Genomic DNA, 57,671 nt, shown 5'->3' with positions numbered 1-57,671 from the left:
GCAAATGCGCGAACGGTTGGAATCCCGCACCAATAGTATTATTACTTCCATTAATAAGGAGTTACTGGCTCCTGCCAAGGAAAGACTACAAGCTGCTGGCAAGAAAGGCTTAGTGGTAATTGTGGATAACCTCGATCGCATTGAAAACCGCATCGATCTTAAAGAACAGTCAAGGGCTGGATATTTGTTTGTCGAACGGGGCGATCAGTTGCGGGGGCTGGATTGCCATGTAGTTTACACGGTTCCATTGTTGCTGACTTTTTCTAATGATGCTGCGATCGTCGCTAGTCGGTTTGGAACGGATATTAAGACTTTGCCGATGGTTCCTGCAAGATTAAAGGATGGCAGTGAGTGCGAGGCAGGAATGGCGCTACTCAGACAAATTGTAATGGCGAGAGCCTTCCCAAAAGTTAATTCCGTCCAACGGATTAACAGTGAATTTGTGAACAAAGTATTTGATTCACCTCAAACTCTTGATCGCCTATGTCAAGCTAGTGGTGGTCACGTTCGTAATTTATTTCGGTTACTGTATGGTTGCCTCGAGCAGGACGATCCACCGATTACGGCTAAGTTGGTCGAGAGTATCATCGCTAAGGAACGGAATAATAAAATTAAAACAATTACTGAAGATGAATGGGAACTAATTACCAAAGTAAAACAGGATAAGAAGGTAAGAGGGGAGTCGGAGTATCAGACGCTGATCAAGAGCCAGTTTGTGTTTGAGTATGAATATCAAGGTGATAGTTGGTTTGATGTAAATCCAATTTTGGATGATTAGAGGAAAGTTCGATGAGCGATCGCCCCAATATTGCTAATAATATAATTGCTAATAATCGCGATGCATTACGTCGATTGACGAGAATTGTGACGCGATCGCAAGGGTTTTCATTGTCGATCGCTTTGTGTAACTATCGCGTATTGCAGGAGCGCGTATTGCAGGAATTGCGATCGCAATTAGCAGAAAATAATTTACCAGAAACTGCGATCGCCATACTTGAACTGAAACCTGATGCTAAAACTTTGCTGGCACCGATTCAGGAATTGATGGGCAAGGTGCATCAATTGCCAACTGAGCAGAAGCCCAAGGTATTAATGGTTTTGGGATTGGATGCGGTTGCGGAAATCGAAGTGGTTTTGAAATCGGCAAATCGGGTGCGAGAGGAATTTGCCAATTGTTTGGAATTTCCGATGGTGCTGTGGCTGAACGATCGCACTCAAGAAATTTTGATCCGTGAGGCGAGCGATCTAGCGAACTGGACGACAGCGGGGGCGATCGAGTTTCAGCTTGATACTGACGAACTAAAGGTACTGCTGCAAGCGTCAACGGAGGCGATGTTTGCGCTTTTTCTCGATCTTAGCAACCGTAAATCCCTACAAACGGCGATCGCCAGTGGTTTGCAACAGTTTGAACTCAGAACTGCGGTAACAGAGTTAGAAACAGCAAGTATTATCGATCTAGAAATGATGGCAAATCTCGATTTTGCCTTTGGTTGTATTGCATTTACGGAATCACAAATCAGTCAGGCAAAGGAACTATTTCAAAAGAGTTTAGCATTTTGGCAAGGGGGAAATCAGCTTAAACAAGCCATTTGCCTATTACAGTTGGGGATGTGCGATCGCGCGATCGCGTTTCGGAGTCGATTCAATAAAGAGACCTTTTATCGGACATCGCAGCAATATTTTACGCAAAGTATCGCCATCTTTCGCCAAGTAGAACGCTGGGATCTCATTGGCGAATATATTAATTTTTTGACAGTTACGGTAGAAGAGTTAGCAAGTCTGGAATTTGCTACCCCATCGCATCAAGAGCAATTAAATAATAACTTGTGGGAGGAACTAGAATCCCTTGCGAATGAGGCGTTAGTACTACATCAGACCTACCCCAATCCATTGCGAGAGGCTAACGATCGCGGTATTCTTGCCGCAGTCAGACTAGTTAGGGCTGACTATGCCACAGCAAAACAGTTTGCCGAGTCAGCGCTGGCTCTCTATCAGGATGCGGCAGAACGCAAACTGCCAAATTTGCCATTTTCAGAACGCTATATCTATGGAAAATATGAGCTTTGGCTCGCCAAAGCCCTAGCAGGAATGGATAACAGACAAGGAGCGATCGCTCGATTAGAAGGGGTACGCGATCGCTGGCGACATCAGTATGATGCTAGGGTATATGTGACAGTTTTGGAGGAATTGCGATCGCTCTATACATCGGTAGGCCTATATCTCGAAGCCTTTGAAACGAAGCAACATCAGCGATCGGTGGAGCAGCAATATGGGTTACGTGCCTTTATAGGTGCGGGAACACTGAATCCTAAAAGGGAAGCTAGTAATCCTGATATGTATGCTTCTATATCGTTTAAGAATGATGGCATTGCTCAAGAGATTGAGGCTTCGGGGCGAATGCAAGATGTGGAGAAATTGGTCGATCGCATCGGTCAGGCGCGATTTCCCTTGACGGTAGTGCATGGTGATTCGGGGGCGGGGAAAAGTTCGATTTTGAGTGGCGGGGTGATTCCTGCGTTACGGCTGAGGGAGAGCTTTGATGGGCGGAGAGTTTTAGTTTTGGCGGTAAAAAACTATAAAGATTGGAGTGGCGAAATTCGGCGGCAGTTACAGAATTATTTTCCCAATCGCGATCTCGATCTCGATCCGATTCATCATTTCAAGCGCAATATTGATGAGAATTATTTGACGGTAATAATATTCGATCAGTTTGAGGATTTCTTTTTTAAGAAGGAAGATTTTCGCGATCGCCTGCCATTTTACAAATTCCTTAAGGCTTGTTTGCATACGGATTTCGTGCGGGTGGTGTTGTCGCTGCGGGAGGACTATCTGCATTATTTGTTGGAATGCGATCGCGCGGTAGATCTAGAAAAAGTAGAAAACGACATTCTCGGTAAGCAGGTGCGCTACTATTTGGGGGATTTTACGCAGGATCAGGCGCGTCAGGTGATCGAGACTTTGACTAGGCGATCGCAGTTACGTTTGGAGCCTGAGTTAATCGATCGCCTTGTGACGGATTTGAGTGGTGAGCAGTTGCGGATTTTGCCGATTGAGTTGCAGGTGGTGGGGGCGCAGTTGGAGTCAGAAAATCCTCCTATTTCTACTCTTCAGCAATATCTGGCTCTGACTAGCAGTGATATGGCTTCGCGCCGACCATATCACAATAATTCTGAGAGTAGGGGACGTAAGCCAAGTGAGGTGTTGGTGGAGCGGTGGTTGGAGAATGTGGTGCGGGATTGTGGGGTGGCGAATAAGGATTTGGCGGAGAGGGTGTTGTATGCGTTGACGGGGAATGAGGAGAAGCGTCCGCAAAAGACGCAAGCGGAGCTTGCGGCGGAGTTGTTGGGTGCGGTTTCAGGTGATGGTTTTCGATCCCCCCCAGCCCCCCTTAAAAAGGGGGGAGAAGAGTTAAGCCAAGTCTCCCTTGTGAGGCATGGAGAGTTAAGCCAAGTCCCCCTTTTTAAGGGGGATGCCGAAGGCAGGGGGATCGAACCTCTCAACGAAGCAGAAAATCTCTCGCTGGTGCTGGCGGTTCTGGTTGGTTCTGGGCTTGCTTTTCGGGTGAGTAGTTCGCCTGATGACCGTTTTCAGTTGATTCACGATTATTTGGTTAGCTTTATTCGCAAAAAGTATGTCTTCGGTATGGCGGAAGAGTTGCGAATGACCAAAGAACAATTGCGATCGGCTTTAGCAGAAAAAGAAAACGTCCTAGCAGAGAAAGATAAAGAACTACAACGCGCTGAAATTGCTGAAGGTGAAGCGTTGAGTATTTCCTGTGAGGCTTATTGGCTGGCGAATAAAGAATTAGAGGCAATGATCACGGGATTGAAAGCTGCAAGATGCATCTTCGATCCTGACATCCGCAAGATTGTTCCTAGTTACATTAAGGATAGAACCCTAGGACGACTATGGGAAGTCATTTATAACATTCGCGAAGCTAATCGCCTTGAAGGTCATAACAAGCCGGTTACAAGCGTAGCCTTTTCACCAGATGGAAAAACTATCGCCTCTGGTAGTAATGACAAGACGATCAAATTATGGAATTTGGAAGGAAAAGAACTACGGACGCTGATAGGACATCGCAATGGGGTTTGGAGTGTAGCTTTTTCACCAGATGGGAAAACCATCGCCTCTGGTAGTAGTGACTACACGATCAAATTATGGAATCTGGCAGGAAAAGAATTGCGGACGCTGACGGGACATAGCAATTGGGTTGAGAGCGTAGCCTTTTCACCAGATGGGAAAACCATCGCCTCTGGCAGTGCTGACCACACGATCAAATTATGGGATCTCGAAGGAAAAGAACTGCGGACATTGACGGGACATAGCAATATCGTTATGAGCGTTGCCTTCTCTCCCGACGGCAAAAGCATCGCCTCTGGCAGTGATGACAAGACGATCAAATTATGGGATCTGGCAGGAAAAGAAATTCAGACGCTGACGGGGCATAGAAATGAGGTTTGGAGCGTAGCCTTTTCACCAGATGGGAAAACCATCGCTTCTGGTAGTAATGACAAGACAATCAAATTATGGAATCTGGCAGGAAAAGAAATTCAGACGCTGACGGGGCATAGAAATGGGGTTTGGAGCGTAGCCTTTTCACCAGATGGAAAAACCATCGCCTCTGGCAGTCGTGACCACACAATCAAATTATGGGATCTGACAGGAAAAGAAATTCAGACGCTGACGGGGCATAGCAATATCATTACGAGGGTAGCCTTTTCACCAGATAGGAAAACCATCGCCTCTGGCAGTGCTGACCACACAATCAAATTATGGAATCTCAAAGAAAAAGAACCACGGACGATGACGGAGCATAGCAATATCGTTATGAAGGTAGCCTTTTCACCAGATGGCAAAACCATCGCCTCTGGCAGTTATGACAGCACGATCAAATTATGGAATCTGGCAGGGGAAAAACTGCGGACGCTCAGAGTTAATAACAATTTCGGTACGGTAGCCTTCTCACCAGATGGAAAAACTATCGCTTCAGACGGTTATAAACACACGATCAAATTATGGAATCTGGCAGGAAAAAAACTGCGGACATTGACAGGTCATATCAATGCGGTTGGGAGCGTAGCTTTTTCACCAGATGGGAAAACCATTGTCTCTGGTAGTTATGACCACACGATCAAATTATGGAATCTCGAAGGAAAAGTACTGCGGACGCTGACGGGGCATAGTGGTTTGGTTATGAGCGTAGCCTTTTCACCCGATGGGAAAACCATTGTCTCTGGTAGTTATGATAACACCATCAAATTATGGAATCTCGAAGGGAAAGTACTGCGGACGCTCACAGGGCATATTAGTATGGTTATGAGCGTAGCCTTTTCACCCGATGGAAAAACCATTGTCTCTGGTAGTGATGATAACACCATCAAGTTATGGAATCTCGAAGGGAAAGTACTGCGGACGCTCACAGGGCATATTAGTATGGTTATGAGCGTAGCCTTTTCACCAGATGGAAAAACCATTGTCTCTGGTAGTGATGATAACACCATCAAATTATGGAATCTCGAAGGGAAAGTACTGCGGACGCTCACAGGTCATCGCAATTGGGTTAATAGCGTAGCCTTTTCGCCCGATGGCAAAACCATCGCCTCTGGCAGTTCTGACCACACCATCAAATTATGGGATATCGATCCAGAGTTAGCAATTTCTGAAGCCTGTGATTGGTTACGTCCTTACCTCACCAATAACCCCAATGTTTCTGAAAGCGACAGACAGCTTTTGGGAAGTCCCGTAGGGGCGTAGCATTTGCGCCACAATCTTGAACGCCAACAGACAAACCCAATCCGCAAATGCTGCGCCCAATCCACAATATCTCGTTTATTAGCGAATGGAATATAATTATTAAACCAAGCATTTAACTGCGATCGCAATTTCCATCTATGCAAACATTGACTCAGGAGATAAATAATGAACACCAGCTTACATGATTCCATTACTATCGATACTGAAATTCAACATGGCAAACCAGTCCTCAAAGGAACACGCATCCCCATTGCGATTATCATTGGCTCCCTCGCTGGAGGCATGAGCTACGAAGAAGTCATGCAAGAATACGCAGTTACCCAACAGCAGATCCTTACATCCCTAGCATACTTCGCAGAGCTTCTAAACTATGAAACCATCTATCCAATGGAGAAAGCAAGTTGAGCGTTCGATTCCTGATTGATGAAGATTGCCCCTTAAGTTTAGAAATATTACTCAATAGCAAAGGTCATGACACCATTCATGTGAAAACCTCTGGGCTAAGTGGCACAAAAGATCCTGAACTATTTGTCTTTGCCCAACAAGAACAGCGAATCATTATTAGTCGTGATCTGGGATGGGCAAACATCAAAACCTATCCACCAGATACACATTGCGGTTTAGTCGTCTTAAGATTTCCCTTTGAAGCAACCGCCATAGAGATTCGGCAAGTAGTAGAAAGATTCATCGATAACGTAGATATATTAGAAATAGTTGGTGCAACTGTAATTGTAGACAAGAATAAATTTAGAATCAGAAAATCCCTGAATCAAGATGATTAAAATATAAAAAGAGGATAAGCCAATATCCGATCGCGAACAACTAATTCATGAACTCGACCAAACACCAGACATCTTAGTGAGAGAAGTTTTAAATTTCCTACTATTCATCAAATCCAGAACCAATCAAGCTGATACACAAGAATCTAGCCCAAGTCCTAATTCACTTGGCGACAGCTATAGATTACAAGATTAAGGGCAAAGTATTCCCAAAATAAGGCGATCGCAAAAATTGATAGATTATGGCAGGAATGCTATACCCCTACTGTTATTCTTCGTCATCGTCACCATATTGCTGAGGTGCTTTACCCTTTTGCTCGATTACCTTCGCCTTTTTGAGCTTAGGATCGGGTTCATCAATACTTTCTAAAACTACATTAAACTCCCACCAGTCGCCAAAATCAAACACATAGGTAATGCGATCGCCGACATTAATTTGCCAATTTCTCAGCAATATCTCATCAGTAAAGCCGTCTCCTTCACCATGTTGAGTATAGGGATGATAGATATTCTTAACAAATCCTTGACGATCTTTATAGGTGAATTGATGGAGATGATCGTTAGCAAAATCAAAGGCTTTGAGAATTGCCGAACTAAAATCGTAGAGTGTCAGATGAGAAGGAATCGCAATCTTACGCCAGATCGTCTCTTTAGAAAACTTGTCCTGAGACTTCTGAACATAGGTTTGCAGGGATACTTTAAAAACGAAGACACCATCTTGAGTTTTAGGCTCAGGTAGCTCCAAATTGTTCTCCCATTCAGGAAATAAATCTAGCGCTTGAAATTCCTCTTGCAGGATCTCTGTCGGTGTTGACTTCTGCACAACTACATTGAGTTTCGTGTCTACGGGTCGTGGTTCCGATCGGGGTTCTATAAACAGATCGTCTTCTGCCTCATTAAATAGCCCCCTTTTCCAATCAGTTTTCTCCAATAGCTCCATTAGGGCTTTTCCAAAGGGTGATGCTTTTGCCTTAGTCAACCGCCAGCCTTTACCCGCTAGAGGTTCAGTATCTTGTAATTCTATAAATCCAAATAAATTCAACAAAGCAACATTGTGTAATTTCAGACGATTTAACCACTCGTTACTCTTGGAGTTGTTAGGAGAATTATTAGTAGAATTGTCAGTAAAGTTTAAGTTCTCTTTAGCGATCGTCCCCCAAGAACTAACTACAAAGTACCATTCAGGAAGAGCACGGCGATCATTGTCCATAATATCTTCACTGCTGTAATATATCCATGTGGCAAGCAGATTAAAATACTTCTCGATCGCATTTAGTCCCTGCCATGAAGTTAACACTTGCGGATCGACGCTTAGTATATTTTTCTTTTTATCTAATTTCACCACCGCGATCGCTGAGCCACGCAATAGCAAATAGAGTCCATGAATATAGGAATAAGATTTTTGGCTAGGACGCTGAAAATCAATAGTGACGGGATGACTGAGACGACTGTTGAGATCGGCAAGATACTTAGGAGCGATCGCCTGTTGATTAGCACTGACCTCAACTTTGTGAAGTTGTAAGAACTCGATAAAAGTCTCGAAATCCTGCACAATCGCATTGGGTTGAGTTGCCGAAAAAATTGTTTCACTCAGCACTTTTCTGGACAACTGCGATAAAGGTTTTCGATCGGGCTGAAGGAGAGTCAAGAAAGGCATGAATCTAAACATATTGGCTAATTCTTCTTAGCAAGATCTAAGATTATACAGGTAAGGGCTATCCTCCCGTGATCGCCCTGTTTAGCTAGCAGCTATGATATTTCCTATACCACAAAATCACCAGTCATAAACTCAGGGACATCATAAAATTCATGGACGTAAAAGCCGCAGTCGCCTTCGCCGCAGGACAACCCCTCAAAATCGAGACAGTCCAACTAGATCCCCCCAAAGCAGGGGAAGTTCTCGTCGAGATCAAAGCCACAGGAGTCTGTCACACCGACGCATTCACCCTCTCAGGAGCCGACCCCGAAGGACTATTTCCCGCCATCCTCGGACATGAAGGCGCAGGTATCGTCGTCGAAGTCGGCGCAGGTGTCACCTCCCTCAAAGCAGGCGATCACGTCATTCCTCTCTACACCCCCGAATGTCGCAACTGCTCCTACTGCCTCAGCGGTAAAACCAACCTCTGCCAAGCAATCCGCGTCACCCAAGGACAAGGCTTAATGCCCGATGGAACTAGCCGCTTCTCCATCAATGGTGAAAAAATCCATCACTATATGGGAACCTCCACCTTTGCAAACTACACCGTTCTCCCAGAAATCGCCTTAGCCAAAATCCGCGATGATGCCCCCTTCGAGAAAGTCTGCTACATCGGCTGTGGCGTAACCACAGGCATCGGCGCAGTAATTAACACCGCTAAAGTTGAAGTTGGTTCCAATGTCGTGATCTTTGGTCTAGGAGGCATCGGCTTAAACGTAATCCAAGCCTGTCGCATGGTCGGCGCAGATATGATCGTCGGCGTAGACATTAATCCCAAAAAACGCGCCCTCGCCGAAAAAATGGGCATGACCCATTTTGTGAATCCCTTAGAAGTAGAAGGCGATCTTGTTCCCTATCTCGTCGATCTCACTAAAGGCGGCGCAGACTACTCCTTTGAATGCATCGGCAGAACCCAAACCATGCGCCAAGCCCTCGAATGCTGCCATAAAGGTTGGGGTGTCAGCGTCATCGTCGGTGTCGCAGGCGCAGGTCAAGAAATCAGCACCCGTCCATTTCAATTAGTCACAGGTCGCGTTTGGAAAGGCACAGCCTTTGGTGGCGCAAAGGGACGGACTGACGTTCCTAAGATTGTCGATTGGTATATGGCAGGCAAAATTGATATTGATAGCCTGATTACGAACGTGATGCCAATTGAGGAGATCAATGAGGCTTTCGATATGATGCACAGAGGCGATGCCATTCGCACTGTACTAACGTTTTAAGAGATAGAAGATAGTGGCACGCCACTATCTTCTATCTAAACTGTTCCATTAACCATGCAGTCGTTGCCGACTGATTTTCCTGCCGACTGCGTTGCAGAGCTTGCTCCAAAATTTCCAACTTCAGTCCCGACAATACTAGCGATTCCCGAATCCGACGAGTACTACCATCGATCGCAATTGTAAAAGCAAAAATTTGCATAGTCTGAACATTCACAATCCAATATTCTGAAATACCGAGTTCCTCATATTGCAAGCGTTTTGTGCCTAAGTGATCGGAGATAGAGGTATCTGATATTTCAATAACGAGATCGGGTAATGGGGACTGATCTAAATCAATGATTCGCGTTCCCCAAGGTATGACATCGGCTTTGTCACCAATGTAATAAGACGCATCAGGCTGAAATTCTGTATGTCCTTTTTTGCGATAGGAGCAGCCATCCTTTGCAGTCATAGGTATACGCTGATGAGCCGCAAAAAATGAAAGGGCAAACAGAATCAATGCATGATCATTGGAATGATCGGAGCCTGTGGACATATTTTCCAACCTCATCTTGCCGTTGTAATAGTAACTTTTAAGCTTGCTGGAGTCTGGGGCATCGGCAATATTAACAAATTCTTCCCAAGGCATAGCTAGCCAAGTATCTAGGGGCGTTTTGGTTTGCAGTAGGGGCATGGTATTCACCGAGAGATGCAAATAGGCGATCGCTTATGCTTTATTTTACATTGCCCCAACAAAAAGAGAAGCCTCGCGATGCGAGGCTTCTCTTTTACAATAGCGCTATGCAATGTTTATAACTAGACAGCCGCGAAGTTAGCAGCGACAAAATCCCAGTTGATTAGCTTTTCAACAAAGTTAGCCATGAAGTTAGGACGGCTATTTTGGAAGTCGAGGTAATAGGCATGTTCCCAAACATCCATTGTCAATAAAGGAACTTGACCTTCATGGATGAGAGGATTTTCAGCGTTAGGGGTTTTGGTGATTTTCAATGTACCGCCTTCAGCCACAAGCCATGCCCAGCCGCTACCAAATTGAGTAGCACCAGCATTTTTAAATTCGGTTTTAAAGTTATCTAAGCTGCCAAAGCTAGCATTGATAGCATCTAACAAAGCACCCGTAGGAGCGCCACCACCAGCAGGCTTGATCCCATTCCAGTAGAAGGTGTGGTTCCAAACCTGAGCAGCGTTATTGAAGATTCCAGCTTTGCCTTCTTTGTAGCTAATCTTGATAATTTCCTCTAGGGACTTATCAGCAAGATCGGTATCCTTAATCAAGTTGTTGAGGTTATCAACATACGCTTTGTGGTGCTTGCCATAGTGAAATGATAGGGTCTCAGCAGACATACCAGAAGCTGCAAGAGCATCTTGGGGGTAGGGTAAAGATGGGAGTTCAAATGCCATTGTTGTTTAACCTTTTAAAGTTTGAAGTGATTTCTCAGCTTTAAGTATTGTTACAATTATAGGCTAGATTGTAAATCGTAGTGGCTGTTACAACTTTAAATTCAGCAGTTGTTAATCCAACTCTTAATCCAATCCTAAGGGTTGCAACGTAAGTAATACAAACCACTAAATTTAACCATGAAGAAGAGAAATTTTTTGCTCACTGGAGCCGCTATCGTTGGTGGTTCATGGCTATTACAGTTTTGGCGATCGCCATCAACCAATACGGCGATCGCCCTAGACACAAATTCACCCGATCAATTCAATCAAGCAACTAAAAGATACAAAATCATGAAAACCGAAGAAGAATGGAAACAAATCCTCACACCAGAGCAATTTAAAGTTTTGCGGAAGCATGGCACCGAGCGAGCCTTTACTAGCCCTCTCGATAAGGAATATAGCAAAGGTAATTATAATTGTGCTGGCTGCGATCTGCCCCTATTTACCTCTGACACAAAGTTTAATAGTCGCACGGGTTGGCCGAGCTTTTTTGCACCCATCGAAGGAGCGATTGGTACTACCGTCGATAATTCATTATTCATGCAAAGGGTTGAAGTCCATTGCAGTCGATGTGGCGGTCATTTGGGGCATGTCTTTAATGATGGTCCTAATCCCACTGGACAAAGGTACTGCATGAATGGAGTTTCCCTAAAATTCGTTCCTGCCTAAAAAAACGTCAGTTCGAGTTAAGCTGACAAATTTTCAAAGCCCCAAAGTAAAAGCCTTGCTACGCAAGGCTTTTACTTTGGGGCTTTGAGAAAGGGTTTACTACGCAAACCCTTTCTCAAAGCCCATTTCAAATTATCCCGAATTCACAAAAAGCAAAAGATAAGTGGCGGCGCTTTGCGCCGCCACTTATCTTTTGGGCTTTTTATTTACTAGTTACGCTGTTCTATTCCATTTTGAATAGTTGTCACATTATCAGGAGGACGAGTCCAGTTAAAGTCACTAATCCGTAAGAGGAATTCCCCTAACCCCTGATTGGGATTGTATCGTATCAGTACAGAATAGGTACGCCTTGCATATTCGAGCGAATAGACCGAATCAAATAGGTTGCCACTATCCAAACTCCAACTTTGTTGAATACCAAAGCGAAGTGGTCCATAAATTTGCTGTACGATTCCAGCGGTAAGCGATCTGTTATCCGCAACGCGATCGAACAGAAAGGGCGATTTACCACTGGAAAAAGCTTGGGTGTAGCTCAGGGTTAAACCAGTATAGTCAAGAAAATCTTTGGCGAAATTACCAACTTCCGCAGCTAAACCAATAGTTCCATACAAAACTGCTTGATTAGCTCCATTGGAATAGAGAGAATTGACACCTTGGGCAGTCACGAAAGCATCTAACCTCGGCACGATAGGCTTTGGAGAGAAACGCAATCCCGTTTCTTTTTCGGCGGGCAATGCTTCGCCCCGATAAAGGGGAAAAGCACGACTGAGCACAACAGCACTTTGTAACCGAATTAGGGAACCAATCGTACTGGGTTGGATATCGTCACGCACGGCTCCCACCAACTGAGCTGAGACTTGATAGCTAAAGGAAATTTTAGAATCTCCTAAAGTATAGGTAGGGGATAGCAAGGTACTCCCAAGAATATTATTCACATCCTGATATCCCAGCGAGCCATTGTAAACGCGATCGCGAAAGGCGTATTGAGATACCAAGCTATGATTGCCAAACACAGGAACCTGATGGCTAACATTAAACCGTAATAAAGAATCGATTTTAGAAAAGTTCAACCCTGAGAAACTGGCTCGCGCCGACAGGGTTTGACCATCATCAAAAGCACCATTTAAGGTCGCCACAATCCCCAAAATATCAAACCCTGAAAATCCGCTTTGGCTAGAGAAAGCCCGCTGTAGGAGCAATTGCGGGGATATCTGCAAGCTTAAATTAGGCTGGGTAATGACATCAAAACTTTGCTGGTAATAGATACCATCGCGATCGCGTTTATCAAATCCCACTAGCGCAGGAGCAAAGCGTTGAAAGCGATCGAGGATAATACTATTAACGGGTAATGGCAAAGAAAAGCCCTGATCAAAAACAATCTTGGGCGATTCGAGTTCGAGGCGGTTTTGGGTTGGAGAAATCGGAGTCAGAGTCGCTTTGCTTGTTACTAATTCGAGTTCTGGAGGACTAAAGGGATCGTTAGTAACCCGTAAGTTTTCCGCAGTCCAATTATCGCCGTCGATAATTAACCGCTCGGCAATAAACCCAATGCGCCGCACTCTTCCTTCATTCGCATCCCCAGTCCCCCCAACGGATACCGTCACTGAGTTAGTCGCCACATCCGCAGGCGATCGCGAAACTTCTGAACTTTGTAAATTACCAAGATCGACAGCCCCTGAAGCCTTGAGTAATTCGCCCTTAACATTACCGTAATTATACGTAAGCTTAGTACCACGGAGCCTTTGATCGCCTCTGGTAAAAAATACATTACCTTCAGCGATAACCTCCTGAGTTTTCGTATCGAGACGAACGCGATCGGCTTTCAGTTCTGATTTTTTGTAATTAATTACCACATTGCCTTCAGCCAAAAACACCTGTGTATTTACGTCATACTCTTGGCGATCGCTCACCACGTTCAACTTATCACCTACTCGCGGTGGCAGAGTCGGACGAGGTTTATCCTTAGGCTTGGGCTTGGGCAGACTATTGGGTTTGATGGGACCTGATTGAGCAATTAGGGTCGAGTTAATTTGCTGGGCAAGCGAATTAGGATCGGGCAGGGTATCAAAAAAAAGCTGCAACTGCGATCGCACCTCTGTTGGCAATTCAACAGGCAATCTGGCAATGCGGAGATCGAGCGTTGGCAGTGGTGACAACGTCTGATTAAAGTTAGCCCGTCTCACCTCAGCGTGGGAGTGAGGTGGCAGTTGAGTTGAAGGCGGTGGTAAGAAGTCCATACTCAACTAAGTTTACAGGATTTTTATCTGCGATATAGCTGTCGCTTGTAAAGTTAAGACATAAAACTGAGAAAGTAAAGGTGGGGCTTTAACTTAGTATTCCCCCAAAGATGAGTGGCGGCGCTTTGCGCCGCCACTCATCTTTGGGGTTTTATATTCTAGCTATCTCTTACAATGCGCTGCTATTCTCTTCTTGGGTGATATCGTAAATCTAGTTACGTATTTGTACAGGCATAAGCAGATAGGTCATTTTAGTTGCGCCGATAGGCACAAGCACCGCAGGACTAGTCGGGTTATTCATCTGAATTTGAATTTCATTGCTTGGCAAAGCCTTTAAGCCATCCAGCAGATATTTAACATTAAAGGCAATTTCTACATCCTCGCCCGACACTTGGGCAGGTAAAGATTCTCTCCCTGCGGCAACATCAGGAGCCTCAACGGACAAGGAAATCTCTTGCCCAGTAGAATCAACAGAGATTTTAACAATATTATTTTTTTGGTCAGCCAGTACCGCAATGCGTTCTAGCGCAGATAGGAATAATTTGCGCTCTAAGGTAACTTGGCGATCGAATCGGCTGGGTATCAATTGCCGATAGTTGGGATAAGTACCATCCAACAAACGAGAAATGAGGATTTGATTAGCACTCTGGAAAATCATATTGGCGCGATCAAACTTAACAGCGATCGCTCCCTCGGTTTGCTGATTGAGCATTCGCTCTAGCTCCCGCAAAGCCCTTGCGGGAATGGTTACTTCCAAATTAGTCGTGACGGTATCCTCGGTCACAGGAGGCTCATCCGCATCTAAAAAACCTGTCTGTACCACGGCAAGTCGATGCCCATCGGTAGCCGCAAACTCAAGGCGATCGGCATTAGCCGTCAGATGTACCCCCGTCAAAATCCGCTTCGTCTCATCAGCGGAAGTCGCAAACAAGGTGGAAGAAAGCCCACTTAACATCGCCTCTACGGGCAGATAGGTAGTTTCACCATCTTCGCCAATTTGCGGTAATTCGGGAAACTCTTCTACGGGCAAGCCATGCATTTGGTAGCGTCCTGAACCACAGACAATCGAAACCATCGTATTGTCCTTATCGACATTGATGGTGATGTCTTCATCGGGCAACCGCGAAACGATATCGTTAAGCAACTTTGCTGGCAGAGTAATCGATCCCGCCTCTACTACTTGGGCGGGGAAAGAAACCTGAATACCTAGATTGAGGTCGAAGGCAGTCATGCCAAGGCTTTGGGTTGAACTGTCCGCATCTAAACGGATGTTCGCCAAGATCGGGTGGGTTGGACGAGATGCGACCGCACGACCGACAAGGGCAAGATTAGCAGCGAGTTGGTTTTGGGGGCAGACTAGTCGCATAGTTTATACAGAGGAATTTTTAACGTGAGATAGAGGTAAGTGAGACTAAAACTAGATTTTGAATAACTTCTGTATTCTCTTGTATTCTCTGACCAATGGAAGAATCTAGTTTTGGATTTTTAAGACTGGGAACTGGAGTTTTAGAGTTTAGATTTGCCCCAAGTGTTACTTCTGCAAGATGCCAAATCGTACCAAATTGGTTAATCGTTTGGTTAATCGTATTTTGCACTTGCTATCTAGATAACTTGACATTGGCTGAAAAAACTAAATTAAAACTAAATTAAAACTAAATTACTTAAATGAGTTTTTTAAATTTTGAGGATTTTGGAGAGTTTAAAATCTCTTGGAAAATGTATTGGAGAATACTTTACACATAGCTTCGGCAAACGAGCTAAAAAAACGAGATAAAAATAAAACTTTTAAACTTGTTTAAACTTAATTTTTCAATAGGAGCTTTTTAGTTTTTAGTTTTTTGATTTGTGGAAGCCAATCATAACATCGTTAGTAATTTTTGTATTGCCAAAATTAATTTTTGTTTTTCATTTTTTTTTCACTCGATCTAATTATTACTCTTTAAAGAATAAAAAATCTTTAATAGTAGTAGTAGGGGCTGTGGAAAATGTGGAAAACTCAAAGAAAAGTATATTCAGTAAGTCTTTTAAGATTTTCCACCTGTGGAAAACCCTGTGGAAAAAATGGCTAGTTTTCCACAGGGTATAAATACCTAGTAAAAGTTTTCCACATTTATTTAAAAGTTTTCCCCAGATATTGCCTGCTTTTCCACAGATGAATTAGAGTTTTCCACAGGTTTTCCACAGGCAAACTAGCAAGATCTAATGTTATCCACAGATAAATAATCCATGTTTTTATAAAAAAATCACTTAAAGTCTGCTTAAAAAAAATTAATAATAATTTGATAACAAGAATTTATGGTGAGTAAAAAAACATCTGCTTGTTTGTTGATTCCGTCAGGAGATCCCGATCGCGGCATTGGCGATCGGGGCTTAGGGTTAAGAAGAACTGAAATTTTACTTGTGTTTTTTGATGACTACCTTTTCGATTGATATAGTGTTGAAAATGGAAATAAATGGACTTGGTTTAAAAAATAGTTTTAAAAATAGGTTAAAAATTTTGTGATTAATTTTGTGATTAAAATGCTGCTTAAAAATTTATTTCGTCGCCTATTTTTGGGGACGATCGCCTTAACCCTTGGCTTTAATTTATTCACTGGTAATGCCTTCGCTTTGCAGGTGTCAGATATTCCTGACTTAGCAGAGATCAAAAAACTAACCGAGCAGACATGGGTAATTGATGACTCGGAGGTATTAAGTGCGCTTACTAAAAGTGCGATCGCTAGTAAAGCTGAAAAAATAGCTGAAGCAACAGGAATTGAAGTGCATGTGCTAGCCATCCAACGGATCGATCTCGGTCAACCTGCCTCAGAGTTTGCAGCGGAGCTATTTGATAAATGGTTTCCAACGGATGCCGAGAAATCCAATCAAGTGTTGCTATTTATGGCGACGGAAGATCACCGTACGGCGATTCAGACTGGGGCTAAGGTCAAAGAAGTTTTGCCCGATAGCATAGCTAATAGTATTGCGGATGAGACGATGCTCTATCCAGCCCGTAAGTCAAACTATAACCAAGCCGTGAATGAAGGCTTTGCGCGTCTGGAAATGGTGTTAAAGGGGAATCCCGATCCCGGGGCTCCCCTCTTAGCAGTAGAAGAAACTGAGACGAGCAACTATGCAACCAGAGAAGAGACGGAGGCGAGTTCGTCGAATGTGGTGGTGATTATTTTGCTGATTTTGGCAACTTTGTTGCCCATGGCAACCTACTATTGGTTACAGAGTCAACCATAAGTCAACCAGAGAAAGACAAGTGGCGGCGCGAAGCGCCGCCACTTGTCTTTTGGATTTATCTATTGCTCTTCAAAATTGATGTCTTGGGCGAGGTTGGGAGGAGTCACAGCGCGAGTAACTCGGACTTTGTGACTTTCCCTTTGGGTTTGAGCTTCGATCGCGATCGCTTCAAAGGCAACATCAATGCTACTGAGAGGAATCGAGATATGCGTGCGGGTTTCAATAAACTCGGTATTGGGAACTACGCTAAAGTCTAACAACCAGCGAGGACCATCGACAATTATGCGGGTCTGTAAATCTTTAATCCAGAACTTCACAAAGAACTTGGTGGTGAGTACGGGTAAACGCACGGTGATTAGCATTGGCGTACCTGAGATAATTTCCCCAGCAGGAATGAGGATCTCGGGGATCGGAATCGGTTCCTGTTCTGAAAAGCTTTGTGGGGAAGATTCTTGGATGTTACGGATAGTTTTAGCCGTTTCCGTTAGGGCGTAAGCACTGGCATTGGAGCCAGACAATCCCCCCACAGGGAAAGCATTGGGATCGGTGGTTTCTTCCCAAACATATTCATTGAGGATTAGATCAGATTCAAAATCTAGAAGGCGATCCAGTTGTACATCAAGCTCGCGATCTAATTCCGCCAGACTTGTGGATTCGGAGATCGTTCGGATCCGATCAGGATTATCGAGATCGATGGAAGCAGCGGTATTTTCCAGCGGTTCATTTATGGGTAATGGTTCGCTGGTATAGTTATCGAGTAATAGTTCCTCAGTGCGTTGGCTAGCTTTTTGGGCTGCGATCGCATCGGCAGATAGTGTTTGCAGCTTATTGAGAAAACGATGGTTTGGCTGCTGGGGAGGGAGATCTTTAATGAGGGGTAGTTGACTATTACCTAGGGATGTCTCTAGCCTTGGTTGTTCGAGTAATTCTTCGTAGTTTTGAGGGAGTTCTTCTTCAAAACTGTAATACAATTCTGGTTCTTTCTCATTGAGAAGTGGATCGAGAAGCGGGCGATTTTGGCGATCGCCACCATCAAGAATACCGATATTGGTCAGCTCAAAACTGGTCAGATCGGAGTTGGAATCTATTTGATCTGGGGTCGCCTCTACCTGTGGAAAACTGTGAGGAAGCTCCTCGTCAATGGTGGAACTAGAGGCGCTTAAATTTTGACCCGTTGCTTGAGATCGCAGTTGGGGTAAAGGAGGTAATGACAAGGCATTAGCAGGGCGTTGTGGCTCTCCCTGAGGGGCTTTGGGCTTATTTGAAGGTAAAGGCGGCAAACTCAGGAAATTGTTCGACTTAGTTTTTGGCGATGGTGGGTTAGGTTGATTTTCAGGTGCGAGGGATGCCTGTGGAAAACTCTGGGGAATCTGTGGGTAACTAGGAGCATCATTGCCCGATGCGGTTGGTTGTAAATTACCTTGAGAGCTATTTTCGGAATTCTGTTTTTGAGCTTCTTTAATTAGTTCTGGAAGAACTCTTGATGCGGGATAGGAAACCGCGATCGCCTGTTGGCAAACAAATAAGTCCTGATCGAGTAAATCCTGATGTGGTTGAAATTCCTGTTGAGGATGGATTTGTACCTCTCCAATCAGGACTTGAATCTCTGATGGGGGAGGAACTTGGATCTGGTATTTAAAGGGAATGGCTCCATTCACAGGATTGCGATCGCGAGAATCAGTGATCAAGTAGCGCTGACTGACCAAAACCTCAAGGGTTTGGGGATCTTTGAGGGTTACCTCAAGCTCGCCTTGAGTATAGATATCTCCAGTTAGGTTAAAGCTATTGTCCTCATTAATGATGTATTGAGGTTGTTTGAGGCGCAGTAAAATACGGGGCTGAAGGGGATTGTCAGCTTTTGCGGTAGGGGATGATTCTTGTCTGGTTGTTTGCTCTAGAGTAGAGCGATCGCCTAGCCCGCTTTTTAATGACAGTGCAGCTTGTGCAGCATCTTCCCGCTCGTACTCATTTCCATTATCAGGCTCGTTATCAAGTTCGTCATCAAGTTCGTCATCAAGATCGTCATCATTAAACAGCGCAAACTCCTCAAACATTGATTGCACTAGTTCGGTCGATCGCTGCTCGGCAATATCGAGAATGGGGGAGCTATAACTGAGAGGAGTTGGTTCTGTTTGGACGATCCCCAATGCGTTGGTATGGGAGTTGTGGGGGATGTCCGTTGCTATTTCTAGATCTTCTTCAGGATCGCTATATTGCCAATCGGAACCAGCTTCTGACGAGATTTGAATTACATCAAACTTGACTGTTTTTCGCCATGCAGGAGGAATATTGGTATTTACTGTTTCTGCATCAGTAGAATCGGGATTGGATTCCGTTGCTAAGCAATCAATTTGCCATTGCCCAGGGACAAAATTGGTGTAGGGCATCACGATCAGCAATCCATCGTGGCTGATTCGCTTTACAATTTTTTGTTGAAGTGGTTGATGGCGGACATCGGCGAGGGGGCGATAGGCGATCGCGATACCAACTAGTGCATTTGCTAAAGCAGAGCGTGCAGCAAGTCGGTACTGCCCTTCTAAAATCTCAACGGTGGGAGACTCTAGGGGCAACCAGGACTTGTCACCTTTGCGTTGTAGCAAAAATTCCCAGTTTTCCATATGTGGCGATCGCAGGATAAGTGTGCTTAATTATCGCAAATACTAACCCATCTAGGCTGGTATAGCAATTGTCATCAAGGAGGCAATAGGTCTGATATCGGGCTATGCGATTTTTCTTTACCAGTCCCTCTCCTACGGGAGAGGGAAATTAAGAGAGATAATCTTTCTCCTCATCCCAAAGGTGAGTGGTGGCGCGAAGGGCTGCTACTCACCTTTCACTCACCTTTTGTTTTTTAGCACTTTGCGCTCAAATCCAAACCCAGAAAACTTTTAAAAGTGTTGCTTAGCAAGACTTTTAAAAGTTTTCTGGTGGTTCTTTTGATCGAAAATGGCTGTAAGCAAAACTTGCATTGCTATATTTTTTTGCGGGAGGACTGATACCAATTCACGAAAGTGTGATCACACTTCTAGATTCTCCAGAATCATTGGGGCGGCGGAGCCGCCCCAATGATTCTGGTTTTATATTTGGTATTTTATTAAATCGCAAGCCCCTTAAGAAATGGCGTAGCCATTTCTTAACTTGGTATGGGATGTGGAGATTTAGATAGAAAGACCGAGCTTTAGCCCTAATAAAGCATGGGCGACTAAAAGTACGACGATCGCACTGCCAAGGTAAGCGTGGGCATTACGCAGTAAGGGTTGATTGCCTCCAAACCCCGTGAGCGAGATCGTGCCGTTGATAGCTAGTAAGGTCAATACTACGGAGCCCGTAAGGAAATGAGGGCTTTCTAGTAAAGGTTTTCCCTGCATCACCAAGGATAACAGTCCGCCCGTATATCCTGTTGCTAAGAAGACGGTCATTAGCGGTGCGACTTTGCGATGATCGGCTTTATTCTTAATGGCTACTTCATTGTCCGTTGTAGTGCGGCTGCGCCATCCTGAAATTGCTACAAACGATCCCATCGCAAAAATGACGATCGCCATAAACAGGGGATGACCCCAATGAGTTACCGAGGCGGGGATAGGCAGAGATTTGAACTGGTCGGCAATGGGCTGAATGGACTCAGTGAGTTTGTTGGCAAATTCATTCATAGACTTGAAATGGTTGAGTAGGAAAACTACAAAAAAATTTACATTTTTTAATATATTGTAGCTTTTATTTCATTGATTCAGTAGCTCGGCGCAACTAAATATAAAAATCCAAAATCTGTAGCGCACGCGCAGCGTGCGCTACAGATTTTGACTCTTAGCTACTTACGCTATAGTTACATTCGCTTGACTTTGGAGAAATCAAAATCCAATAATTGATGCGCGGCGCACTGCACATCAATTATTGGGTTTTATGTCTATACTTGGTGACAGCTATATATTGATATTGCATATTGATATTGCGATCCTCGTGCAGGCAACAAAACAAACGAAGGTTGCGCTACAAGTTTGGGGGATATCAGGGAGAAGAGATGTTCCCCAAACCATTTAGGGTTGCTATAGTAGTGTTCCTGCATAAATTTGCGTAAATTTTAAGATGTCGCGATCGCGGTGAAATAAAACAGGTGATTCAGAGCGAGCAGACGATCTTGTTCTCAGAAAATGGACATTCCCTGAATGGACGATCCCTAGATACGTTAGCTAGAGCGATCGGGCTGTTTCAGGGGAATTTCTCATTGATTATTGTCAATTGCAATTACCGCAGTCTTCGCCAAAATATGTTGACTGCTTTAGCGGCTAAAACAGGTTTGCTCTTCCGCGAGATCTGGTGGCGAGAGTCCCACGAGACCCTATATGGTAAATTGCAAAACCTTTGGCGAGAAGGCGCGATCGATCATATTCCTGCCTTGATGTGTTTGGGTTTGGAGCAAACGCCAGCCACAAATTTAGAAAATTTATTTTTAGAAGCAAACCTCTTCCGCGATCGCCTCAAGCAATATATCAACTGTCCTTTGGTGCTGTGGTTGAGCGATCGCGAACTACAGCAATTATTGACCAACGCTCCAGAGCTAGCAAGTTTGGCTGCCCCAGCGATTAAGTTCGCCCTGTCCCCTACTGAACTATTTACAGAAGTTAACCAGCAGGTAGATCGTTTATTTGCGATCGCTAGAGATCTTCAGATTCCCCTATTTTGGCAGGACACCAAAATAGATACCGAGCGCGAATCATTCTCTAGTAATGAGCTAGAACTTGCCCGCCAAGAATTGCGAAGGGCGGCTCTTGAGAAAAATGCGAAGAATGCTCATAGTTCTGAAAGCTCCATCAAAAAAACTACTGGACAAGATAACTTTAACGAGCTATTCAATAGTGATCTCTTCAATAGTGATCTCTTCAATGGTGATCGCTTCAATGGTGATCTCTTCAATAGTGATCGAGTCGATGGGCAAAGTGATTTCTTAGAATTAGAAGCAAAATTAGACTTTGCGATGGGACGATTATTGTGGCGCTCCTCCGATGCTCGCGATCGTGACATATACGAAGAATCTCAAGGTACAGTCCATAGCCTTGCCCAAGTCTACTATCAATGCAGCCTTGCCTATTGGCAGAAATTGGATAGACCGATCGAGCGGGGGATCGTTTTATTCTATTTAGGAAATTTGTGGTGGCATAATTCCTTTGTGAATGGAAGACATTCATCGACTTCTTGGGTCGCGGCGAAACAATTTTTTCAAGAAGCGATCGCTGCTTTTAAACAAGCCAATCAGTTGGAGTTAATGGCTAAGTATAGCCGAGCCTATAGCGGAGTCCTCGAACAGCTTAGGGATTGGGCAGAACTCCAAAAATGGATAGAATCCCTACTGCCGCTACACCAACAAATGCCCCTCGAACTTGCCCAAGACTATGGTTATTTAGCCAAAATAGCTGTAGAAAAGGGGGAATGGCAGAAAGTGAAGGAGTATTCCTGCAAAGCCCTAGCGACCCTAGAGCAAGTTCCTGTTTTTCATGAAGAGAACTTGATGCATAATTGGCTACGCCTGCGTCATATTCAAATAGGTCAATACAAACTATTACTGACTCAGAGCTATCTCCAACTTAATGAGATCAAATTAGCATCTAGTTTAATCGAAGAAACGATCGCTAATTTCAATCTGAACTACGAACCCAAGCTTTATATTCGCTTCCTCGATACTTTTCACGATCTTGCCTTCGCTCAAGGACGTTATCTTGAGGCTTTCCAAACTCGACAAAGACAGCGATCGCTAGAGCAACAATATGGGCTAAGAGCCTTTATCGGTGCGGGAACACTGCAACCCAAACAACTCTCTCCTTCTAGTCTTGCTGAGATCGAGACGAGTAGATTTGATATTAATACTGGAGAAATTGCTGCCTCTGGACGAACTCAAGATGTTGAAAGGCTAGTTGAAAGAATTCTCTCCCTAGAGCATCAGCTCACTGTCATTCATGGTGAATCGGGAGTCGGAAAAAGTTCTCTGGTAAATGCAGGGCTCATTCCCGCGCTATTGCAGCGATCGCTAACAGGTCAAGAATTACTACCGATCGAGATCCATATCTATACCAATTGGCTCAATGCTATTTCCTTAGCTGTTTATAAAAATTACGATCTCGGTTATAGCGATCGCGTAGCAGTCAAACCCTCTTCATCTGCCTATCGATTGGAGAAGGATGGGAAGGAGAATATGGATGAAAGACGCAGAAAAGGCGATCGCGACATTGTCAATTTACTCCTTAAATTTAGGCAATTAGCCTTGAATGGGACGCAGATTGTCCTAATATTTGACCAGTTTGAAGAATTCTTTTCCACCTGCTCCCAGCCGAGAGAAAGACAGATCTTTATTGATTTTTGGCAAAACTGTCTGAAGATTCCCCTATTAAAAATAGTAATTTCTATTCGTGAAGATTATCTCCATCTACTACTAGAACTAGACTCAGCCCATGCCGAATTTGATATTTTAAGTCGAAACTTCCGCTATGCTCTCGGTAATCTCTCTCTCTCGGATACCAAAGCTCTGATTGAGAACTTGACGGCAAATGCTAATTTTCCCCTCGAACCGATTCTCATCGACGAATTAGTGAGAGATCTCGCTGGCGATCGCGGTTCAGTGCGACCGATTGAACTGCAACTAGTTGGCTCACAAATTCAAGATCGCAATATTACGACCCTTGCCGCCTATCGAGCTGCTGGAGCGAAACAGCGTCTTGTTGAGCAGTCGGTGGAAGAAGTAATTCAGGCTTGTGGTAGTGCGGCTTTCATCGCGCAACAAATCTTGATCTTGCTAACGGACGAGCAGGGCAAACGTCCATTGCGTACCTATAATGAATTGCGAACGGGGCTTTTATCCTACTCTAGCAATACGGTAGATCTCGATTTAGTTTTAGAAATCTTAATCGGATCGGGCTTAGTTTTCCAATTGCCTGAAGTTCCCAGCAATCGCTATCAGTTAGTGCATGATTACTTAGTGCCATTTATTCGGGCTAATCAGGAAGCAGGTTTACTGGCTGAGTTGCGGAAAGTACGCTCTTCAGCTCAACGCAGCGAAGCCAATCTCAACCGCTTAACCAAGTTTGCTTTGGTTGGTACAGTATTGGCTTTATTTGTGATGGTGGGGCTATCTTTTCAAGCAATTCATCAACGCCAACTTGCAGAATTTGGTGAAATTGATGCATTGATCTCTTCGGCAAATTCTAGCTTTTTGCTGAATCGGCAATTAGAGTCTCTATCAACAATTGTCCAATCAGCTAAAAAACTACGAGCTATTGATGAAGGATTGGATAAGACAAGAATTAAGCAATCAATGTTTGAAGGCTTGCAAACGATCGTTTATGGTATTCGTGAGCGCTATCGCTTTTATTCGCTGAAAATGGATGCTCCCTTTTATGCCGCCAAATTTAGTCCTGATGGCAAGATCATTGCCTTGGGGGGCTTTGATGGTAGCGTATCTCTATATCAGAGCGATGGCAGCCCCATCTCGCGTTTAGTCGGTTTAAAAACGAGCGATATTCGGGGCTTGAGTTTTAGCCCTGATGGTCAAAAAATTGCCTCATCAGGCAAAGGAAAGAGTGTCAGAATTTGGAATGTCAATTCTGGGAAGTTAATTGCGAAGTTCTATGCCCATCGAGATGATATTTTGCGCTTGAGTTTTCATCCTGATGGCAAAAGATTGCTGACGGGGAGTAAGGATGGCACTGTTAAACTGTGGGATAGCGATCGCGGTATCGAACTGCTGACCTTGAACCCTCAAAATGCCAGTAATAGCCCTGCCATTAGAGAAACTAACTTCATTCAAGATGCCAGTTTTAGTCCCGATGGTAACTTGATCGTGACGGCTAAAAATACGACGATCGCGCTTTGGGACTTGCAAGGTAACTTGTTAACTAGTGCGAGCGTCCATGAAAAAGAACTTTACAATGTGAGATTTCATCCTGACGGCAAACAACTGTTAACCTCGGCTAGAGATGAGACAGTCAAGCTGTGGAAGATTAGCGATCAAAATCGCCAAATTCAATTGGTGCGGATGTTTAAGGGAAACTCAACCGATGTATTGAGTCTAAACTTTAGTGCCAATGGCGAGCGCATTGCGCTTGGTTCTCAAGACAATACGATCCAAATTCTCAATAATGAAGGAATCTTAGAAATGAAGTTAGGAGGACATACTGACGGTATTTTTGATGTTAGCTTTAGCCCTGATGGGCGCTATCTCCTGTCTGCGAGTAAAGATCGAACTGCTCGACTCTGGGATCTAAGAGCTACGCTACTAAACACTCTTTACGGGCATACTAGTACCGTTTGGTCGGTCAATTTTAGTCCTGATGGCAAAATGTTTGCCTCTGGTAGTGTTGATAAAAGCATTCGGCTCTGGAATGCCGATGGCACTCTCAAACAAGAATTAAAGGGGCATGAGGATACGGTCTATGGAGTTAGTTTTAGTGCGGATAGTAAGAAGTTAGTCTCAGCTAGTAATGATAAAACTGTGAGAATTTGGGATGTTCAAACGGGTAAATTACTCCATTTGTTGAATATTCATGGTGCTAAATTGATTTATGCCACCTTGAGTCCCGATCAAAAAATATTAGCGACCCTTGGTTGGGATAACAAAATCAAGCTATGGCAATGGAATGGTGATGATCACCCGCAGCTATTGCAAGTGCTAGATGGTCATACCCAAACAGTTTGGGCGATCGCTTTTAGTCCAGATAGCCAGAGACTCGCCTCGACTAGTAATGATCAAACTGTCAAAATCTGGGATGTACGTAGCGGGCAAAATCTCCATACGATGGAAGCTCATGGCAATGGTGGGCTCTCGATTGCCTATAGCCCTGATGGTCAACAAATTGGCTCCGCTGGTAAAGATGGCAAATTGAAGTTATGGAATGCTCAAACAGGGGCGCTGGAGAAGGTAATTGCGGTTACTCCCGATTCTTGGATTTATGGCATGAGTTTTAGTCCTGATGGCAAGGCGATCGCTACCGCCAATGCCGATAAAAACGTCAAAATTATGGATCGGGCTAGTGGTAAGTTACTCAAGACATTATTGGGGCATGGTGCTGAGGTCTATGCATTGACCTACAGTCCTGATAGTCAGAATATCCTGTCGGCTAGTCGAGATGGTACGCTCAAACTCTGGAATGCGGAGATCTTGGATTTTGATGAACTCGTCCAAAGAGGCTGTAACCTCCTCAACAATTATCTTAAATATACGCCAACCTTATCCCCAGAGATAAAACGAGTTTGCACGTCATCTCAATCTTCTAAATAGCTAGGCATAATTAACGTCAGTTCGGGTTAAGCTGGCAAATTTTCAAAGCCCAAAAGTAAAAGCCTTGCTACGCAAGGCTTTTACTTTTGGGCTTTGAGAAAGGGTTTGCTACGCAAACCCTTTCTCAAAGCACGGTTCAAATTATCCCGAACTGACGTTAATTAAATATAAAACCCCAAGAGCTGTAGCGCAGCCTGCGCTACAGCTTTTGATTCTAGATTTTAATTATGCCAAGCTACTTATCTCAAGCAAAACTTATGGTGCTTTGTGTCTAAATTCAAACCAAGAAATTTTTTATAGCTGCCGCCAACTGTATCAGAACATAAAAGCCCAAAGAGAGTTGCCGCGCGGAGCGCGGCAACTCTCTTTGGGCTTTTGATTTTGTCCTAACAAAACTGGCGGCAGCTATAAAAGTGTTGCGAAGCAACACTTTTAAAAAATTTCTTGTGGTTCTTTATGATCAAAAATATCGCAATGTATAGTTGTAGCCACTTAGGACATAAAACCCAAGACTTGATTGGCGGTGCGGAGCACCGCCAATCAAGTCTTGGGTTTTGATCTGCCATAAGTCAAGGGAATGTAGCTATAGATCGCTAAGATTGCTACATTTTTGATGCTGGATCGGTAATGAGATCGAGGATTGATTGCTATAGTGGTAGATTATAACCGTTCAAAAAATAGCAAAGCTTTTTTTGAACTTAAACCCCTTGCTGAATCTCGCTTTTACTACGTCGAAGAGTCAGCTTACATCAATGTAATAAGTGTAATAAGTAGTTCCGCACAATTAGAAACCAAAACCAGAGAGCATACCGCCCGCGTAGCGGGCAGTATGCTCTTCTAGGTTTTAAGTTTACTTATGCTTATCTACTTAGTATGGGGCGATCGCAGAATGAAAGAATAGATAAAAGAATAGATAAATAGGGATAACTATGTCAGGACATATCCTGCTTGTAGATGACGAACCAGGACTGAGAGAGGCGGTGCAAGCCTATCTCGAAGATAGTGGCTTTGCGGTACAGGTTGCCAATAATGCTAGGGATGCATGGCAATTGTTGGAGCAAACTACTCCCGATCTGGTGATATCGGACATCATGATGCCACAGGTAAGTGGGTATGAGTTCCTGAAGCAAATGCGCGAGGATGTGCGCTTTTTAAATCTGCCAGTGGTGTTTTTAACTGCTAAGGGTATGACGAAGGATCGGATCGAAGGCTATAACGCAGGCTGTGATGCCTATCTGTCAAAACCTTTCGATCCCGATGAGCTAGTGGCGATCGCTGAAAACTTAATTGCTCGTCGCGCCATGCAAGCAGTCACCGCCAATAGCAATACCTCAGAAATGACCGATCTCGCAGGACAGCTTGCCGAGATTAAAGCTTTACTGAAACAGAAGCCCGCGATTAATGTTACGCCGCCGCCAATCAAGATAGAGTTTACCCCCCGTGAGCAGAGCGTTTTAGAGCTGGTAGTAGAAGGATTAATGAATAAGGAGATTGCTAAGCGCCTTGGTACGACTATTCGTAATGTGGAGAAATATGTTAGCCGTCTATTTAGTAAAACTGGCACAAGCAGCCGCACCGAGCTGGTTCGCTATGCATTACAACATGGTTTGATTGACTCCTATTCTTGATCGATGTTAGGATCTATTCCGATGATTTTTACTTTTTTTAAGAGGCGAAAATTGTGGGATTATTATCACGTTTTGTGATTTTGATTGTTTTGTTGGTGAGCTGCTTAGGATGGATGGGAATGGCTCCCAATGCTAATGCTGCAATTTTTAATAGTGAGAGATCTAATTTAATTGCTATTACAAATGGGGATCGCCTAGATATAAAGTTGGGAACTGAATTTGGTAAAAAAATTGATTTGAATAATACCAATGTCCGTGCATTTCAGCAGTATCCAGGGCTATATCCTACATTAGCAAAGAAGATTATTAAAAATGCGCCTTACAGGAAGGTGGAAGATGTGTTAAACATTGCAGGCTTGAGCGATCGCCAAAAAGAAATTATTCAAGCTAACTTTGAGAATTTTACCGTGACAGAGTTAGAGTCTATTTTCGATGAATGATGCGATCGCTTGGAAAATGGCATAAAGCAACTATTGCCAAGTGTAATCCCAAATCACAAAATGGCTACGCCATTTTGTGATTTGGGATTACGTGAGTTCAGGATAATTTGAAACGAGCTTTGAGAAAGGATTTGCCAGCTTAACCCGAACTAGCGTTATATAGCTACAGTCACTTGAATGAGGACAAATCAAACCCCAAGAATTGAGTGGCGGCGCGAAGCGCCGCCACTCAATTCTTGGGGTTTATGTCCTAATACACTTGGCGACAGCTATAAAAACTAAACCCAGTAAGGTTTTGAGATTCCCAAAATGGCAACGCCATTTTGGGAATTGGTATTAGGCATGAATGTAATTTTAGGATGGGTGACCTGGGATTCGAACCCAGGGCCAGCGGATTAAGAGTCCGATGCGCTACCACTGCGCCAGTCACCCGTAAGTTGCTTGACCCATTTCAGGGCGATTTATATACTAGCAAATGTTTGGTCAAATATCTAACAAAAAATTCTATAAATCCAAATAAAAATTGGCGATCGCTATAATCTCCTGAAAGTTAAGAGAAAAGCGAGCCAAAATCTTTGTTTTTTATCTCAGAATCGTTTATTTCTTAACTTATAGCTGTCGCCAAGTGTATTAAGACATAAACCCCAAGAATTGAGTGGCGGCGCGAAGCGCCGCCACTCAATTCTTGGGGTTTGATTTGTCCTAATTCAAGTGACTGTAGCTATAAAAGCCCTAAAGATGAGATGCGGCGTGAAGCGCCTCATCTCATCTTGTCCCAAGCAAACCTTTGAGAGATTGGCAATGGTAGGCGAATGCCCGAAAGTTTGGCGATCGCATTACTCATGTTTGGTCATTGCTATATATGATTGGATAGCCCCGATCGAGCGCGAACATGAGTAATTTGCCTATTCTCCAACGTCCTGATGGTCGAGATTGGAATCAACTGCGACCAGTTCACTTGCAATTACCCTTTACCAAAGCCCCTGCGGGTTCGGTACTAGCGAAATTTGGCGATACCCAATTGATCTGTACCGTTTCTATTGAAGAAGGCGTGCCTAAGTTTTTGACAGGCCGTAACCAAGGTTGGTTAACGGCAGAATATCGGATGCTTCCAGCCTCAACGATTCCCAGACAGCAGAGGGAGTTTATGAAACTGTCGGGGCGCACCCAAGAGATTCAACGGTTAATCGGACGCAGTTTAAGGGCGGCTTTGGATCTGACGGCGATCGCTAATTACACCTTTGCCGTGGACATTGATGTATTACAAGCCGATGGCGGTACACGTACGGGTGGCATTACAGGAGGTTTTGTTGCCCTTAAAGCAGCCTGCGATCGCTTAATGGCTGAGGGGAAAATAACCAAATCGCCAATTCGTAATGCTGTTGCCGCCGTTTCTGTGGGCTTATTAGATGGAGCCCCAATTTTGGACTTAAATTATCAAGAGGATGTGGCGGTGAGTGTCGATCTCAATGTGGTGATGGACAGTACTGGTAAATTGATCGAGGTGCAGGGCACGGGGGAATCCGATACATTCTCGCGATCGCAGCTAAATCAAATGTTAGATGTCGCCGAAAAGGGCATTAATGAGTTGCTAAAGCATCAAGGGCTATAAAAAAAGGACGCGCTATGCGCGTCCTTTTTTTATAGCTGCTTGAGATAGCTTAATAGATCCGCCATATCCTGTGGACTTGGCTGAAACTGTGGCATTGGCGGAGTTTCACCACTGACAACCTGTTGAACCAGACGGGCATCAGACTTGCGATCAGATACACCATGCAAGTTGGGTCCAACCTTACCATTAGCCCATTGTCCGTGACATGCCACACAATTCATCACAAAAATAGACCGCCCCTGTACGGGATCCCCTGATAAATTTAGAACTGACTGCGTATACTGATCGAGGGGTGGACGCATTAACCAGAGCAGGATGGCGATCGCGACAATTACAACGGTAACTGCGATCGCCATTACAACTTGTTGCGGTGACCTTGCCTCAGGAGATGGCAAAGTCGCCTCTGATGTTATTTGTGTCGCTACATCAGTATCCTTTGTCAAATTTACCCCTTCATTAATCACAGTTTTAAACCTAGCCATTGAAACCTAGCCATTGAAATCTAGCCATTGATTAGCTAAAACTTTTATTTCGTTTGGAATGCGGAAAGTATTAATAGCTTAAGTATTAATAACATATCTTAAAGAAAGTATAAGTAATCGGGTCATGTTCAGAAATTAAATAAAGCCTAAATTTAATTCTACTACCATGCCCCATTCTATGCCCCATTCTAGGATTTGGTGAGGCGATCGTCCATATCCATCGGTCATTAATCGGTCATTAATCGGTCATAAACTGGTCAAAATAACGCCTTAGTCGGTTGGTCAAAGCGTTAGTGTCTGGTACTCGACGTTCTATAATTCAAAAGCACAAATAATAAAAACGTTTAAAAACAAAGGAAAGAGTTGATTATGGGAGGAAACGATCGCTTGCTAAGGGCAGCAAGAGGTGAAGTACTGGATCGTCCACCAGTATGGATGATGCGCCAAGCAGGAAGATACATGAAGGTGTATCGTAATTTGCGCGATAAATATCCCACATTTAGAGAGCGATCGGAAATTGCCGAACTCGCCGCCGAAATTTCTCTGCAACCATTTCGCGCTTTTCAGCCCGATGGCGTGATCATGTTTTCCGATATCCTCACTCCACTTACAGGCATTGGTATTAACTTCGATATCGTCGAAAGTCGAGGTCCAATTATCGAGTCCCCAATTCGTACTCAAGCACAAGTTGATGCGCTGACAGAGTTCGATCCCGATACCGCCGTGCCCTTTATTCGCAAGATATTAAGCGCGATTAAAGATGAGGTCAAGGATCAGGCGACAATTCTTGGTTTTGTGGGAGCCCCTTGGACATTAGCGGCGTATTCCATTGAAGGTAAAGGTTCTAAGGACTATTCCACGATCAAGGCTATGGCCTATAAGGAGCCAGCGATCGTCCATAGCTTTTTGACCAAGATTGCCGAAATGATCGGTACTTATGTCATCCATCAGATTGAGTGTGGCGCTCAAGTGGTGCAGATGTTTGATTCTTGGGCTGGGCATCTTTGTCCGACGGATTATAAAACCTTTGCGCTTCCCTATCAAAAGATGGTTGTGGACAAGGTTAAGGCAAAATATCCCAACACGCCACTGATTCTTTATATTAGCGGCAGTGCAGGAGTGCTCGACCTCATGCCAAAATCGGGTGTGGATATTGTCAGTGTTGACTGGACAGTAGATCTTGCTGATGCCCGCGATCGCATTGGTCATGACATTCCCGTCCAAGGTAATCTCGATCCCTGCGTTCTGTTTGCCGATCAAAGTTACATCCGCGATCGCATTTTAGAAGTGGTTGCCAAGGCTGGGAACAAGGGACATATCATGAACCTCGGACATGGCATTCTCTCCACTACACCAGAAGACAATGCCAGATTTTTCTTTGAAACTGTTAAAGGGCTGGGTTCTTAATTATCCCTCCTTCTTCAAGTCTCGGCATATAACCCCAAAGATGAATGGCGGCGCTTCGCGCCGCCATTCATCTTTGGGGTTTTGATTTGAAAAGGGTTTTGAGCAAGGGTTTATACCAAAGTTTAAAATGGCGTAGCCATTTTAAACTTTGGTATTAGGCTGAGCCCAGAGGTTTAAAGATATTTTTGCAAAATTACTTTGAGGCGATCGCGGCTTACTCCTGATATCTGGCTCAAATCAGTCAAGATCGAAGTCTTAAGCGCAGAATGGGCTTCAGATTTCGGTGGATTGGCGGCAATTTTGGCGACAGCATTCTGAATTACCTGTTGCGCATTGACGGCATTCTTATGTAAATTTTGGATGATCATATCTACCGTTACGCTTTCATGATCGTCATGCCAACAATCATAATCGGTGACTAAGGCGATCGTGGCATAGGCAATTTCCGCTTCACGAGCGAGTTTTGCTTCGGTGAGATTTGTCATGCCAATTACCTTTGCCCCCCAGCTACGGTAGAGCAAGGATTCAGCCTTGGTCGAGAAGGCAGGTCCTTCCATGCAGAGATAAATACCTCCTTTATGGACTTTGTTTCGTCCCAAATCAACCCCTTCCGCCGCCGAGGCGATGACCGATAGCAATGATTTGCAAATTGGTTCGCCAAAGGCCACGTGGGCGACAATACCCTCGCCAAAGAAGGTGGAGGTACGGCTGGTGGTGCGATCGATAAATTGATCGGGCAACACAATATCAAGGGGTCGGGCGTATTCCTGCAAAGAACCTACTGCCGAGGCGGAAATGATATATTCCACGCCCAGACTTTTAAGCGCATAGATATTGGCGCGATAGGGGACTTCCGAGGGCAGTAAATGGTGCGATCGCCCATGTCTGGCAAGAAATAGTACGGGGGTTCCAGATAATTTGCCGTAGATAAAGGCATCTGACGTTTTGCCAAAGGGGGTATCTATATTAATTTCCTGAATATCGCTCAGGGCTGACATTTTGTAGAGTCCACTGCCACCAATGATGCCGATTTGTGCGTTAAATGTCATAGTTTTTAGAAATTAGGCTGATCGATCAAGAAGCGAATAGAAGTGAAGTTACCATAAAGCCCAATCGAGAAGAAGGTATTGACTGGGAAGACTTGTTTGTGGTTAGGCTTTTGTCTCAACTAGTAAATCTGCCAGTAATGTATTGAGCTGCTCTGTAGTAGCATGATAAACCTCACCACAGAAATGACAAGTTGCCTCTGCGCCAAGATCTTCAGCAATCATCGATCGCAGGTCTTCTTCTCCAAACATTTTCATCGCCGCTAACATGCGATCGAGGGTGCAGGGACAGTGAAACCTCACATCTTTGCTCATCGGTAAGATATCTAAATGCATATCAGCAAATAATTCGGTCATCACATCTTCGATCGTTTTATCTTGGAGCAATAGATGGATGAAATTTTGAGTATTACTTTTTGCTTCTAGTTGAACGAGTAATTCTTCTTGGGAACGATTTGTCGTTTTCGCAATCCGAAGTGTCGCCACAGGCATGATCTGGAGTAGTAGCCCTGCTGCTACCTGCACGGGAGCATCACTATTCTCTGGATTGATGACTTCCGTCAGAATGAGCTTAGAAAAGGTTTGCTCCGAAGAAGCTAAGTACCAAGCAACGTCATTGGCAATATCACCAGCAATTAGTTCGACGGTGCTGCTATAGGGTTCGCCATAGCCCACGTCGCGCATAACTTTAAAGAAACCTGTATGTCCTACCCCTTGACTGACATTTTGTTGCCCATCAGCTAGAGGTGGTAATGTAAATTGAGGATTAGCGACAAAGCCACGTATAGTGCCATCGAATCCAGCATCAGCATAGATTAACCCAAGTCCACCATCACCAGCGACTCTAACATTTACTCTGGCTCTTTCTTTCTTCATGTTTGAGGCAAGTAGCAGGCTCGCGCTCATTGCGCGACCGAGAGCGGCGATGGCTAATGGGGATAAATGATGGCGGCGATAGGCCTTATTCAGGGATTGGGTAATATTCACGCCAATGACACGGACTCTGCCGTCGGCGGTGAGGGCGCGAACTAAACGATCGTTCATGGACTTTCTCTAGCGGGTTTATATTCAATAGAGCGATGCAGGTAAGATCTGCATCGCTCTATGTTAACTTGAGTTCAACCGTCAATAATCGTCCAGAAATTTTATATAGCTGCTGCCAACTGTATCAGGACATAAACCCAAGATCGTGTTGCCGCGCGGAGCGCGGCAACACGATCTTGGGTTTTAATTCTGTCCTAACAAGACTGGCGGTAGCTTTGGCATAATATAAAACCCTAAAACCTGCGGCGCACGCTGCGCGTGCGCCGCAGGTTTTAGGGTTTTATGCCCAGCTACTTACAGCTACCAACAGCCAGCGAATTCATATTAATTTTTACGGCTAGAAAGTAAAAGTCTTAACATTTGGTCTTTCGCCAAATTTTCGATTTTTAAAAGAAACAATAGTGTATTCTACAAGATTAAACTCATCTTCATCAAATTTGTAAGTAGCTCTATAACCACCATGGTTACGAATAGTATCAACTTCTAAGGTTAAGTTTTGGGGATCGAATCTTAGTAATCCACGAGCTCCTCTGTAATAACTCCAAACAAGTTGCTCGTTGAGATCGATCTTTTCTTGGCTACTAATCCTCATTAACTGAAGTGGCTTGACCTCTATTCCATAATCTTTGATTGAGTACAGAAGATATTCGTTATAGAAGTTATATGCGCCAAGATAACAATTGAATTCTAAAATATATTTCTGACTATCTATATTGATATACTTGAGAATATTTTGTTCTGTGTTCTAAAAGACTATAGGATCCTGTATCATCTCTATCGTTTATACCTTCTTTGCAAACTTGAAATTCTCTTCTGCGATCGTGAACGTATTGTAGTTTTGTGTCATCAAATTGTGGTTTTACTGCTTTATCAAGCATGAATTTATATATAACAACTAAATTACTATTAGCTATGGAGAATGCTAATTTGGATATAAATCTTGGCTCGGCAATATATATTGAATTATTGTTTGAACCCGTAAAAATCTGAGCAAATAAAATCTTAAATAGCAATATTAGTTCTAGCATTACTCAAATCCTATAATCATTTCAAATGATCGACCTTCTCTACATGAGTTGAACCACAGAAACATCATCTAATAAATTTTTCTTGGTCAATAAGTCTCGAACCGTAATCCGTAACGTCCGCTTTTCGTCAACTTGAAAGAAAACCTTAATACGATCGCTCCCCATTTGTCCTAGAGGATCGAGCTTCGCGATCGCTTTGCTATTTTCATTAAGAATCTGTGCGGCAACTTGTTTTCCATCTAAAACACGGGTCACAAGACGACGATCTTCAAAATAGACCTCCACATTAGTTTCGCCCAGTTCACCGATGACTAGCTCAATGCTGGGCTGGTCGGGGCTTGATGCCCCAAGGGTAAGCTCCACTGGCTTTTCTAAGGGATAGGTGGCACCAGACTTAACGATGGTGTGCCAATTATGTTTTTTATACCTTTTATCCCAATAGCGAACGCCATAGCTGTGATAAAGGAAGTCTTTTAGCTCCCAACCTTGTGAAATGGCCCCGTGCGCGATCGCCTCAAAGGGTTTATCCGCTTTAACCTTCTCGATGGGAAAGTAGCGTAACGCCCATTCCTTCACCGCAGGAATTTGCGACGTTCCCCCGACCAATAGCACAGCATCGATTTGCTCGAAGTCGATATTTTGACGCTGAGCCTGTTGGCGAATCCGATCTAAAGCCCGATCGAGATTGGCAAAAAACTGCTGCTGTTCCAGAATTTGAGCTAACTGCGATCGCGTTAGGGTCAACTCGTAGGATTCAAAGGTTTGGTCGTTAAAATAAACCTCAGTTGTTGATGGGGCAGAAGAAAGAGCAATCTTGATGCGTTCGGCAAGGCGGGTAACAAGGGAATTTTTAGGCAGCCCCAGCATGGTATGGAAATGGTCAACAATCCAGTTGTCAATATCTATACCGCCAAGATTTTGTCCAGTTTTTGCAAGTACCTTCGCAATTTGGGAATTTCGCGAAGAACTCGATGCCGCAGAACCTTTTGCAGCACTGGCAACCTTGCGATCGCCCCATTTTAAGAGAAATCCTAAGGGCGACTTCGATGGCTTTGCCTCAGAGGTATCTTGAGCTTGCTCCTGAGATTGCTCCTGAGCTAAAGCCAACTTGACCAAGGATAAATCTAAAGTCCCGCCCCCAAAATCCACCACTAACAGGGTTTCATCGCCCTTACTAAGCCCATAGCCTAGCGCCGCCGCCGTCGGTTCGTCTAAGATTCGCACCTGATGCACGGACAGGCGATCGCACAAACCACTCAACCAATTGCGGTAGGATTCAAAACTATCCACTGGAACCGTAAAAATCAGCGAATCCACGTTGGGCAATTGGTCGATAATCCGCTTTAAAAACCATTCCCCAACCAATTCAAATTCGACTTCGCGCCCGTCGATCTCTGGCACAAACATCGATACTTGAGAACCAATCGCCCGTTTAAAGGATTTTAAAAATCTTTGCTCGCCTTTACCTGTTGTATTGTCTAAACCGCGATCGCCTACTTCCTGTCCGATGAGTACCTGCTCGCTCGCCGCATCAACCACATAGACAAGGCTGGGAATCAAGGGTGGATTATCGGCAACAAGACTGCTATAGGCAGGTAGCTCGACCGTCTCGATCCCTCCATTCTCATTAACCCGCGCCACAACCGTATTGCTCGTGCCAAAATCGATCGCATATTCCATAAAGTTGCCGCCTTCCCTATGTCCTAATCCGCATACTGATATCCAGCCAATGCGATCGAGTCACCATTGCCGAAGTGGAAATATAATCAACTCCTAATTCTGCAATCTGAGCAATGCTATTGAGGGTGATATTTCCCGAAGCTTCAATTTTCGTATAGGGACTATGGTCGCGAACGATCGCGATCGCCTCGCGCATCATATCCAAAGGCATATTGTCCAGCATGATGACATCGAGATTGAGGTTTACCGCTTCTTCAACTTGAGCGATCGATTCTGTTTCCACCTCGATGGATGTGGTAAAGGGAATATGTTCGCGTACGCGTCTTACGGCTTCGGTGATACCCCCTGCCGCCGCAATATGATTGTCCTTAAGCATGACCGCATCATCCAATCCATAGCGATGGTTGATCGCTCCCCCGACCGAGGTGGCATATTTTTCCAACAGACGCATTCCAGGAATAGTTTTGCGCGTATCGACAAGATGGGCGGTGGTTCCCGCGATCGCTTTTACGTAGTCCGCCGTCGCACTGGCAACGCCTGATAGCCGCATTACCAGATTTAGCGCTACCCGCTCGCCCATCAGCAGGGTGGCGAGACTGCCATTAATTTCCGCCAGCAGATCCCCTGATTTCACCGCTGCACCATCCTGCGCGATCGTCACAAATTGGACGGTAGCATCTAGTAAGTGAAATACCCTAGCCGCGATCGTTAAGCCCGCAACGACACCATCCGCCTTAGCAATCCATACCGCCTTACCGATGGGAGCCTTGCCATCGGGGAACAATCCACCCGTGGAGCGATCGCCGCGCCCGATATCTTCGCGCAGCCATTCAGTAAGGAGCGGATCTAAAACAACAAAAGGAGGAAGCATGATTTAACCATTTCTAAATGATTGTCAAGATGATTGATTGTAAGCGATTTTAGCAGTGGAAAGGCATTCCTAAGGAATGCCTTTCCGCAATCCAGTTATCTAGCTTCGACTCCGTTCAGCTAACGTTGGCGGTAGCTATAGAATTTGGCATTGAGCACAAAAATGCGTCGATCGCCCGCCGAGTTTGATCCGTGAAATCGCATTGCCGCATATCTTACAGGGTTGCCCAGTCCGCCGAAATACCCAAGCCATATCAATGTAGTTTCCCTTGAGTCCAGCCACATTCTGAAAAGAACTAAAAGTCGTACCGCCATTGGCGATACCATCACTAAGAGAATGGATAATCCCTTGATGTAGAGCTTTGATCTGTTCCGAATTAAGAGAATTCGCCGCTTTTTGGGGATGGATTTTGCCCAGAAATAAGGATTCATCCGCGTAAATATTGCCAATTCCCGCCACAGTTTCTTGATCGAGCAATACCGTTTTAATCGGGCGACCAGTGCGGCTGAGTTTGGATTCTAAATGCTGCGGCGTAAAATCGCTACCCAAAGGCTCTAAGCCTAATTTTTGTAAGCCCGTAATTACTGATTCAGGCGATCGCTCCGATGGCACTAACCACATTTTGCCAAAAGTTCTCTGATCGTCAAACCGCAACTCTTTGGGGAGGCTCCCTTTTCCCTGCTTTCCTTTTCCCTTTTCCTTAACAAACAGTCTGACGCGCGTATGTTTGCCTGCGGGTTCGTGGCGATCGCACCAGAGCAAACTTCCCGTCATTCTTAGATGCACGCCTAATTGATTGCCCTGAGATAACTTAGCGATTAGATACTTTCCCCGTCTCTGCCATGCTATAAATTCGGCTCCCACGATGGCATCTAAAAAGTCTGCGGGAAGTTCGGGATAGGCGATCGCTCGTGGTAGTAATACTTCGCCCCCTTCAATTTGCCAACCTAGAGTATTTTCATTTAAACCAATACGAACTGTCTCAACTTCTGGTAATTCGGGCATATTAAAAAAGGTAAAATCTCTGCTACGCAGAGATTTTACCTTTTTTAGAAGAGTCTAAGCGACTTCTTCAACTTCATCGATCGCAAAGTTGTTAGTTGCGATGTTGGAGTAGTTTACGCTGTCGAAACGAACGATCACTGGATAAATGATGCCGCTCTTATCAACAGAAGCTACAGTACCGACTTCACGATACCAGTAGGACTCTTTACGCAAAATGCGAACCTTAGAACCACGTGCAACTGCCATAGTTTTATCCTTATTCCTAAAGACTGTAATGTGAAAAATAAAATGATTACAGATACCGTCTCTAGGTTACTGTGAGGCGATCGCCTCTGTCTATTTCTAGCTCGTTAAGTTTTATTTAGCAGAGGATAGGTAGATAGCTGCCGCCATATGTATCAGGACATAAAAAACCAAAGAGAGTTGCCGCGCGGAGCGCGGCAACTCTCTTTGGTTTTTTGATTTTGTCCTAACAAAACTAGCGGCAGCTATAGTTGCCGCCATATGTAACGTCAGTTCGGGCTAAGCTGGCAAATTTTAAAACTCCAAAACCTGTAGCGCACGCTGCGCGTGCGCTACAGGTTTTGGAGTTTTAATTATTTTAGCTTGCTCCTAGCGCACCACTATGGGTGTACCGATAGGAGCCCACCGATATAACCAAGCCGCATGATCGGGAGCCACATTAGTACAGCCGTGACTGATGGGAATACCAAAACTACGATGCCAATAAGCCCCGTGAATTGCATAGTTGCCACTGTAGTACATCACATTAGGCACATCGGGTACGTTATAGTCCTCACCCTGCATCCTTGCCGTCGGATACTTCGCCTGTACTGCAAAAATGCCCGTAGGCGTAGGTGTGTCGCTTTTACCTGTGGACACAACTACGGCATAGACCTGCTTATTGCCTTGCCATGCCAAAAGAGTCTGACTGCGCAGACGGATTTCGATCCAACGCTGCCCCGATCGCTTTAAACGCTCAATATCTTGATTGCGGACAGTTCTCGACGAGGTTTGCGCGATCGCCGCATCTAAATCATTGAAGTTAATAAAATTTTTAATTAGGTTAGATTCGCCCCACCCCGTCAGAAATAGGGTGATAGCGAAGATACTAAATGATTGCCAATACTTAACCATAGCGATTGCAAGTTTGCTTATCAGCAATTATGCCCAATTTTTGGAAAAAACAAACCCAAAAGATTTAGATTTCAGAAAATATAGAAATTCCAAAGATGAGGAGCGGCGCGTTGCGCCGCTCCTCATCTTTGGGTTTTAATACAAATTTATTTACTGTAATAGTAGGCTATATCTTTGTCCTTAAGTGGGGCAAAGCCAGCATCCAATAATTTTTGGTTAAGTTCGTCTTGAGGGATGTGTTTTGCCCCAATACGGACGATGCGCGATCGCATGGTATTAGTTACGCCACTGCGCTGACGACCTGCTTCAAGCGCCATCACGCTGCTATAGAGATCGAGTTTTTTGGGATCGATCGGTGTGCCATCAAAATCAATACCCTGAGCGATCGCTACATCAATCGCATCAGCACCTGTTGTTGAAGAATTATCAGCCATAAAAATAAGTAAAACACGAATATTTGTTAAAAGTAATGCTTTGCATCACCTTCAACAAGCTACCACTGAACGCGGTACATACAGGACAGCAAGCCATCTTTTTTCGCTGTAATTTTGCCCCCCATCGACTGCACCAGCTCCGTAATTTCACTAAGCGCCGTTAGGAATACCTCAGAGCCTAGATAGGTTTCTAAAATCGCCCAATTTTCTGCAAATTCTAAATCAGGGGCGATCGCATCAAAAATTAATACCCCATTGGGTTTTAATACCCGCTTTGCTTCGCGCAAAACCAATTTCCAATAGTCCAAGGGGTAATAGCAACTAAACCCAGTGGCAATCACACGGTCAAAAAATCCATTCTCATAATTGAGCTTGTGCGCCGCCCCAAGCTGGACACCTTTAAACAACTTGGAATTAAGCTGTGAACCTCTTGAGTTAAGTGCTTCTTTAGCCACAAAGCTTATTTCCTGTCCGTAAAAAAATACTTCCCAGTCGCGCCAAGGATAAATCAAAAAGCTGACCCCACAGCCAATGTCTAGACAACGCTGATTTTTTTGAAATTGGGCTAATTCCCAAAATGGTGAAGCAATTTTGCTAGCTAGAGTATGACTCACCCACTCGCGAAACAGTGGCATGGACTCCACCTCTTCAGGCAAATCAAAAGCCTCATTGCGATATTCGCGATCGTACCGCTTTTGCACCATAGCGATCGCCTCTGTCCATTCATCCGCCTGAGAAGTAAAAGCTTTATTCATTTAAACTCAACGCCTTCATAAAGATCTACCAAACTAACCTCAACACCAATTGATGACAGCATAAACCGATCATCTAAATTGTCATACTCGATAAACAACCATTGATGTTCTGATTGCTTAATGTAACGCTCTACATGAGGTTTTACCTGATCGATTAACAAATATTCCTGAAAGCTAGAAATTGTGCGGTAATCGCTAAATTTTTCGCCACGGTCATAATTTTTGGTGGAATTGGATAGTACTTCAGCGATGAAAACTGGTTGAGTCACAGTATCTTTGCGCCCCTCTTGCAACAAAATCGGACGAGGCACAACCATCACATCAGGATACGTATGAATTTGACGCTCAGGAATCCATAAGCGTTGATCGGTGACAAATACTTGTAATGGTTTACCTTTGAGTGCCAATCTCAGAATTACTGTCAAAGCACCAATAATCTCGTTATGAGTGGGTGTGCCACCAGTCATCGGAATAATTTCTCCATTGCGATATTCGTTACGAGTTGGTGATGTAGTCTCTAAATCTAGGTATTCTTCGGGGGTATAAGTCTTAACAGGAGTAGCAATCATCAGGTTATTTCCCACCATGCAGGTTGATTAGATTCGCTTATTAAAGCGTACCGCCCGCTACGCGGGCGGTACGCTCTTCTAGGTTTTAAGTTTACTTATGCTTAGCTACTGAGAAACTCTGGATTAAACTGCTTGTTGCTTTTGAGCTTTGAGATAGGCAAATACTGACTTATCGCCAATGTCTGAGGGAATTTCCTGAGTTGCTTTCCGAATCGCGAAGATCATAAACAAAATCGCCCAAGCAACTAACAAACCTTGTTCGATCGCTACAGGTAAAAAATTCACTAAATGCCCAAGAATTAGCACAGGGACTAAAGGTACTAAAAACTTAGTTTCAAAGCGATTGAAACAAAAGGTTTCTTTAAAGAAAATTCCTGTTAAAGCGGCAAAACTTGACCCGACACCAATTAAGGCTAATGGATGATTGTAAATAGCGATCGCTAGCGGCTCTGGGAAATAAATAGCGATCGCCACCGAAGCGATCGTACCGATCATCCAAAAAAACTGTAAAACCCGATGTAATAACTCCAAATAAATATGAATTGTCCAGAGAGCCACACCCAAACTGACAGAGAAAGCGACATATAGCCAAGTCAGACCATTAAGAACATCGGGGTTATGGGGTTGCCATAGTACCAATAGAGTGCCGAGGCTAAAACATAAGGCGGCGATCGCTAAAGCCATCCGATAGACAATTACGCTAAGGCGATCGTTCTTAGTAATCGTAAAATTGCCAAACTGACCTTGATAAACTTCCGATATAACTTCCACAAATTTCTCCATTAATAGCTATGAAGCACTAATGCAAGGATGAAGTGCAGCGCTGAGCGCTGCACTTCATCCTTGCATTAGTGCTAGTTAATCAAGAATCAACCCTGAGGCAATCTCTAGAATAGCAGTTTTATATTTTTAGTGATTGCCAAAACTACCATAATGCTTTACTATCTTGCAGTCAAAATCGACAAACATCGGATGACGCTGTACCGAAAACTAAGTAGGCAGCAGAGGAACTTTTTATGCGTATCTATTACCTAGCTGGCGTGATTCTTAGCATTACTACAATCCTTAGTGCTTGTGGTGATAGTACACCAACCGAATGTACGATCAGTACAGCGCGAGAAATCAAACAAGGAATTACCAAATCCGCTAAGTTTAAGGCTGGCACTGATTGCGAAGAAATGAGAAAACTTGCAGAGGAGGGCAAACCATTGCCCACTATTGCTGATGCAACCACAAGTACTGTGCCAGTCGCTGCGGCAACGCCTAAAGTTCAAACTTTTAATGCTCCCTTCGTGGCAGGACAACAAAAGCCCCAAGACCTCATTGCTACTACTGATAAGCAAGCAAGGGTTCAGGAACTAGAGAAAAAAATTGGCGTTGACTCTAAACAATCACGCGATCCCTTTACTAGCTCAGTTATTAACCCAGTACCAAAGTTAGAAACTTTGCTCTCCAAGCCACCAGAGCCACCAAAGCTTAGAGCTGCGGTTGTAGTCAAAACCTCTAATAGTGCAAAAGTCTTTACCCCTCCTGATACAAAAGCCGCTGAAGGGACAAAAGTCACGGGGACTATTGAAATTTCAGGTACAATCTTTGCGATTGTCAGCGCTTCGGGTGAGTCAACTTCTCGCTATGTGAAGGCAGGTCAGTTGATTTCCAATGGCAAGGTATTAGTGAAGCGCATTGATACTAATGCGGAGCCACCAATTGTGGTGTTGCAACAAAATGGAGTTGAAGTGCTTCGTCCTGTCGGTGCAGCAGTTGCTGGGGCGACGGATCCTAATGCTAGCCAGACTGGTACTACCAATGCCCAGCAGCAGACTCCTCCTGCTCCTCCATTAGCACTTCCAGCCCCCGAACAACGATAAAGAGGTTTGCTTAACCCCAAAGATGAGTGGCGGCGCTTCGCGCCGCCACTCATCTTTGGGGTTTTGATCCGTCTTCGCTATCTCTTATACCAATTTCCAAAAGTGTGGCTACACTTTTGGAAATTGAAAACCAAACCCAGTAAGGGTTTTTAACTCACGTTCATTAACCATTAAAAAAGAGAAGGATTCTGTATATCCTTCTCTTTTACCTATTATTCAGGATTTTGTTCTTATTTCTTAGGAGCCATTAGCATCGTGATATTTCTACCTTCGCGTTTGGGATATTGCTGAATTTCGGCGACAGATTCAAGATCGCTTGCCATCCGATTCAATAAAACCTCGGCAAGATCTACGTGTTGAATCTCCCGACCGCGAAACATTACTGTTGCTTTAACCTTATCTCCTTCTTTCAAGAAGCGCTCAGCATGATTGATGCGCACTTTGTAGTCATGCTCCTCAATCTTGTAACGCATCTTTACTTCTTTAACATCGGAGGTATGTTGTTTTTTACGAGCTTCGCGGGCTTTCTTTTCCTGTTCAAACTTGAATTTGCCATAGTCCATAATCCGACAAACAGGAGGATCTGCCTTATCGCTGACCAACACAAGATCTAGCTCTTTTTCTTCAGCCATTTTCAAGGCTTCTTTGGGGGTTAGGATGCCGAGTTGCTCTCCCTCCATATCAATGACTCGAATTTTTGGATATCTGATGCGTTCGTTGATTTGGGGGAGGTCTTTAATTGGCTTTTTAGTCATGAAATCTCTGTTGTCTAGACTCTTTGGGGTATTGGTTTAAATTACTAGTGGTTTACAAATTTATGTAGGTATTGGGTGCTGTATTCATATCAAATAGTTGATATGCTTAAGCTTAGCAAATTTTTTACTTGACATAAACGTTTAAGTATAGTACGAACTACCACTTAATGTGTCAAGTATTAGACTATTATTTTTCGTAAATTTTGTTTAACCATTTCTGAGGTTACCCGATCGCTTAGAGTTACCGATCCGATCGCTGTAGGTAAAATAAAGCGCACTTGACCAGCTTCGACCTTCTTGTCCGTGGAGAGGGTCGCCACGATCGCCTCAATATCAATATCTGCTGGCAAGGTTTGAGGCAGACGGGCTTTGGTAATCAGTGCAAGCTGTTGAGCTTGGTCGTTAGCTGACCACATGTCCATTTCTACGGCGATCGCCCCTGCGATTACCATGCCTAAACCGACCCCTTCACCATGATTGTAAAGGCGATAATTGGTAACGGATTCGATCGCATGACCGACTGTATGTCCGTAATTAAGAATGGCGCGTAGATTACCTTCTTTTTCATCCTTAGAGACTACTTCGGCTTTGGCTTTAGCACAGCGGTAGAGAATAGCCTGTAAAAGTTCCGCAGAAATATAGCTCAATCGATCAAGGCGATCGCATTGGGTAAGGAGATTGAATAGCTCGCGATCCCAAATTACGCCATACTTAATGACCTCCGCCATGGCTGAGCGAAACTCACGGGCAGGTAAAGTTTTCAAAACTTCAGGATCGATCCAGACTAAACGCGGTTGATAGAAGGCTCCGATCAAATTTTTGCCTTGAGGGTGGTTGATCCCCGTCTTGCCACCGATCGCTGAGTCCACCATCGCCAAAAGTGTCGTTGGTACTTGAATGAGATCGATGCCACGCAACCAAGTTGCCGCAGCATAGCCAGACATATCGCCGATCACGCCACCACCGAGGGCGACGATCGCTGACGAGCGTTCTAAACGATGGGCAAGCGCGGCATCATAGATTTTTTGGAGGGAGTTGGCGGTTTTAAAGCGTTCACCTGCTGGCAAGATGAGATGGGCTACATCGAACCCCGCGTCATGTAAGGATGCTGTTACGGTCTCGCCATAGTGCTTGTAGATGACTGGATTCGAGACGATTAAGACTTTTTTGCTTTTTTTGCCTAAACCAATTTCTAATAATTTCGCCCCCAAATGTTTGAGGCTATGGGCTGCGATCGCGATGTCATAACTGCGATTAGGCTGAGAGTCATTGTGGAGATCGACGGAAACTAGCGCGGAATAATCGGGCATATTTCTAAATAAATGGTCTAGCTTCTATGGTAACAGGCGATCGTCCAGAAAGAGAAAGTGGCGCTCTGCGTCACTTTCTCTTAGAAACCATTTAAGAATTGGTATAGATCCCCCCAGCCCCCCTTAAAAAGAGGGGAGAATTAAATTCTTCCCCCTTTTTAAGGGGGATTGAGGGGGATCTCTTAGAGTTTTTGACCGCAGAAAGTAATTCTTAAATGGTTTCTTATTTAGTCATTGCTTGACATAACTCGATAATAGCGGTTTGTAATGTGGCATTTTCATCTTTGCCATGCTTGAGATCGGCTTCTAGGCGTAACAGGATACTTAGCGATCGCATGAGCTTTTGACTGTTTAGCCCCTGCACTTCTTGTTTGAGGAAATACACCCGTTTGGGATTACCAATTTCCGCCGCATCGGCGATCGCCTTATCATCCCGCTCTCCCGATTCCTGCATCAGCTTAATCCACAGCCATGTCCGAAATTGACCCACCAAAGTAGCACAGATGCGCAACCCTACCTCATTATTACGAAGCAACTCAGAAATTAAGGACAGGGCTTGACTCGTATTGGCTAAGCGAATGGCACTTGCCAGTTGCAAACTATTGTGAGCGGAGGTTTGGACGAGGGGCGCAATGTCTTTAGCGGTAAGAGGTTGGGTTTTACCATAATGCGATAATTGCAATTTTTGGAGTTCCATCGTCAAGCGGCGGGTATCATTACCGATCGCATCAACGAGTAAGTCCACCCCATCCGTAGATAGCTTTAAATCAATCGCAGTGGCAGCTTGTTTGACGAGTTGAGCGATTGCCTCGACTTTCCAAGGAGGAATTAAAGAAAACTCCAATATCTGGGCATACTTCTGGAGTAACTTGGTAGATTTGGCTCTCCCGTCTGGCTTATTTGATGAGGTAAATAAGATGTAGGAGTCGATGGGTAAATGATTAAAGGTTCTTTCTAGCTCCGCTAATAGGGATTCGCTGCATTTCTGAGCGATCGCTGTATCTGCTAACCAAGTCAAACGGCTACCCATGCCAAAGGGTGAAGTTACCGCTTGGTTGAGTCCGTCCATCACTTCCAGATCCCCTGTAGCATTGATTTTCACGTAATTAAAATCACGCCACATCGGATCGACATGGGTATCTATCAGTTTTTTAACTGCTTGGGAAATCTGATAGTCATCATCGCCCCAATAAAAGTAGACAGGCATTGTATGATTAGTTCAACTATGTGGTGTGGTGTAGAGATTTGATGATTACTAGAAGCAAAGCAAATAGTCAAGTTAGCCTCCGTACAAAGAATTCGGTAACAGATCGCACAGATCTTTATGCAACTTGGGGAAAAAGAGTCTTTGATATCGTATTTGCATCAATTGTCCTAACTTTATTTTCGCCAATTTATCTGGCAATTGCGATATTGATTTTTATCAGTTCTCGTGGATCGGTTTTGTATATTCATCCGAGAGTTGGTTTACATGGTTCTAAATTTAACTGCATCAAATTTAGAACCATGATTAACGGAGCGGATCAAGCGCTTGAAGACTATTTGAATTCCTGTCCCATTAGTCGTGCTGAATACGAAGCATCCTTTAAGCTGAAGCACGATCCGCGCATCACCAAAATCGGTAAATTCTTGAGAACAACGAGTCTAGATGAGTTACCCCAGTTTTGGAATGTACTGGTAGGCGATATGAGTGTCGTGGGACCGCGCCCATTAGTGCAGGCGGAACTCGTCAAATATGGCTCAGCGATCGATAAGGTTCTCAGTGTTCGCCCAGGCATTGCGGGACTTTGGCAAGTATCAGGACGGAATGACATTCCTTATTCAAGACGAGTGCAGATAGATGCTAGCTATGTAAAGCGTATGAGTTTTTTGCTCGATCTCCATTTGATTTTTAAGACCATCTTGGTAGTCATTTTTCCCAAAGGTAATGGTGCTTACTAAAAGTAATAAAAAACCGACCCAAGGTCGGTTTTTTATTACTTTGGTAATTAGCTAGTAATTAGCTTCTGCGACTTCGACCCGTTGAGCGGGACGATAAATCAAATTCTAGTGCAGCGGCCATACCCCAGAGAATAAAGGCTAGAATCCAGAAAAACTCCGCAGGTTCACCACTCTGATAGGGCTTAGCTTTACAAATATCGCTGATATTATTGCTGTAATTGAACCATAAATCCCCAAAAAACATCGCGATGCCAGCACTGCCCAGTAATCGCCATGATTGGGCAGCTTTACCACCCCAAAAAGCCAAAAGAAGAATCGTTGCCACAATCAGTAACCAAATATCACCCAGAGCGTAAATGATATTAAGAGTTTTCCCCAAATCCAGCGTTACTTCACCGCTCACCCCAAAGGTCACATAAGCGGCGAGCCCGATTCCCAACAGTCCTACACCGCCAACGATCGCCCATTGTTTGGGATAGAGATTGAGCCTTCGTCCGATTACGGACATTGCCATTCCCCATGACAAGAATAGGTAAGTAGCTGTGAAAAAAATGTCAGCGATCGAGGGAAATGTCTTTACCAACTCCTTCGCACCTTTAGCACCACCCGCGATCAATCCACTCTGATATTGAAAATCGAGATAACCAAAAGTCAAATTGCCGATACCCCAAGATAGAATACCTATACCTAACCCAAGCCAAACGTTACGACCGCTGATGATTTTGGCGCTGCGCCAGTTACGCAAACACAGTAACCCCGAACAGGCGATCGCTACAGTTTGAAAAAGGTAAGTACCGTAACGATACCAATTGGGTCTAACGATGAGTCCTTTAACTACTTTTTCACATTCTTCTGGCTTGATGGTATGGGGACCATCGGTTGGGGCACTTAGGAATAGATAGTAAATCAAGGCTGTGGCTGCCCATCCGATCGCTGCCCAAACAATAGATTGTGTGGAAATCCCTGATGGGGAGGGAGGTTTGGCTCTACTCATGTATCTTGAACCTTGGCTACAACCATAGGAAATAAAGTATTTAAAACAAGAAAATATCAAATATTGCGCGATCTACCACAGCAAAAAATAAAAAGCCAAAAACAGTAAGGGAGATTACTGCCAGAGCTTACCTTTAGGAGTTTTTGCCAACCAAGTAGAGACAGATGCTGCTTCGGGTAATTCATTTAAGGCTTCGATCGCGCTATCAACAAAACTATTATTTCCAAAATAGGAAGATGCTAGTCGATGGATTTCACCTAAAAGAAGTTGCAACTTACTCTCATCCCAGTTTGGGATTTGGACGCTATTAAGTGGGTTGATGGATAAAACTTCTTCTAGCACCGAAATTGTTTCACTTTGAGCAAATTTACCCTGTTGCATGAACTTAAGTAAATCTTGCTTAAAAGAGCCTGCTTGCCTAACTCCAAGGATATCTTCAATCTCAAGATATACAGCTTGCAATATCAGTAAACAACCTTGTACAAGATGTGTACCCGACGAAGAACTTTGGCTAGGAGCTGTATGTAGTTGGTCGAGTTTAACCCTGCCCCACACGCTAAAGCGTTGAGGCTCTTCTAGTAATACACAAGCTTTACCTTTGTTATCAGTTAAGTCGCGCCAAAGTGCTAAAGCTTCATCGCGATTATCGCCAAACATATTGAGTAATCTAAATGTTTGCCCCTGATATTGCAGAATCGGTATTTGTTGATCTTTATTTTGTGGGTTTTGGACGTTGATAATTTCAACGTCTTGGCGCTTCAGGATGAACATGTCTCTACTGTTGACTTAACTGATGTTACCAGTAGCAACAAATCGTGGCTACCTAATGCCAAGGTTAATGATAATCCCAAAATCACATTAACGTCTTGAAATTTAAATTATCTAGGATTTATGGTGGTTTCTATCTGACAATTTATACCAATTCACGAAAGTGTTGTCACACTTTCGTGAATTAAAAACTAAACCCAGTAAGGTTTTGAGGTTCCCAAAATGGCATTGCCATCTTGGGAATTGTTATTACAGTACTTATAGCAGTACTTTTAGTGATTTTCAAATGAAGTTATAGCAGTAGCCAGTTATGTTAGGAAAAAAACAAAACCCAGAAGAGTGTTGCGGCGCTTCGCGCCGCAACACTCTTCTGGGTTTTATGTCTTAACTTATTTGGCTATAGCTATACCTTTATTTGGAAACAAAAAATTTGTCCCCGCAAGGTTTTTGAGCTTTCATTTTGCCAAGCAAAATAAAAGTCATCATCAGTATTGTGACGTAACCATAAAGATGAGTGGCGGCGCGAAGCGCCGCCAGTCAATTCTTGGGGTTTATGTCCTAGTACAGGCGACAGCTATAAATATAAAGCCCAAAAGCCCTTTAGCGCACGCGCAGCGTGCGCTAAAGGGCTTTTGGGCTATGCCTAGCTACTTAGCAAAGACTTAGGCAAGGGCAAGATAATCAGTAAGGCGATCGCCATTAAAATCATGCCGATGAGATCGCGTCTGCGGTCAAGGGCGAAATTTTCATTTAAGAGTAGGGCGCGTGGGGCAGGCAATACAAATAGTAAGAGACTATAAATTCTCAGCCAAGGCTGGGCAAATAAAGCGATCGCGATTAGAACAAGTCTCGTAATGCGCGAAATGACGACTGCTTGCCGATGTCCGAACATGGCGATCGCTAAATTTCCGCCATCGAGTAAATCAAAGGGCATGAGTTGTAAAGCACTAAGGGCGAGTCCCGCCCAACCTGCGAGGGTCAGTGGCGAAAGCGAGGGGATCGCCTCTGAGCCATTGATTGCGGTAACTCCCGATCTGCCTATTGAAAAAACGGTTTGTAATAGGGTTGCCAAAATCGAATCTTTAGACTCAAAGGTCGCGAGTTTGGGCATTAGCTTGGTTGTTAACTCAGTCGTTAACTCACTCGTTAAGAAAGATGGCGTTATGGCTGGATTCGCAATCAGGGGATCGCTGGGAACTGGGGAAAAGCTACCTAGGAATATGAAAAAAGCGGAAATGACTAAGCCCGCCACCGTCGGTACTACAGCTAGATCGAAGAGGATGCGACGTTGATTGGCAAGATTTTTGGTTTCATTAAATCCTTCATCCAAAAAACTATTGAGACTGCCTAACATCCCGAAACTACCTAGGCAGGGCAAGAAAAGCGGAGGAACATAGGACAATTTATATTGTTTGGCGATCCAGTAATGGGCGATCGCTCTTGCCATGAAGATTCCCATCACCCCCAAACCGTAAGGAATTCCCCGCTGTAAATCCATTAAGCTCAAGTCTTCAATGCGAGCAATGTTTGCCCCAACGACGAACAGAGCCAATATCGTTAATAAAATGCTAAGGCTACTTAAGAGCCAACTCTGAAGCAAATTTTGTGTTCTGGCGATGGTTTGCGGGCGCAGGTAAAAGCAATAGTTAGTAGCGGTTTCTTGCGTATCTTGATTGTTGCCAAAGTTGGTGCCGACATTTTCTAACGGGCTTTCTTCTAAATAGCAGGTAAACCGATCGCCAAAGATTTGTTGCAGATTTTTAGCGATTAGGTCATAGGCATATTTGGGGTTTGACGATCGCAGTTTGCCCCGACAATAAATTTCTTGATCGCGGTATTCCAGCCCTTTTAATAAATAGATAGCGGGAGGGAAGCAATTTTTCAGTTGTTTTTCTTCATGGGCATAAAGACTTAAGCTAGCTTCCATATCCGAGTTAGAAATACCCGAGTTAGAAATATCTGAGTTAGAACTTGGATACCAAGTGCGATAAATCCATATACAAAGCAAGAAGCAAGTTGTTACAAAAATTAATGGTAAAGCGGTTTGCTGGAGAGTTGTCCATGCGATCGCTAAACTTGGCAAAACAACTGCCAAAATCCACAAAACCAAGGTTTGTGACTGATGGTTTGGTTCTTGACTGCTGGGTGTGGCAAGCGATCGCTGTCGATAGCTCGCTACCCATCCCACGACGACAAAAACAAATATTTCCTCAAATCCCATATCAATCGCTCATTACTAACAGCACTATAGCAATCGTGACGGTATCGCTGTCGCCAAGTTTGCTCAAATAGACGAAGGTGGCGCAAAGCACCACCTTCGTCTATTTGAGCGCGATCTCTTGCCATGATATGGCTACCGCCAACTGTATCAGGATATAGAACCCAAGATCGTGTTGTCGCGCTCCGCGCGACAACACGATCTTGGGTTCTAATTTTGTCCTAACAAGACTGGCGGTAGCTACAACATTAAAACCGAAAAGAGAGATGTGAGGCAAAGCCCCACATCTCTCTTTTCGGTTTTATGTCCTGATACACTGGGCGATAGCTATAATTTTGCAATTAAAACGTAGAATTACCTATGCCCTTGTAACTCGCTTTCCCATTTCCGAATACTTTCCCAGACATTTAATACCAAATCACAAAATGTCTACGCCATTTTGTGATTTCAAAACCCTTACTGGGTTTGGTTTTCAATTCCCAAAAGTGTAGCCACACTTTTGGGAATTGGTATAAATCCAGACATTTAAATCCAGACAGCTAAATCCAGACAGCAAGTTATATGAGCAAAGACTTTGAATCTATCAGCGATCGCTTACCTCCACAAAATATTGAGGCTGAGGAGGCCGTCTTAGGCGGGATCTTGATCGATCCAGAGGCAGTGTCACGGGTGCTCGATACTCTTCGTCCCGAAATGTTCTATGTCGCAGCACATCAGGAAATCTTTCGAGCCTGCTTGATGTTAAATAATCAGTCCAATCCGACGGACATGATGAGTTTGACCACATGGCTCAGCGATCGCGATATGCTCGAAAAAATCGGCGGTCAAACCAAAATTGCCCAGCTTTGCGATCGCACCGTCAGCGCTGTCAATATCGACTTTTACGCGCAACTAGTAGCTGATAAATATGCCCGTCGTAAACTGGCTGAAGCCGCCAGAGGCGTAGTTGAGATTAGTTACAGCAATGAAATCGAACTGCCGCAACTCCTCGATCAATCCGAACAAAAGATTTTTGCGGTGACCCAATCTCGCGCTCAGCAGGGGCTTACCCCCGCCGCCGATATTCTCACTAAGACCTTTTACGAACTCGAAAATCGGTTCAACTCCCTTGGTACGGGTAATTCCACAGCGACGGGTTTAATTACAGGATTTTATGATTTTGATGCCATGACGAATGGCTTGCAGCGATCGGACTTGATTATCTTGGCTGGTCGTCCTTCAATGGGTAAAACTGCCTTTGGGCTAGAAGTAGCTCGCAAAATGGCAGAGATCCATAGATTGCCCGTGGCGATCTTTAGTCTGGAAATGTCTAAGGAGCAATTAGTTTATCGCTTACTAGCTAGTCAGTCTAAGGTGCGTTCCAGTGACATGGGCATTGATAGCAATCGTCTGCGTACGGGACAGATTAGCGAAAATGAATGGGGCACTGTTGCGATGGCGATCAGTGGACTTTCTGAACTGCCCATCTTTATCGATGACACCCCTAATCCCCCGATTACGGAATTACGCTCTAAGGCTCGCCGTTTACAATCAGAAAAAGGGGGGGTACTCGGACTGATTTTAATTGATTATTTGCAATTAATGGAAGGTTCGGGTTCCGACAATCGCGTCCAAGAGATCTCCCGCATTACGCGATCGCTCAAAGCTTTAGCCCGCGAATTAAATGTACCTGTGATTGCTCTATCCCAGTTAAGTCGAGGGGTAGAAGCCAGAACCAACAAGCGTCCAATGCTATCAGACCTGAGAGAATCGGGTTCGATCGAGCAGGATGCCGACTTAGTGATTAATCTCTATCGTGATGAGTATTACAACCCCGAAACGCCCGATCGCGGAGTCGCTGAAATCATCATTGCCAAACACCGTAATGGTCCCGTTGGCACGGTCAAGCTACTATTTGAACCCCGCCTGACCAAGTTTGAAAATATGGCTTCCAGCCGTAATTAGAAATTAATTAAAACCCAACAAACTGTAGCGCACGCGCAGCGTGCGCTACAGTTTGTTGGGTTTTAAACCAATTCACGAAAGTGTGACGATACTTTTGTGAATTAAAAACCAAATCCAGTAAGGATTTTCAAAGCTCAAAATGGCTACGCCATTTTGAGCTTTGGGATGAATTGCCCTTGCTAACAAATCGGCTAGGATCGCTATAATTAGCTATCCTGACTATATTATTGGTAAAGCTATGCAGGACTTTGGACAACAATCCGATCCGATTACCTTAGTCATCTCCGAAGTTGTCGAACCAAATCTTATAGAAGAATATGAAGCTTGGACAAAAGGAATTAACCAAGATGCACAGCAATTTGAGGGGTTTATGGGGGTTGAAGTAATTCGTCCCCGCAATCAGCAATATCCTGAATACGTTTTTATCGTTAAATTTGATAACTACGATCACTACAAAAATTGGCTAGCTTCAGATATTTATCAAGCATGGATGCAAGATTCTCAAAAATTTATTTCTAAGCGATCGCAACAGCACCAGTCCAAGGGATTAGAACTGTGGTTTACCCTTCCTAAAAGCACATTAGGGAATCCATCGCCAGCCTATTACAAGCAGGTAATTGTGGGAACGATCGCCGTATATCCATTAATTCTACTCGCCAACTTAATTCTCAATCCTTTTTTGCAGGGATTGCCATCGATTTTAGGGCTATTTATTTCGGTGATCTTTGTATCTGCCCTATTAACCTATCCAGTTATGCCTTGGTTGACCAAAATACTCAATTTTTGGCTCTATCCATCAACAAATAGAACAAATAGATTGACAAAACATAAACGGCGATAAGTAATTATTTAGGCGCAAAATATAAAACCCAAAAAACTGTGGCGCACGCGCAGCGTGCGCCACAGTTTTTTGATATGGTTTTTAATTATGCCGAACTACTTACCAAGTTAAGAAATGGCTACGCTATTTCTTAACTTGAAAACCCAGTAAGGGTTTGAGATTCCCAAAATGGCGTTGCCATTTTGGGAATTGGTATTACATCAGCATATTTAAACAATAAAATCAGAGCCTATTCCTCTTGGAATGGAGATCTTCAAAAAATGAAAAACTTTTAATAGCGATCGCTTATTTCAGATTTATAATTGCGATGTAACTGGCTAGGCTCAATTAAATATAAAATCCCAAACCCATAGCACATGCTGCGCATATGCCAAGGGCTTTGGATCTGTTTTTTACTGATGCCCAGCTATTTTAAGTTTCACCATCAATCAACTAACTTGAAGAGGAACGAATGGTAAACATTGGCTATCATGCAGCAAAAATCCAAGGAAACTTCCTCCGATCCATTTATAAATCCAGCCTTTCGACTCTAGTTAGTTTGCCGATCGCCCAAGAGCGACAAGTGCCCATCAAAGTATATGCCCTATCCTGCGAAAGGGATTTACCCGAACAAGTAGCAAGTCTGAGATCGTTCCTTCGTAATGTGGGAATTCCCGAATTGTTTACGGTCATGTCCGATGGAAGTTATACTGAAGAGAGTATTAAGCTATTGCGACGGATTCATCCCTGTGTGGATGTTCAGCTTTTAACTAAATTTCAAAGAGAAGACTTGCCCCAATCAGTCTATGAATATGCCTCTCAGCAGGCGATGGGCAAAAAGCTCGCAGCTCTCATGTCTATTCCGATTGATGGGGCAACCCTCTATACAGATTCCGATATTTTGTTTTTTCAAGGAGCTTCCCATCTAGCCGAACTAGCTACTACTGAAAGTTCGGCTACCTATTATTTGCCAGACTGTAAGAACTCCCTAGACAAACGCCTCATTTATGCAGATATCGAGCAGCAAGAGCCAATTAATGCGGGATTCATTCTATTTAAAAAAGCTTTAGATTGGCAAGAACCAGTACAGAGATTGGCAAAGCTCCCAGAACTTCCCAATTACTTCTCCGAGCAAACCATTGTAAATTTGACGATCAAGTCCAATCGCGGGCTTGCCCTTGATCGCGATAAATATGTGATGAATGTGGACGATCAGTTTGTCTATCCCGATCGCTTTGTCACCAAACAAACTGCTATGCGCCACTACGTCAGCGATATCAGACATAAATTTTGGCAATCTGTGTTCTTTCACCCATAGTCACCTAAGTGGCTGGGCATAAAATCCAGATCTAAAACCTGCGGCGCACGCTGCGCGTGCGCCGCAGGTTTTAGGGTTTTATATTTACTTAAGCCCAATTTGTAGACATGTAAATTAGTCTTCAATTGCTAATTTGTTCTAGAAACTCTCATCACTAATTCCCAAATGCCGCTATGTCACAAATATTGTCACAAATATACAGCTTTGATATCTTTGATACGCTGCTGACTAGACTGGTTAGCGAACCAACGGAAATCTTTAGAATCTGTGGCGATCGCGCTTTACATTTTGGTTGGATTAACTTTACGGCGGAGACTTTTCAGGAAGTTAGAATTAATGCCGAACGGCGATCGCGCTTGTTTTATGAAGCTGGTGAAGTGACCCTAGATGAGATCTATCGGGAAGTTGCCAATACCTTAGAAATCCCTGCGGAAACGATCCAGAAACTAAAGCAATTGGAATTAGATGTAGAAGCAGAATATTTAGTGGCTGTACCGCAGGCGCGACCATTGCTAGAACAAGCAAGGCGATCGCATCCCCATGTGTTATTTCTCTCTGATATGTATTTGCCTGAAGCTTTTCTTGAGGAGCGATTGCGGCAGCATGGCTTTTGGCAAACTGGCGATCGCCTCTATGTATCATGTCAGTACCGCAAATCTAAAGGATCGGGGGATTTATTTTTAAAAGCGATCGCCGATAGACAACTGCGTCCTCAAGAGCTAACGCATATTGGTAATAGTTGGCAACCCGATGTGGCTAAGCCGCGTGAGTTAGGAATTAAAGCGATTCATTTTGATAATGCCAATCCCAATCGCTATGAGTCCATCCTGCAAGCGAATGCTCGATCTACCAACGGCATTACTTCTCTTTTGGCAGGGCTATCTCGCTATACCCGCCTATCGAGGGAGCCTAAAACATCAAAAGAAGCAATCATTGGCGATATTGCCGCTTCAGTAGCCGCACCAATTTTAACCGCCTATACGATCTGGATCTTACAGCAGGCGAAAGCTCGACAACTTGCCCGCATCTATTTTTTGGCAAGGGATGGCGAGATATTACTGCAAATCGCTCAAGAACTTGCTCCGAAGATTTATCCAGAGGTGGAACTGCGCTATCTCTACGTCAGTCGGCAAGCTTTAAGAATGCCTGGATTAACTAAGATCGATAAAGCCTTTTGGGAATGGATGTTTGATGATACGGACATCTTCAGCATTAATAGTTTGCTCGCCAGAATGTGTCTCGATCGCTCTACTGCCGAGGGAATTTTTACCGCTCTCGGTTATCCTTTCGAGCTTTGGCAAAAGAATTTATCTGCCCAAGAAAGAATTACATTGCGAACGAAGCTAGAAAAGCACGAACCTCTTCAGGAGCTAGTTCTGCAAATTGCAGCGCAGAAACGTGAAGTTTTAAAAGCCTATTTATATCAGGAAAAGATGTTGGATGGGCAAGCCTTTGGGCTAGTGGATGTGGGCTGGCGGGGTAGCTTGCAAATTTCCTTGGAAAATGCCTTTGCCCTATTTGGTACGAGGAATCCTGTTGGTTTCTACTTTGCCTTGGACAAGCCTAGCGGTGGACTGAAGCACCGAGGAGAAGCAATAGCCTTTTTCTTTAACTTAAATCATGCCGTGGGACTTCGCAATGATATTGACTATCGCTACGTTTCCGCGATGGAAGTATTTTGTGCGGGCTGTGAAGGAACCACCCTTGATTATGTCTTGCAAGCAGATGGTTCCGTAGTTCCTCTTCTTAAGCATCCCCATAACCAGCCAGCCTTAACATGGGGGTTAGAATTTTTCCAGCAATCGGTGATGGCGTTTGTCCGCCATCTCGTGGAGCGATCGCCTACGGACTTAATTTTTCTTAGTTCCCCAAAACTCTGGCGCGAAGCATTAGATCGGCTATTTCTGACTTTTAATGATACTCCTACGCAACAGGAAGCCGAAGCCTTTACGGATTGTCCATTCTTTGACGATCCGAACGAGCTATATCATTTTTATTGGGCGATGCCTTTCCGAGTGGTCGATGTATTTAAATATGCGATCGCCTTAAGCGCAGGGTTTACCGTCCATCGCAATGCATGGTATGAGGCAAGTCTGCTCGTTAGCTCCCCCTTAGTTAAAGCTTACCTACCCATAGCGATCGCTCAACGCAAAATCCTGAAGCGCTGTAAAAAATTAGTAATGTCACTAAAAAATACTAAGTAGCTAGGCATAAGTAAACTTAAAACCCAGAAGAGCATACCGCCCGCTGCGCGGGCGGTATGCTCTTCTGGGTTTTAATTATGCCGAACTACTTAAAAAGAAAAATAC

At 44.1% G+C, this 57,671-nt stretch carries 47 protein-coding genes and 1 tRNA gene (1 of these 48 running past the window's edge); 20 read left to right on the top strand and 28 right to left on the bottom strand.

Annotated elements, in window-relative coordinates; all coding sequences use genetic code 11:
- The 4 genes from PseudUWO310_RS10310 to PseudUWO310_RS10295 all read left to right on the top strand — a co-directional run.
- On the top strand, positions 1–778 hold the 3' portion of the coding sequence (locus PseudUWO310_RS10310; RefSeq protein WP_142600782.1) for an ATP-binding protein. 515 nt of this gene lie to the left of the window's left edge; the window shows 778 of its 1,293 coding nt (coding positions 516–1,293); its start codon lies off the left edge, out of view; its stop codon occupies positions 776–778.
- Between the two features lie 11 nt (positions 779–789).
- Positions 790–5,757, top strand: coding sequence for a WD40 repeat domain-containing protein (locus tag PseudUWO310_RS10305; RefSeq protein ID WP_142600779.1), 4,968 nt, complete (start codon positions 790–792; stop codon positions 5,755–5,757).
- 165 nt (positions 5,758–5,922) lie between these two features.
- Positions 5,923–6,162 carry a DUF433 domain-containing protein gene (locus PseudUWO310_RS10300; RefSeq protein WP_142600777.1) on the top strand — a complete coding sequence of 80 codons (240 nt, stop codon included), beginning with the start codon at positions 5,923–5,925 and terminating at the stop codon, positions 6,160–6,162.
- Positions 6,159–6,539: a DUF5615 family PIN-like protein gene (locus tag PseudUWO310_RS10295; RefSeq protein WP_142600775.1), complete on the top strand. Its 381-nt coding sequence runs from the start codon at positions 6,159–6,161 to the stop codon at positions 6,537–6,539. Before PseudUWO310_RS10300 ends, PseudUWO310_RS10295 begins: the two co-directional genes overlap by 4 nt.
- Positions 6,540–6,804: 265 nt before the next feature.
- On the opposite strand, the gene PseudUWO310_RS10290 is transcribed toward PseudUWO310_RS10295, so the two are convergent.
- Positions 6,805–8,193 carry a plasmid pRiA4b ORF-3 family protein gene (locus tag PseudUWO310_RS10290; protein WP_190315973.1) on the bottom strand — a complete coding sequence of 463 codons (1,389 nt, stop codon included), beginning with the start codon at positions 8,191–8,193 and terminating at the stop codon, positions 6,805–6,807.
- Between the two features lie 152 nt (positions 8,194–8,345).
- On the opposite strand from PseudUWO310_RS10290, the gene PseudUWO310_RS10285 reads away from it, so the two are divergent.
- Positions 8,346–9,455: an S-(hydroxymethyl)glutathione dehydrogenase/class III alcohol dehydrogenase gene (locus PseudUWO310_RS10285; protein ID WP_142600770.1), complete on the top strand. Its 1,110-nt coding sequence runs from the start codon at positions 8,346–8,348 to the stop codon at positions 9,453–9,455.
- 31 nt (positions 9,456–9,486) lie between these two features.
- Here the strand turns inward: PseudUWO310_RS10285 and PseudUWO310_RS10280 are convergent, their stop codons facing one another.
- Together PseudUWO310_RS10280 and PseudUWO310_RS10275 are read right to left on the bottom strand one after the other, a co-directional pair.
- Positions 9,487–10,128, bottom strand: coding sequence for a Uma2 family endonuclease (locus tag PseudUWO310_RS10280; RefSeq protein ID WP_142600767.1), 642 nt, complete (start codon positions 10,126–10,128; stop codon positions 9,487–9,489).
- A 122-nt stretch (positions 10,129–10,250) separates the two neighbouring features.
- Positions 10,251–10,853 (bottom strand): superoxide dismutase, encoded by a 603-nt coding sequence (locus PseudUWO310_RS10275; RefSeq protein WP_142600765.1) that lies wholly within the window; start codon positions 10,851–10,853, stop codon positions 10,251–10,253.
- A gap of 177 nt (positions 10,854–11,030) precedes the next feature.
- Between PseudUWO310_RS10275 and msrB the strand changes: the two genes are divergently transcribed.
- Positions 11,031–11,561, top strand: a complete 531-nt coding sequence (gene msrB / locus PseudUWO310_RS10270) for a peptide-methionine (R)-S-oxide reductase MsrB (RefSeq protein ID WP_142600763.1) — start codon at positions 11,031–11,033, stop codon at positions 11,559–11,561.
- A 209-nt stretch (positions 11,562–11,770) separates the two neighbouring features.
- On the opposite strand, the gene PseudUWO310_RS10265 is transcribed toward msrB, so the two are convergent.
- Positions 11,771–13,798, bottom strand: coding sequence for a DUF3769 domain-containing protein (locus tag PseudUWO310_RS10265; protein ID WP_142600760.1), 2,028 nt, complete (start codon positions 13,796–13,798; stop codon positions 11,771–11,773).
- Between the two features lie 211 nt (positions 13,799–14,009).
- On the bottom strand, positions 14,010–15,164 hold the full coding sequence (gene dnaN / locus PseudUWO310_RS10260; RefSeq protein WP_142600758.1) for a DNA polymerase III subunit beta: 1,155 nt from the start codon (positions 15,162–15,164) through the stop codon (positions 14,010–14,012).
- A 929-nt stretch (positions 15,165–16,093) separates the two neighbouring features.
- Here dnaN and PseudUWO310_RS23600 point away from each other — a divergent pair.
- Both PseudUWO310_RS23600 and psb32 read left to right on the top strand, forming a co-directional pair.
- The gene (locus PseudUWO310_RS23600) at positions 16,094–16,228 is read left to right on the top strand and encodes a hypothetical protein (RefSeq protein WP_263363415.1); all 135 of its coding nucleotides are present in this window, start codon (positions 16,094–16,096) and stop codon (positions 16,226–16,228) included.
- Between the two features lie 90 nt (positions 16,229–16,318).
- On the top strand, positions 16,319–17,026 hold the full coding sequence (gene psb32, locus PseudUWO310_RS10255; protein WP_142600756.1) for a photosystem II repair protein Psb32: 708 nt from the start codon (positions 16,319–16,321) through the stop codon (positions 17,024–17,026).
- A gap of 59 nt (positions 17,027–17,085) precedes the next feature.
- On the opposite strand, the gene PseudUWO310_RS10250 is transcribed toward psb32, so the two are convergent.
- On the bottom strand, positions 17,086–19,644 hold the full coding sequence (locus tag PseudUWO310_RS10250; protein ID WP_142600753.1) for a hypothetical protein: 2,559 nt from the start codon (positions 19,642–19,644) through the stop codon (positions 17,086–17,088).
- Positions 19,645–20,184: 540 nt separating this feature from the next.
- Positions 20,185–20,676 (bottom strand): DUF4079 domain-containing protein, encoded by a 492-nt coding sequence (locus tag PseudUWO310_RS10245; RefSeq protein WP_055074978.1) that lies wholly within the window; start codon positions 20,674–20,676, stop codon positions 20,185–20,187.
- Positions 20,677–20,926: 250 nt separating this feature from the next.
- Between PseudUWO310_RS10245 and PseudUWO310_RS22865 the strand changes: the two genes are divergently transcribed.
- From PseudUWO310_RS22865 to psbU, 4 genes are all read left to right on the top strand, one after another.
- On the top strand, positions 20,927–21,064 hold the full coding sequence (locus PseudUWO310_RS22865; protein WP_190315972.1) for a hypothetical protein: 138 nt from the start codon (positions 20,927–20,929) through the stop codon (positions 21,062–21,064).
- 97 nt (positions 21,065–21,161) lie between these two features.
- The gene (locus PseudUWO310_RS10240) at positions 21,162–26,288 is read left to right on the top strand and encodes a hypothetical protein (protein ID WP_223805611.1); all 5,127 of its coding nucleotides are present in this window, start codon (positions 21,162–21,164) and stop codon (positions 26,286–26,288) included.
- A 929-nt stretch (positions 26,289–27,217) separates the two neighbouring features.
- Positions 27,218–27,916 (top strand): response regulator transcription factor, encoded by a 699-nt coding sequence (locus PseudUWO310_RS10235; RefSeq protein ID WP_009628090.1) that lies wholly within the window; start codon positions 27,218–27,220, stop codon positions 27,914–27,916.
- Between the two features lie 50 nt (positions 27,917–27,966).
- The gene (gene psbU, locus PseudUWO310_RS10230) at positions 27,967–28,356 is read left to right on the top strand and encodes a photosystem II complex extrinsic protein PsbU (protein ID WP_142600748.1); all 390 of its coding nucleotides are present in this window, start codon (positions 27,967–27,969) and stop codon (positions 28,354–28,356) included.
- Positions 28,357–28,716: 360 nt separating this feature from the next.
- On the opposite strand, the gene PseudUWO310_RS10225 is transcribed toward psbU, so the two are convergent.
- Positions 28,717–28,788, bottom strand: a tRNA-Lys gene (locus tag PseudUWO310_RS10225).
- Positions 28,789–29,248: 460 nt separating this feature from the next.
- On the opposite strand from PseudUWO310_RS10225, the gene rph reads away from it, so the two are divergent.
- Entirely contained in the window at positions 29,249–29,968 is a 720-nt protein-coding gene (rph, locus tag PseudUWO310_RS10220; protein ID WP_142600746.1) for a ribonuclease PH, read from the top strand.
- Between the two features lie 29 nt (positions 29,969–29,997).
- On the opposite strand, the gene PseudUWO310_RS10215 is transcribed toward rph, so the two are convergent.
- Positions 29,998–30,450: a c-type cytochrome gene (locus PseudUWO310_RS10215; RefSeq protein WP_142600743.1), complete on the bottom strand. Its 453-nt coding sequence runs from the start codon at positions 30,448–30,450 to the stop codon at positions 29,998–30,000.
- Positions 30,451–30,819: 369 nt separating this feature from the next.
- Here PseudUWO310_RS10215 and hemE point away from each other — a divergent pair, with 369 nt between their 5' ends.
- Positions 30,820–31,857, top strand: coding sequence for a uroporphyrinogen decarboxylase (gene hemE / locus PseudUWO310_RS10210; RefSeq protein ID WP_142600740.1), 1,038 nt, complete (start codon positions 30,820–30,822; stop codon positions 31,855–31,857).
- A gap of 173 nt (positions 31,858–32,030) precedes the next feature.
- Here hemE and PseudUWO310_RS10205 read toward each other — a convergent pair whose 3' ends face one another.
- The 13 genes from PseudUWO310_RS10205 to PseudUWO310_RS10150 all read right to left on the bottom strand — a co-directional run bounded on the left by PseudUWO310_RS10205 (position 32,031) and on the right by PseudUWO310_RS10150 (position 42,209).
- Positions 32,031–32,906 carry an S-methyl-5'-thioadenosine phosphorylase gene (locus tag PseudUWO310_RS10205; RefSeq protein ID WP_142600737.1) on the bottom strand — a complete coding sequence of 292 codons (876 nt, stop codon included), beginning with the start codon at positions 32,904–32,906 and terminating at the stop codon, positions 32,031–32,033.
- 102 nt (positions 32,907–33,008) lie between these two features.
- Entirely contained in the window at positions 33,009–33,947 is a 939-nt protein-coding gene (gene hslO, locus PseudUWO310_RS10200) for an Hsp33 family molecular chaperone HslO (protein ID WP_142600735.1), read from the bottom strand.
- A gap of 337 nt (positions 33,948–34,284) precedes the next feature.
- Positions 34,285–34,539, bottom strand: coding sequence for a hypothetical protein (locus PseudUWO310_RS22860; protein ID WP_190315971.1), 255 nt, complete (start codon positions 34,537–34,539; stop codon positions 34,285–34,287).
- Positions 34,540–34,651: 112 nt separating this feature from the next.
- A complete protein-coding gene (locus PseudUWO310_RS10195; RefSeq protein WP_142600732.1) occupies positions 34,652–34,975 on the bottom strand; it encodes a hypothetical protein in 324 nt (107 codons plus the stop codon).
- A 39-nt stretch (positions 34,976–35,014) separates the two neighbouring features.
- The gene (locus PseudUWO310_RS10190) at positions 35,015–36,655 is read right to left on the bottom strand and encodes an Hsp70 family protein (RefSeq protein ID WP_142600730.1); all 1,641 of its coding nucleotides are present in this window, start codon (positions 36,653–36,655) and stop codon (positions 35,015–35,017) included.
- Positions 36,656–36,671: 16 nt separating this feature from the next.
- Entirely contained in the window at positions 36,672–37,526 is an 855-nt protein-coding gene (nadC, locus tag PseudUWO310_RS10185; protein WP_142600728.1) for a carboxylating nicotinate-nucleotide diphosphorylase, read from the bottom strand.
- Between the two features lie 135 nt (positions 37,527–37,661).
- On the bottom strand, positions 37,662–38,531 hold the full coding sequence (locus PseudUWO310_RS10180) for a DNA-formamidopyrimidine glycosylase (RefSeq protein WP_142600725.1): 870 nt from the start codon (positions 38,529–38,531) through the stop codon (positions 37,662–37,664).
- A 54-nt stretch (positions 38,532–38,585) separates the two neighbouring features.
- Entirely contained in the window at positions 38,586–38,777 is a 192-nt protein-coding gene (locus tag PseudUWO310_RS10175) for a photosystem I reaction center subunit IV (RefSeq protein WP_009626231.1), read from the bottom strand.
- A gap of 366 nt (positions 38,778–39,143) precedes the next feature.
- Positions 39,144–39,668 carry a L,D-transpeptidase gene (locus PseudUWO310_RS10170; RefSeq protein ID WP_142600722.1) on the bottom strand — a complete coding sequence of 175 codons (525 nt, stop codon included), beginning with the start codon at positions 39,666–39,668 and terminating at the stop codon, positions 39,144–39,146.
- A gap of 146 nt (positions 39,669–39,814) precedes the next feature.
- Positions 39,815–40,102 carry a DUF4090 family protein gene (locus PseudUWO310_RS10165; protein WP_142600719.1) on the bottom strand — a complete coding sequence of 96 codons (288 nt, stop codon included), beginning with the start codon at positions 40,100–40,102 and terminating at the stop codon, positions 39,815–39,817.
- A 59-nt stretch (positions 40,103–40,161) separates the two neighbouring features.
- On the bottom strand, positions 40,162–40,857 hold the full coding sequence (locus PseudUWO310_RS10160; protein ID WP_142600717.1) for a class I SAM-dependent methyltransferase: 696 nt from the start codon (positions 40,855–40,857) through the stop codon (positions 40,162–40,164).
- Positions 40,854–41,426: a Uma2 family endonuclease gene (locus PseudUWO310_RS10155; RefSeq protein WP_142600715.1), complete on the bottom strand. Its 573-nt coding sequence runs from the start codon at positions 41,424–41,426 to the stop codon at positions 40,854–40,856. Before PseudUWO310_RS10155 ends, PseudUWO310_RS10160 begins: the two co-directional genes overlap by 4 nt.
- A gap of 123 nt (positions 41,427–41,549) precedes the next feature.
- The gene (locus PseudUWO310_RS10150; protein WP_142600712.1) at positions 41,550–42,209 is read right to left on the bottom strand and encodes a DUF2301 domain-containing membrane protein; all 660 of its coding nucleotides are present in this window, start codon (positions 42,207–42,209) and stop codon (positions 41,550–41,552) included.
- 233 nt (positions 42,210–42,442) lie between these two features.
- Here PseudUWO310_RS10150 and PseudUWO310_RS10145 point away from each other — a divergent pair, with 233 nt between their 5' ends.
- Complete coding sequence (locus PseudUWO310_RS10145; protein WP_142600710.1) at positions 42,443–43,294, top strand: hypothetical protein; 852 nt, start codon at positions 42,443–42,445, stop codon at positions 43,292–43,294.
- A 230-nt stretch (positions 43,295–43,524) separates the two neighbouring features.
- Here PseudUWO310_RS10145 and infC read toward each other — a convergent pair whose 3' ends face one another.
- The 3 genes from infC to holA all read right to left on the bottom strand — a co-directional run bounded on the left by infC (position 43,525) and on the right by holA (position 46,566).
- Positions 43,525–44,049, bottom strand: coding sequence for a translation initiation factor IF-3 (gene infC, locus PseudUWO310_RS10140; RefSeq protein ID WP_009627301.1), 525 nt, complete (start codon positions 44,047–44,049; stop codon positions 43,525–43,527).
- Positions 44,050–44,228: 179 nt separating this feature from the next.
- Positions 44,229–45,359: a 3-dehydroquinate synthase gene (aroB, locus tag PseudUWO310_RS10135; RefSeq protein WP_142600707.1), complete on the bottom strand. Its 1,131-nt coding sequence runs from the start codon at positions 45,357–45,359 to the stop codon at positions 44,229–44,231.
- Positions 45,360–45,582: 223 nt separating this feature from the next.
- Positions 45,583–46,566 carry a DNA polymerase III subunit delta gene (holA, locus tag PseudUWO310_RS10130; RefSeq protein WP_009627299.1) on the bottom strand — a complete coding sequence of 328 codons (984 nt, stop codon included), beginning with the start codon at positions 46,564–46,566 and terminating at the stop codon, positions 45,583–45,585.
- 41 nt (positions 46,567–46,607) lie between these two features.
- On the opposite strand from holA, the gene PseudUWO310_RS10125 reads away from it, so the two are divergent.
- On the top strand, positions 46,608–47,300 hold the full coding sequence (locus PseudUWO310_RS10125) for a sugar transferase (RefSeq protein WP_009627298.1): 693 nt from the start codon (positions 46,608–46,610) through the stop codon (positions 47,298–47,300).
- A gap of 58 nt (positions 47,301–47,358) precedes the next feature.
- Here PseudUWO310_RS10125 and PseudUWO310_RS10120 read toward each other — a convergent pair whose 3' ends face one another.
- The 3 genes from PseudUWO310_RS10120 to PseudUWO310_RS10110 form a co-directional block, all read right to left on the bottom strand.
- Positions 47,359–48,294: a hypothetical protein gene (locus tag PseudUWO310_RS10120; protein ID WP_142600705.1), complete on the bottom strand. Its 936-nt coding sequence runs from the start codon at positions 48,292–48,294 to the stop codon at positions 47,359–47,361.
- A gap of 114 nt (positions 48,295–48,408) precedes the next feature.
- Positions 48,409–49,065 carry an Npun_F0813 family protein gene (locus PseudUWO310_RS10115; protein WP_142600703.1) on the bottom strand — a complete coding sequence of 219 codons (657 nt, stop codon included), beginning with the start codon at positions 49,063–49,065 and terminating at the stop codon, positions 48,409–48,411.
- A 640-nt stretch (positions 49,066–49,705) separates the two neighbouring features.
- Positions 49,706–51,283, bottom strand: coding sequence for a hypothetical protein (locus PseudUWO310_RS10110; protein WP_142600700.1), 1,578 nt, complete (start codon positions 51,281–51,283; stop codon positions 49,706–49,708).
- Between the two features lie 558 nt (positions 51,284–51,841).
- Here PseudUWO310_RS10110 and dnaB point away from each other — a divergent pair.
- The 4 genes from dnaB to PseudUWO310_RS10090 all read left to right on the top strand — a co-directional run bounded on the left by dnaB (position 51,842) and on the right by PseudUWO310_RS10090 (position 57,566).
- The gene (gene dnaB / locus PseudUWO310_RS10105; protein ID WP_009627294.1) at positions 51,842–53,224 is read left to right on the top strand and encodes a replicative DNA helicase; all 1,383 of its coding nucleotides are present in this window, start codon (positions 51,842–51,844) and stop codon (positions 53,222–53,224) included.
- A 238-nt stretch (positions 53,225–53,462) separates the two neighbouring features.
- On the top strand, positions 53,463–54,065 hold the full coding sequence (locus PseudUWO310_RS10100) for an antibiotic biosynthesis monooxygenase (protein ID WP_142600698.1): 603 nt from the start codon (positions 53,463–53,465) through the stop codon (positions 54,063–54,065).
- A 451-nt stretch (positions 54,066–54,516) separates the two neighbouring features.
- Entirely contained in the window at positions 54,517–55,362 is an 846-nt protein-coding gene (locus PseudUWO310_RS10095) for a hypothetical protein (RefSeq protein WP_142600696.1), read from the top strand.
- 173 nt (positions 55,363–55,535) lie between these two features.
- Entirely contained in the window at positions 55,536–57,566 is a 2,031-nt protein-coding gene (locus tag PseudUWO310_RS10090) for an HAD family hydrolase (protein ID WP_142600694.1), read from the top strand.
- Positions 57,567–57,671: the final 105 nt, after the last annotated feature.

The sequence above is a fragment of the Pseudanabaena sp. UWO310 genome (assembly GCF_006861605.1).
Lineage (GTDB): Bacteria > Cyanobacteriota > Cyanobacteriia > Pseudanabaenales > Pseudanabaenaceae > Pseudanabaena.
The sequence above is the reverse complement of the archived record's forward strand: the minus strand, read 5'-3'. Positions and strand labels throughout refer to the sequence as shown.

Bases quoted from the DNA above. Each gene is read 5' to 3' on its own strand.
- PseudUWO310_RS10305 (WP_142600779.1), top strand. From the start codon at position 790: ATGAGCGATCGCCCCAATATTGCTAATAATATAATTGCTAATAATCGC.
- PseudUWO310_RS10300 (WP_142600777.1), top strand. From the start codon at position 5,923: ATGAACACCAGCTTACATGATTCCATTACTATCGATACTGAAATTCAA.
- PseudUWO310_RS10290 (WP_190315973.1), bottom strand. From the start codon at position 8,193: ATGCCTTTCTTGACTCTCCTTCAGCCCGATCGAAAACCTTTATCGCAG.
- PseudUWO310_RS10285 (WP_142600770.1), top strand. From the start codon at position 8,346: ATGGACGTAAAAGCCGCAGTCGCCTTCGCCGCAGGACAACCCCTCAAA.
- PseudUWO310_RS10280 (WP_142600767.1), bottom strand. From the start codon at position 10,128: ATGCCCCTACTGCAAACCAAAACGCCCCTAGATACTTGGCTAGCTATG.
- PseudUWO310_RS10275 (WP_142600765.1), bottom strand. From the start codon at position 10,853: ATGGCATTTGAACTCCCATCTTTACCCTACCCCCAAGATGCTCTTGCA.
- msrB (WP_142600763.1), top strand. From the start codon at position 11,031: ATGAAGAAGAGAAATTTTTTGCTCACTGGAGCCGCTATCGTTGGTGGT.
- PseudUWO310_RS10265 (WP_142600760.1), bottom strand. From the start codon at position 13,798: ATGGACTTCTTACCACCGCCTTCAACTCAACTGCCACCTCACTCCCAC.
- dnaN (WP_142600758.1), bottom strand. From the start codon at position 15,164: ATGCGACTAGTCTGCCCCCAAAACCAACTCGCTGCTAATCTTGCCCTT.
- PseudUWO310_RS23600 (WP_263363415.1), top strand. From the start codon at position 16,094: ATGGTGAGTAAAAAAACATCTGCTTGTTTGTTGATTCCGTCAGGAGAT.
- psb32 (WP_142600756.1), top strand. From the start codon at position 16,319: ATGCTGCTTAAAAATTTATTTCGTCGCCTATTTTTGGGGACGATCGCC.
- PseudUWO310_RS10250 (WP_142600753.1), bottom strand. From the start codon at position 19,644: ATGGAAAACTGGGAATTTTTGCTACAACGCAAAGGTGACAAGTCCTGG.
- PseudUWO310_RS10245 (WP_055074978.1), bottom strand. From the start codon at position 20,676: ATGAATGAATTTGCCAACAAACTCACTGAGTCCATTCAGCCCATTGCC.
- PseudUWO310_RS22865 (WP_190315972.1), top strand. From the start codon at position 20,927: ATGTCTATACTTGGTGACAGCTATATATTGATATTGCATATTGATATT.
- PseudUWO310_RS10235 (WP_009628090.1), top strand. From the start codon at position 27,218: ATGTCAGGACATATCCTGCTTGTAGATGACGAACCAGGACTGAGAGAG.
- rph (WP_142600746.1), top strand. From the start codon at position 29,249: ATGAGTAATTTGCCTATTCTCCAACGTCCTGATGGTCGAGATTGGAAT.
- PseudUWO310_RS10215 (WP_142600743.1), bottom strand. From the start codon at position 30,450: ATGGCTAGGTTTAAAACTGTGATTAATGAAGGGGTAAATTTGACAAAG.
- hemE (WP_142600740.1), top strand. From the start codon at position 30,820: ATGGGAGGAAACGATCGCTTGCTAAGGGCAGCAAGAGGTGAAGTACTG.
- PseudUWO310_RS10205 (WP_142600737.1), bottom strand. From the start codon at position 32,906: ATGACATTTAACGCACAAATCGGCATCATTGGTGGCAGTGGACTCTAC.
- hslO (WP_142600735.1), bottom strand. From the start codon at position 33,947: ATGAACGATCGTTTAGTTCGCGCCCTCACCGCCGACGGCAGAGTCCGT.
- PseudUWO310_RS22860 (WP_190315971.1), bottom strand. From the start codon at position 34,539: ATGAGGATTAGTAGCCAAGAAAAGATCGATCTCAACGAGCAACTTGTT.
- PseudUWO310_RS10195 (WP_142600732.1), bottom strand. From the start codon at position 34,975: ATGCTAGAACTAATATTGCTATTTAAGATTTTATTTGCTCAGATTTTT.
- PseudUWO310_RS10190 (WP_142600730.1), bottom strand. From the start codon at position 36,655: ATGGAATATGCGATCGATTTTGGCACGAGCAATACGGTTGTGGCGCGG.
- nadC (WP_142600728.1), bottom strand. From the start codon at position 37,526: ATGCTTCCTCCTTTTGTTGTTTTAGATCCGCTCCTTACTGAATGGCTG.
- PseudUWO310_RS10180 (WP_142600725.1), bottom strand. From the start codon at position 38,531: ATGCCCGAATTACCAGAAGTTGAGACAGTTCGTATTGGTTTAAATGAA.
- PseudUWO310_RS10175 (WP_009626231.1), bottom strand. From the start codon at position 38,777: ATGGCAGTTGCACGTGGTTCTAAGGTTCGCATTTTGCGTAAAGAGTCC.
- PseudUWO310_RS10170 (WP_142600722.1), bottom strand. From the start codon at position 39,668: ATGGTTAAGTATTGGCAATCATTTAGTATCTTCGCTATCACCCTATTT.
- PseudUWO310_RS10165 (WP_142600719.1), bottom strand. From the start codon at position 40,102: ATGGCTGATAATTCTTCAACAACAGGTGCTGATGCGATTGATGTAGCG.
- PseudUWO310_RS10160 (WP_142600717.1), bottom strand. From the start codon at position 40,857: ATGAATAAAGCTTTTACTTCTCAGGCGGATGAATGGACAGAGGCGATC.
- PseudUWO310_RS10155 (WP_142600715.1), bottom strand. From the start codon at position 41,426: ATGATTGCTACTCCTGTTAAGACTTATACCCCCGAAGAATACCTAGAT.
- PseudUWO310_RS10150 (WP_142600712.1), bottom strand. From the start codon at position 42,209: ATGGAGAAATTTGTGGAAGTTATATCGGAAGTTTATCAAGGTCAGTTT.
- PseudUWO310_RS10145 (WP_142600710.1), top strand. From the start codon at position 42,443: ATGCGTATCTATTACCTAGCTGGCGTGATTCTTAGCATTACTACAATC.
- infC (WP_009627301.1), bottom strand. From the start codon at position 44,049: ATGACTAAAAAGCCAATTAAAGACCTCCCCCAAATCAACGAACGCATC.
- aroB (WP_142600707.1), bottom strand. From the start codon at position 45,359: ATGCCCGATTATTCCGCGCTAGTTTCCGTCGATCTCCACAATGACTCT.
- holA (WP_009627299.1), bottom strand. From the start codon at position 46,566: ATGCCTGTCTACTTTTATTGGGGCGATGATGACTATCAGATTTCCCAA.
- PseudUWO310_RS10125 (WP_009627298.1), top strand. From the start codon at position 46,608: ATGATTACTAGAAGCAAAGCAAATAGTCAAGTTAGCCTCCGTACAAAG.
- PseudUWO310_RS10120 (WP_142600705.1), bottom strand. From the start codon at position 48,294: ATGAGTAGAGCCAAACCTCCCTCCCCATCAGGGATTTCCACACAATCT.
- PseudUWO310_RS10115 (WP_142600703.1), bottom strand. From the start codon at position 49,065: ATGTTCATCCTGAAGCGCCAAGACGTTGAAATTATCAACGTCCAAAAC.
- PseudUWO310_RS10110 (WP_142600700.1), bottom strand. From the start codon at position 51,283: ATGGGATTTGAGGAAATATTTGTTTTTGTCGTCGTGGGATGGGTAGCG.
- dnaB (WP_009627294.1), top strand. From the start codon at position 51,842: ATGAGCAAAGACTTTGAATCTATCAGCGATCGCTTACCTCCACAAAAT.
- PseudUWO310_RS10100 (WP_142600698.1), top strand. From the start codon at position 53,463: ATGCAGGACTTTGGACAACAATCCGATCCGATTACCTTAGTCATCTCC.
- PseudUWO310_RS10095 (WP_142600696.1), top strand. From the start codon at position 54,517: ATGGTAAACATTGGCTATCATGCAGCAAAAATCCAAGGAAACTTCCTC.
- PseudUWO310_RS10090 (WP_142600694.1), top strand. From the start codon at position 55,536: ATGTCACAAATATTGTCACAAATATACAGCTTTGATATCTTTGATACG.